Genomic DNA, 56,779 nt, shown 5'->3' on the forward strand with positions numbered 1-56,779 from the left:
ACGAGGACACGCTCGACCGGCTCAACGAGTCGGACGCGCAGCTCGCCGCTGTCGCGGAGCAGCTCGGGCACCTCGGGGCGACGGCGCGCTCGGCGGCCGCGGAGGCCGAGCGCGTCCGCGCCTCGCTCGAGCGCGCGTCGCAGGGCGTCGACGACGCGCGCGAGAGTCTCGTGGGTCTCGTGGAGCGGCTCGACGCCGCGGAGGCGGCGCCGGAGCAGTCGGAGGAGGCCGTCGCCGAGGCGTCGGCGGAACGTGACCGCCTCCTCGCCCTCGCGTCGGCGGCGCGCACGTCGGAGACGGAGGCGCGCCTCGCCCTGCGCACGAGCGAGGAGCGTGCGCGGGCCGTGGCCGGCCGGGCGCAGTCCCTCGCCCGGGCCGCCGCGACGGAACGCGAGGCGCGTGAGCGGGCGGCGCGGCGGGAGGCCGCGCGGGTGCGCCAGTCGGAGCGTGCGTCGGCCGTGCGCGAGGGCGCGGCGCGCGCCCTCGGGGCGGTCGACCGGTCCCTCGCCCGTGCGGGCGAGGAACGCGAGGCCGCGGAGGCGGCGCGCGCCGAGCGCGACGCCGCGGTGACGGCGGCCCGGCGCGAGGTCGACGACCTCGCTGCCCGACTCCGGGAGCTGACCGACGTCGCGCACCGCGACGAGGTGGCGCGCACCCAGCAGCAGCTCCGGATCGAGCAGCTCCAGGCGCGCAGCGTCGACGAGCTCGGCCTCGACCCTGCGGTCCTCGTCGAGGAGCTCGGTCCCCACCGCGACGTCCCGGTCCCGTCGGACGACGACGAGCCGCGAACCGTGCCCTACGACCGTGCGGCCCAGGAGAAGCGGCTGCGCGCCGCCGAGCGCGACCTGGGCCGCCTCGGCAAGGTGAACCCGCTCGCGCTCGAGGAGTTCGCGGCGCTCGAGGAGCGCCACAAGTTCCTCGCGGACCAGCTCGCCGACCTCAAGAAGTCCCGCGCCGACCTCTTGGAGATCGTCAAGGAGATCGACGAGCGGGTCGAGCGGGTGTTCGCGGACGCGTACCGCGACACCGCCGAGCAGTTCGAGCGGGTGTTCGCGCGCATGTTCCCCGGCGGCGAGGGACGGCTCGTGCTCACGGACCCGGACGACATGCTGACGACCGGGATCGAGGTCGAGGCGCGACCGGCGGGCAAGAAGGTCAAGCGGCTCTCCCTGCTGTCCGGCGGCGAGCGCTCGCTCACGGCGGTCGCGCTGCTCGTGGCGATCTTCAAGGCGCGCCCCTCGCCGTTCTACGTCATGGACGAGGTCGAGGCGGCGCTGGACGACGTCAACCTGGGCCGTCTCCTCGAGATCTTCCGGGAGCTCCAGGAGGACTCGCAGCTCATCGTCATCACCCACCAGAAGCGCACGATGGAGATCGCCGACGCGCTCTACGGGGTGACGATGCGCGGCGACGGCGTGACGACGGTCATCAGCCAGCGGATGAACGAGGCGCGCGAGGACGTCCCGGTGTGAGGGGACTCACCCCGGCGCGGGAGCACCCCGCCGACCTGCGTCGATGCCTCGAAATCGTTGGAATTCCGGGCCTTGTGAAGATGTGGTGCCGATCGGGCGGCACGGCGTGGCAACGGTCGCGCCACGTGCCTCGACCCGGATACTGGACCTCATGGTCTGGATGTTCGTGTGGCTGGGGCTCACGCTCGGCGTCGCCGCCGTCGTGTTCCTGTTCGCGAGCGTCGTCGCGCGCTCGGAGGCCCAGTCGTCGGGCGCGCAGGGGGACCGGTCGGGCGACCAGGGCATGCGCGCGTTCTGGCGCGACTTCCGTTCGGGGCTCCGTCGCCGTCGCCGCCGGGGGGCGCTCGATGCGCACCACGTCGGGACCGTCCGCATGCCCCGGCCCGTGGACACGAGCATCGACGACTTCTTCACCGCGACCGAGGTGACGTCCAACGCGTACGTCGACGCGGAGGAGCTGACCGACGTGCTGCACCGCGCCCGCGAGCGTGTGCGACCGCTGCACCCCGGGGAGCGCCCTCCTCAGGCGTGACCGCCGAGTGACCACCGCGTGAGCGTCGCCTCCGTCTGAGAGACTTCCGGGGTGAACGACCTCCTCCCGCTCTGGATCGTCCTCGGCGTCGTCCTTCTCGTCGCCCTCGCCACCGTCGGGACCGTGTCGGCCCGCCGGCGCGCTCGCCGCGACGTCGTCGAGCCGCCGCCCGCAGCGCCCACCGCGCCTGCGGCGACCCCCGCCACCGGGACGGCTCCGCCCGGCACCGGGTCCGTCGAGGCCCCGCCGGAGGTCGAGGAGCCGTCCGACGCCGCGACCGCGCCCGCGATCGAGCGGCCCGAGCCCGTCGGCGGGCGGCTCGTCCGGCTGCGCGAGCGGCTCGCACGCTCCGGCTCCCCCCTGGGCGCCCGCCTGCTCTCGGTGCTCTCGCGCGACCACCTCTCGGAGGACGACTGGGACGAGCTCGAGGAGACCCTCCTCCTCGCGGACGTCGGTGCCGGGCCTGCGGGGGAGCTCATCGACGCGCTGCGCACCAAGGTCCGCGTGCTCGGCGTCCGCGACGCCGCGAGCGTGCGCGACCTGCTGCGCACGGAGCTCGTCGCGCTCGTCGACCCGTCGCTCGACCGCTCGCTCGCGACGTCGCCCACCACGGGAGAGGACGGCTCCCCGGTCCCGGCCGTCGTGCTCGTCGTCGGCGTCAACGGCACGGGCAAGACCACGACGGTGGGCAAGCTCGCGCGCGTGCTCGTCGCGGAGGACCGCAGCGTCGTGCTCGGCGCGGCCGACACGTTCCGCGCCGCGGCGGCGGACCAGCTCGAGACGTGGGGCTCGCGCGTGGGCGTCCCGACCGTGCGCTCGGACCGCGACGGCGCCGACCCCGCCGCCGTGGCGTTCGACGCCGTGCGCCGCGGTCGCACCGAGGGCGTGGACGTCGTGCTCGTCGACACCGCCGGGCGGCTCCAGAACAAGCAGGGCCTCATGGACGAGCTGGGCAAGATCCGGCGCGTCATCACCAAGGAGGCGCCGCTCTCCGAGGTCCTCCTCGTCCTCGACGCGACCACGGGGCAGAACGGCCTCAACCAGGCGCGCGTGTTCGGCGAGGTCGCCGGGGTGACGGGCATCGTCCTGACGAAGCTCGACGGCACCGCGCGCGGCGGCATCGTGGTCGCGGTGCAGCGCGAGCTGGGCGTCCCCGTGAAGCTCGTCGGGCTGGGGGAGGGTCCCGACGACCTCGCCCCGTTCGACCCGGAGCAGTTCGTCGACGGTCTGCTCGGCGACTGACCGACGCCCCGCGGCGGGTCACGGTCGTGTCACGGTGCGATCACGAGCGTGTCGCGATCCGGACGCCGTGTGGCGCCTCCACCCGGGTGAAACGGAACGTTTACGTCCGAGGAACGCTTGTCACACCCGCGTAACACGACGACACCGCGGGGGAAACCCGCCCGCACCACCGTAGTCCCCGACCGGCCGCCCGGCTGGCGAGGGGAGATGATCCGATGGAGTGGGACACCGGGGCAACCGCGTGGATGCTGACCTCAGCATCCCTCGTGCTCCTGATGACGCCCGGACTGGCGTTCTTCTACGGCGGCATGGTCCGCGCCAAGTCCGTGCTGAACATGATGATGATGTCGTTCGGCGCGATGGCCGTCGTGGGCGTCGTCTACGTGCTGTGGGGCTGGTCGATGTCCTACGGCGAGGCCGGGACGGGTGGCCTCGTCGCCAGCCCGTTCGCGCAGTTCGGCCTCTCGGGCGCGATCACCGACGCCGACGGCAGCGCCGTGGCGAGCACGCTCGGCAACTACCCGAACGTGGTGGACATCGCGTTCCAGGTGACGTTCGCGATCATCACGGTCGCGCTCATCTCCGGTGCGCTGGCCGACCGCGTGAAGTTCGGCACCTGGCTCACCTTCACGGCGATCTGGGTCACCGTCACGTACTTCCCGCTCGCCCACATGGTCTGGGGCGGCGGCTTCCTCTCGGGCAACGAGAACGGCCTCGCGGCGAAGATCTTCGGGGTGACCGACGGCGCCGCCACGGTCGCGCCGATCGACTTCGCGGGCGGTACGGTCGTCCACATCAACGCCGGTGTCGCGGCCCTCGTGCTCGCGATCCTCATCGGCAAGCGCAAGGGCTTCGGCAAGGAGCCGATGCGCCCGCACAACCTGCCGTTCGTCATGCTCGGCGCGGCCCTCCTGTGGTTCGGCTGGTTCGGGTTCAACGCGGGCTCGGCCTTCGGGGCGAACGAGACCGCAGGCCTCGCCTGGGTCAACACGACGAGCGCGACCGCGGCGGGCATCATCGGGTGGCTCCTCACGGAGAAGATCCGCGACGGTCACGCGACGTCGCTCGGTGCGGCCTCCGGCGTCGTGGCGGGCCTCGTCGCGATCACCCCGGCCGCGGGGGCCCTCAACCCGGTCACGTCGATCGTCCTGGGCCTCGTCGCCGGTGCGCTCTCCGCCCTCGCGGTCGGCCTCAAGTACCGGTTCGGCTACGACGACTCCCTCGACGTCGTCGGCGTCCACCTGGTCTCCGGCCTCTGGGGTACCGTCGCGATCGGCTTCCTCGCCACCGACACGGGCCTGTTCTTCGGTGGCGGTGCGCAGCAGCTCGTCGTGCAGATCCTCATCGCTCTCGTCGCGATCGTGTTCTCGGCGGCCACCACGCTCGTCATCGGTCTGATCCTCAAGGCCACGATGGGCTGGCGGGTCAGCGAGGACGCCGAGGTCGGCGGCATCGACCTCGCGGTCCACGGCGAGACGGCGTACGAGTCCATCCAGCAGGGCAGCGTCATCAAGGAGGTGCGGGCATGAAGCTCGTCACGGGAATCATCCAGCCGCACCGTCTCGACGACGTGAAGTCGGCGCTCGAGGCCGCGGGCGTGCGGGGCATGACGGTCAGCGAGGCCAGCGGATACGGGCGCCAGAAGGGCCACACCGAGGTCTACCGCGGCGCGGAGTACACGGTCGACCTGGTGCCCAAGGTCCGCATCGAGGTCCTCGTCGACGACGCCGACGCGACCGTGGTCACCGAGGTGATCGTCAAGGCCGCGCAGACCGGCAAGATCGGCGACGGCAAGGTCTGGACGGTCCCGGTGGACGACGTCGCCCGCGTGCGCACGGGCGAGCACGGCCCCGGCGCACTGTGAGGCGACGGACCATCGGATGACCGACCACGCCGACACCCCGACCACGGGCGGGGTCGCAGGGGGATCGGCGGGGCGCCTCGGGCAGCAGCCGGGCGAGCAGAGCGCGGAGGTCCCGCACCCCGAGGGGGTGCGGGACCTCCGCGCGCGGATGCTCGACGTCGCGCGGTCCATGAGCGGACCCGGCCGCAGCGGGGTCGCGCGCCGGGCCGCCGTCGTCGACCTCGTGACGTCGTCCCTCCAGGACCTGTGGCGCGACGCGACCGACGGCGTCGCGCCCGACGGGATCGCGCTCGCCGCGGTGGGCAGCCTCGGCCGGGGCGACATGGGACCGGCGAGCGACCTCGACCTCGTCCTCGTCCACGACGGCCGCAGCCACGCGGCCGACGACGTCGCACGGGTCGCGGAGCGCCTGTGGTACCCGCTCTGGGACGCCGGCGTCGACCTCGACCACTCGGTGCGCTCGCTCTCGCAGTGCCGCCAGGTGGCGTCCAAGGACGTCCCCGCGGCCGTGGGCTGGCTCGACGTGCGCGCGGTGGCGGGCGACGCGCTCGTCGTGCACCGGGCGTCGTCCGCGGTCCTCACCGACTGGCGCTCCGCGTCCCGGCGCCGCCTGCCCGACCTGCTCTCCTCGACGCGCGAGCGTGCCGAGCGGTCCGGCGAGCTCGCCTACCTCATCGAGCCCGACCTCAAGGAGTCGCGCGGCGGGATCCGGGACGCGGTCGTGCTCTCCGCCCTGGCCGCGACGTGGCTCACGGACCGTCCGCACGGGTCGGTCGACCGCGCGCACGCGCACCTGCTGGACGTGCGCGACACCCTTCAGGTCGTCACGGGCCGGCACACGAGCCGGCTCCTGCTGGCCGACCTGGACGAGGTCGCCGCGCTGTCCGGGTTCGACGACCCCGACGAGCTGCTCGCGAGCCTCGCCGCGGCCGGGCGCGAGGTCTCCTACGCGCTCGACACGACGGTCCGCCGCGCCCGCCAGGCGCTCCAGCGGCCCTCGATCGCCCGCCGTCCCGTCCTCGTCCGGGGCCGCCGGGCGGCACCGCGGCTGCGGTCCGTGGGGGACGGGCTCGTCGAGCACGACGGCGAGCTCGTGCTCGCGGTGGACGCCCACCCCGCGTCCGACCCGCTCCTGTCGCTGCGCGCCGCCGCCACCGCCGCGCGGACGGGCCTCACGCTCTCCCCGGTCTCGGTCGCGAGCCTCGCCCAGTGCCCGCCACTGCCCGAGCCGTGGCCGCGGGCCGCGCGGGCGGCGTTCCTCTCGCTGCTGGGCTCGGGGCAGGCCCAGGTCGCCGTGTGGGAGGCGCTCGACCTCGCCGGCGTGGTGACCACGTGGATCCCCGAGTGGGCGGGCGTGCGGAACCGTCCGCAGCGCGCCGCCGTGCACCGGCACACCGTCGACCGGCACCTCGTGGAGGTGGTGGCGCGCGCGGCCCGGGACCGCAAGGACGTCGAGCGACCGGACCTGCTCCTGCTGTCCGCGGTGCTGCACGACATCGGCAAGCGCGCGGGCGCCGTCGACCACTCGGTCGAGGGCGCGCGGCTGGTCCCCGCGATCCTCGGCCGCATGGGTTTCGAGCCCGAGGTCGTGGCCGACGTGGAGCGCCTCGTGCGGCACCACCTGACGTTGTCCCGGCTCGCGGTGAGCGAGGACCCGGACGACCCGGCGACGGTCGCCGAGCTCGCCGACGCCGTCGACCACCGGTCGGACCTCCTCGGCGTGCTGCGCGCGCTGACCGAGGCGGACGCGTCGTCCCTCGGGCCGAGCGCGTGGACCGCGTGGCGGGCGCGGCTCGTCGACGACCTCGTGGGGGAGACGCTGCGCGCGCTGGGCGCTGTGCCGAACGACGTGCCGAGAGACGCGGACGCCGCCGGGTAGGCTGGTCCCTCGCGGACGGCCCGTCCTCTGCCAGCCCGTGCCCGGCCTCGGGCGACGGCAGGCGGGAGCGCCGACGCGGACGAGACTTCCGACGACTGGTGAGGATGACGCGGTGTTCAACACGCTGTCGGACCGACTGACATCGACCTTCAAGAACCTGCGTTCCAAGGGCCGGCTGTCCGAGGCGGACATCGACGCGACGATCCGGGAGATCCGGCGCGCGCTGCTCGACGCCGACGTGGCGGTCCCCGTCGTGCGCGAGTTCAGCGCGACCGTGCGCGAGCGGGCGCTCTCGTCCGAGGTCTCGGGTGCGCTCAACCCGGCGCAGCAGGTCGTGAAGATCGTCAACGAGGAGCTCGTCGGCATCCTCGGCGGCGAGAGCCGCGGGCTGCGGTTCTCCAAGACGCCGCCGACGGTCATCATGCTCGCGGGCCTCCAGGGCGCGGGGAAGACGACGCTGGCCGGAAAGCTCGCGCTGCACCTGCGCGAGCAGGGGCACACGCCGCTCCTCGTCGCCGCGGACCTCCAGCGGCCGAACGCGGTCACCCAGCTCAGCGTCGTCGCCGAGCGCGCGGGGGTCCCGGTGTTCGCCCCGCACCCGGGCAACCAGAGCGGGGTCGAGGTCGACGACGTCATCGGCGACCCCGTCGCCGTCGCGCGCGAGGGCGTCGAGACGGCGCGCCAGCGCCAGCACGACGTCGTCATCGTCGACACCGCGGGCCGCCTCGGTCTCGACGCCGTGCTCATGCAGCAGGCCTCGGACATCCGCGACGCCGTCCAGCCGGACGAGGTCCTCTTCGTCATCGACGCGATGATCGGCCAGGACGCCGTCGCGACCGCGAAGGCGTTCGAGGAGGGCGTCGACTTCACGGGCGTCGTGCTCACGAAGCTCGACGGCGACGCGCGCGGTGGTGCGGCGCTGTCTGTGCGCGGCGTCACCGGGCGCCCGATCCTCTTCGCGTCCACGGGCGAGAAGCTCACCGACTTCGAGGCGTTCCACCCGGACCGCATGGCGTCGCGCATCCTCGACATGGGTGACGTCCTCACGCTCATCGAGCAGGCCGAGAAGGCGTTCGACGCCGAGCAGGCCGCGAAGATGGCGGAGAAGGTCGCCACGGGGCAGGACTTCACGCTCGCGGACTTCCTGGTGCAGATGCAGCAGATGAAGAACATGGGCTCGATGAAGAAGATGCTCGGGATGCTCCCGGGCATGGGCCAGATGCGCGAGGCGCTCGACAACTTCGACGAGCGCGAGGTCGACCGGATCGAGGCGATCATCCGCTCGATGACCCCCGCGGAGCGCGACAACCCGAAGATCATCAACGGGTCGCGCCGCGCGCGCATCGCGCGTGGCTCCGGCGTGACGACGAGCGACGTCAACCAGCTCCTGGAGCGGTTCGCGGGCGCGCAGAAGATGATGCGGCAGATGAGCCGCGGCGGCGGGATGCCGGGCATGCCGGGCATGGGCAACCTCCCGGGCATGGGCGGCAAGAAGGCGCGCGGGCGCCAGGCGCCGCAGCGCAAGGTCAAGGGCAGGTCGGGCAACCCGGCGAAGCGCGCCGCGCAGGAGCGCGCGGCCGCGGCGCGGGCGGCAGGAGAGACCACGGGTCCGGCGGCACCCGCCGGCTCGGCGTTCGGCGTGGGGAGCCCCGCCGAGCCGGCCAAGACGACGCCCGACGACCTCCAGCTCCCGCCGGGGTTCGAGAAGCTGCTCGGCCGCTGACCCTTCGCCGCCGGTCGGGCGGCGCCCGACCGTGCCCCGGGTGCGTCCCGCAGCCGCCCGGGCGCTAGGTTATGTCCGTGGCACCTGCCCGGTGCCTCCTCGTGCCCGTGAACCGGGCCGACCGTCCTGACCGCCCTCACCCAGGAGCCGCATGTCCGCGCTGGAAGGCCCCACGCTGCACGTCCGCGGCCACGTCATCGTCGGCGACGACCGCGAGGTGGGCGACCTGTGGGTCAAGGACGGGCGGATCAGCCTCACGCGGCCCTCGGCGCAGGGCACCAACATGGTCGAGCTCGAAGGCTGGGTGCTGCCCGGTCTCGTCGACGTGCACTGCCACGTCGGCCTGGGCGCCCAGGGCGCGGTCGACGCCGCGACGGCGCAGGACCAGGCCGTCACGGACCGCGACAGCGGCGTCCTCCTCGTGCGCGACGCGGGCTCGCCGCTCGACACGCGGTGGGTCCACGGGCGGCGCGACCTGCCGCGGCTCGTGCGGGCCGGACGGCACCTCGCCCGCCCCAAGCGCTACCTGCGCAGCTACGGGCTCGAGCTCGACGACGTCGCGCAGCTCCCCGAGGCCGTGCGGCGCGAGGCGCGCCAGGGCGACGGCTGGGTGAAGATCGTGGGCGACTGGATCGACCGCGACCTCGGGGCCGAGGGCGACCTGCGGCCGCTGTGGCCCGACGACGTCCTCGCCGAGGCCGTCGCCGCCGCGCACGCCGAGGCCGCGCGCGTCACCGTGCACGCCTTCTCCGAGGAGGTGATCCCGTCCCTGCTCGCCGCGGGCGTCGACGGGATCGAGCACGGCACGGGGATCGACCCCGACCTGATGTACGAGATCTCCGAGCGCGGGGTCGCGGTCACGCCCACCCTGTTGCAGATCGGCCAGTTCGAGGCGATCGCCCGGCAGGCCGACGAGAAGTACCCGGTGTTCGCGGCGCGCATGCGACGGCTGCACAAGCGGCGGTACGACCAGGCCCGGACGCTGTACGAGGCGGGCATCCAGATCCTCGTGGGGACGGACGCGGGCGGGACGATCGGGCACGGCCGCCTCGCGGACGAGTGCGCCGAGCTCGTGGCCGCCGGCATCCCCGACGCGGCGGTCGTCGCGGCGGCGAGCTGGCAGGGCCGGGAGTACCTCGGCTACACGTCGCTCGTCGAGGGCGCGTCGGCGGACTTCGTCGTGTACCCGCAGGACCCGCGCCAGGACGTCGGCGTCCTGCGCGCGCCGACGGCGATCGTGCTCCGCGGCGAGATCGTCGCCCCGCACGCGGGCTGAGGGGTCTCGCGCAGGTTGGTCCCGGCGGGTCCGGTCTGGCACAATGTCCCGGTACTCGGCGTGCCCCGGCCCCTCTCTCCGGCGCGTGCCGTGTCCTGAACCCCTTCCTCGTCCTGTCCCCACGGGACGGGTCCGGGTTCGCCCGAACCAGAACCAGGAGAGACCACCACTGTGGCCGTCAAGATTCGTCTGAAGCGTCTCGGCAAGATCCGTGCGCCGTACTACCGTGTCGTCGTCGCGGACTCGCGCACCAAGCGTGACGGTCGCGTGATCGAGGAGATCGGCAAGTACCACCCGACCGAGGAGCCCTCGTTCATCGAGATCACCTCGGACCGCGCCCAGTACTGGCTCGGCGTCGGCGCGCAGCCGACCGAGCAGGTGCTCGCGCTCCTCAAGATCACGGGCGACTGGCAGAAGTTCAAGGGCCTGCCCGGGGCCGAGGGCACGCTCAAGGTCAAGGGCGAGAAGGTCGACCCGGCCGCCGCGATCGAGGCCGCCGCCGCGGACGCGGAGAAGGTCAAGGCCAAGGCCGCCGAGAAGAAGACCGAGGCTCCGGCCGAGGAGCCCGCCGACACGGCCGACGAGGCCGCTGCCGACGAGCAGGCCTGATGATCGCCGAGGCGCTCGAGCACCTCGTGCGCGGCATCGTGGACAACCCGGACGACGTCCGGGTGAACGCGAAGACGCTGCGTCGCGGTGACCTGCTCGAGGTCCGGGTGCACCCGGACGACCTCGGCCGCGTGATCGGTCGTGGCGGACGCACCGCCCGTGCCCTGCGCACGGTGATCGGCGCGCTCGCGACCGACGGGCCGGTCCGCGTCGACGTCGTGGACGTCGACCGCCGCTGAGGCCCGCACAACGTGCCCCGCGAGGGGCCACGGGCTAGGCCCGGCCCGCCGACCGGCGGGCCGGGCCTTCCTGTTCCCGCCACCCGACCAGGTGCCGACCCGGCACCACCCCTGACCAGGACCACCGGAGGAGTGACGACCATGGAGCTGACCGTCGCGCGCGTCGGCAAGGCGCACGGACTGCGTGGCGAGGTCGCGCTCGACCTGCGCACCGACGATCCCGAGGAGCGCCTCGCCGTGGGCGAGCGCCTGGAGACGCGCCCCGCGACGGCGGGACCGCTCACGGTCGGGACCGTTCGGGTGCACCAGGGGCGGTGGCTCGTCGGCTTCGAGGGCGTCCGCGACCGCACCGCCGCCGAGGCCCTGCGCGGCGTCGAGCTCGTGGTCGAGGTCGACGCGTCCGACGAGGAGGACGCGTGGTACCCGCACGAGCTCGTCGGGCTCCGCGCGGAGGACCCGGAAGGGCAGCCCCTCGGACGCATCGACGGCCTCGAGCACCTGCCCGCGCACGACGTCCTCGTGCTGCGCGAGACCGGGGGCGCCCGCACGCTCGTCCCGTTCGTCCGGCAGATCGTCCCGCTCGTCGACGTGGCCGGCGGCCGGGTCGTGCTCGACCCGCCGGGCGGGCTGCTCGCGACGGACGCCGACCGGCTCGAGGTGGCGACCCCGGACGGCGGCGAGACGTCGGGCCTCGCCGCGAGCGAGCCGGACGACCCGCGCGACGGCGAGGCCTGACCGTGCGCATCGACGTCGTCACGATCTTCCCCGACTACCTCGCCGCGCTGGACCTGTCGCTCGTCGGCAAGGCACGCACCGCGGGGATCCTCGACCTGCGCGTCCACGACCTGCGGGACTGGACGACGGACCGGCACCGCACCGTGGACGACACGCCGTTCGGCGGCGGGGCGGGCATGGTCATGCGCCCCGACGTGTGGGGCCGGGCGATCGACGACGTGGCAGGTCTCTCGGCCGGGGCGCCGGACGGGGACGAGGCCAGGGCCGGCGCCGTGCACCTGGTCGTGCCGACGCCGTCGGGGGAGACCTTCACGCAGCGCACGGCGGAGGCGCTCGCGAGCGAGGAGCACCTCGTCATCGCCTGCGGGCGCTACGAGGGGATCGACGCGCGCGTCGCTGAGCACTACCGGTCGGCCGGGATGCGGGTCAGCGAGCTGTCGATCGGGGACTACGTCCTCAACGGGGGAGAGGTCGCCGCGCTCGTCATGGTCGAGGCGGTCGGTCGGCTGCTGCCGGGCGTCGTGGGCAACCCCGAGTCGCTGGTCGAGGAGTCGCACGGCGCCGCGGGCCTGCTCGAGTACCCCGTGTACACGAAGCCGCCGGCCTGGGACGGGCTCGAGGTACCCGACGTGCTGCTCTCGGGCCACCACGCGCGCATCCACCGCTGGCGCCGGGACCAGGCCCTGCGCCGGACCGCCGCGCGGCGGCCGGACATGGTGCGCGCGCTCGACGTCGACACGCTCGACCGGCACGACCTGGAGGTCCTCGCCGAGGCAGGGTGGTCCGTCGTCGACGGGCGCCTCGACCGCGCCGGGCACGGCGCCTCCTGACCCTCCGCAGCGCGCGCGAGGTCGGGCGCCGGGCCAGGGCTGCCGCCGGCTGCCGGCATGTGGCAGAATGGTCGACCGGTGTGTGCCGCCCCGGAACCTCTGCCACAGGGGAGCCCGCGCCCGGATCCTCGGGCGGACTGGCACGACGGGTCGACGACCGCGAGGTGGTCGACCGTCCACGCGCAGCACGGCACACCCCACCGACAGACGACGACGGCCCGGCGCGCCCGGGCCACGAGCACGCGTCCGACCTGTGGCGGACGAGGAGAAGCACCATGCACACGCTGGACAGCGTCGACGCAGCATCGCTGCGCAGCGACGTCCCGGAGTTCCGCCCCGGCGACACGCTCAAGGTCAACGTCAAGGTCGTCGAGGGCACCCGCTCCCGCGTCCAGGCGTTTCAGGGCGTCGTCATCGCCCGTCAGGGCAGCGGGGTCCGCGAGACGTTCACGGTCCGCAAGATCAGCTTCGGCGTGGGTGTCGAGCGCACGTTCCCCGTGCACTCGCCGTCCATCGACACGGTCGAGGTCGTGACGCGCGGTGACGTGCGTCGCGCCAAGCTGTACTACCTCCGCGCGCTGCGCGGCAAGAAGGCGAAGATCAAGGAGAAGCGCGACACCGCGCCCGCTCGCTGATCGGCTGCCGGCAGGTACTGCCGCTCCGCTCGAACGACGGCGGCCGTCCCCTCGGGGCGGCCGCCGTCGTCGTCCCCGGGCGCACGGTCCGAGGGCCGGTCCGTTTCTCGGAAGTCGGCAGGAGGTGGCATTGTGAACGCGTGACCGACAGCGCCCCGCCCCGCGGCCCGCATCCCGACGCCGGCACCGAGCGTGAGGCGCTCGGCCCTCGGGACGACGGGGAGTCCCCGCACGGGCAGCACCTCGCCACGTCCCGGACGGAGCGTCCGGCGCGGAAGTCGTCGCTGCTGCGCGAGACGGCGATCATCGTGGTCAGCGCGCTGGTGCTGTCGTTGCTCATCAAGACGTTCCTGGTGCAGGCGTTCTTCATCCCGAGCGCGTCGATGGAGGACACGCTGGTCGAGGGTGACCGGGTGATGGTGTCCCGGCTCGTGCCGGGCGCGTTCGACGTGCACCGGGGGGACGTCGTGGTGTTCAAGGACCCGGGCGGGTGGTTGCCGCCGCCGGTGCCGCAGGCCGAGAGCCCGGTGTCGGAGGCGGTGCGCGCGGCGCTGACCTTCATCGGCCTGCTGCCGCAGGACACCGGTGAGCACCTCATCAAGCGGGTGATCGGCACGCCGGGAGACCACGTGGTGTGCTGCGACGCGGAAGGTCGCGTGAGCGTCAACGGGGTGTCGATCGACGAGACCTACATCAAGCCCGGCTCGATCCCCAGCCAGGACCCGTTCGACCGGACGGTGCCCGAGGACATGTTGTTCGTCATGGGCGACAACCGGCAGAACTCGGCGGACTCGCGCTACAACACGGGCAAGCCCGGCGGCGGGTTCGTGCCGATGGGCAACGTCGTCGGGACGGCGTTCGTCAAGGTCTGGCCGCTGTCCCACCTCGGCCTGCTGCGCAACCCCGGCGACGTGTTCGCCGACGTCCCCGAGGTGGAGCCGTGACGCTGGACGCGGTAGCTCCTCCCGCCGGTCCCGTGCCGGCCTCGGCGCCCGCCGCGCCCGTGGCCGCCGCCCCGGCGCGCGTGCGTCGTGCCCCTGCGCGGCGCCGCCCGGACCTCCGGCAGGAGCGCGCGATGCTGCGCGACGGCGCCCGGCTCGTCGCCGGGATGGACGAGGTCGGTCGCGGGGCGCTCGCCGGACCGGTCTCGGTGGGCGTCGTGGTCGTCGACCTCGCGACGAAGCCCTGCCCTCCCGGGCTCACCGACTCCAAGCTCCTCACCGCGGCCGCGCGGGAGGCCCTCGTGCCGCTCGCGCGCGCGTGGTCCGTCGCCTGGGCCGTGGGCCACGCCGGTCCCGCCGAGATCGACGCGCACGGCATCGTCGGTGCGCTGCGCCTCGCGGGCCGCCGCGCGCTCGCCCAGGTGCGCCGCACGGTCGGCGACGTCGACGCCGTCCTCCTGGACGGCAAGCACGACTGGCTCAGCCGCCCCTCGGCGGTGGACCTCTTCGAGGCGTTCGACCTCGACCCGCACGACGACGAGCGGCTCGTCGACCCGCGGGTGCGCACGCTGGTCAAGGCCGACCTCCAGTGCGCCTCGGTCGCCGCGGCGAGCGTCCTCGCGAAGACCGAGCGCGACGGCCTCATGACCAGCCTCGCGCGGCAGTACCCGGCCTTCGGGTGGGACCAGAACAAGGGCTACGGCGCGGCGGCGCACGTCGAGGCCCTGCGCGAGCACGGCCCGACGCCGCAGCACCGCCGGTCCTGGCGGCTGCCCGAGCGGGGGGACGAGGGTCTCGACACCCCCGCGTACGGGGAACCCGTGGACGTCCTCGAGCTCGACCCGGACGCCGCCCTGCCCACGAGCTGAGGCGGGCGCCGAGCGCTCGATGGTCCATGATGGAGGCGTGAGCGCCGAAGACCTCGAGAACTACGAGACCGAGATGGAGCTCGCGCTGTACCGCGAGTACCGCGACGTGGTGGGCCTGTTCTCGTACGTGGTGGAGACCGAACGTCGCTTCTACCTGGCGAACCAGGTGGACCTCCAGGTGCGTTCCGCCGCGGGAGAGGTGTACTTCGAGCTGCGGCTCGCCGACGCGTGGGTGTGGGACGTGTACCGGTCGGCACGGTTCGTGAAGTCGGTGCGCGTCGTGACCTTCAAGGACGTCAACGTCGAGGAGCTCGCGAAGGCTGAGCTCCAGCTCTGACCAGGGTCCTGGCCGTACACAGGCCGGCTTCCTGACGGTCCCGTCCACAGGCGGTCGCGGGTCTCTGGCGCCGCGTCCTCCCCGTCGCCCACGGTGGGCGACGGAGGTGAGCCCATGGGAGCGAAGGACGCCGTCGGGCGGTACGGGGAGAGGGTGGCAGCGGCCCACCTGGTCGAGGCGGGATGGACCCTGCTCGACCGCAACTGGCGCGGGACGCGCGGCGAGCTCGACGTCGTCGCGCTCGACGGGGACGTGCTGGTCGCCGTCGAGGTGAAGACGCGTCGTGGCACCGGCTTCGGGCACCCCGCCCAGGCCGTGACGCCCGCGAAGCTCGGTCGCCTGCGGCGGCTCACGGGGGAGTGGCTCGCGACCCACGACGTGCGCGCGCGGTCGGTCCGCATCGACGTCGTCGCCGTGCTCGTGGCGCGGGCGGGCGCCGCGCAGGTGGAGCACCTCGTCGGGGTGAGCGCCTGATGGGCCTCGGCACGACCCGCGCCGTCGCGCTCGTCGGGCTGTCGGGCCATGTCGTCGAGGTGCAGGCGCACCTCGCGGCCTCGGTGCCCGGGTTCGTGCTCGTCGGGCTCCCGGACGCGGCGCTCAGCGAGTCGAGGGACCGCGTGCGTGCGGCCGTCACGTCGTCGGGCATCCCGTGGCCGCAGCGCAAGGTCACGATCAACCTCTCGCCCGCCGCGCTCCCCAAGTCCGGCACGGGCTTCGACCTCGCGATCGCGGTCGCGCTCCTCGCCGGCGCCCAGGTCGTCCCGGTGCGCGCGGTGGAAGACGTGGTGCACCTCGGCGAGCTGGGCCTCGACGGCCGCCTCCAGCCCGTGCGCGGCGTCCTGCCCGCGGTGGCGGCGGCCGTCGCCGCGGGGTTCCGGGAGGTCGTCGTTCCGGCGGCCGACGTCGAGGAGGCCCGGCTGGTCCCCGGTGCGCGTGTCGTCGGGGCGACGACCCTCGCGGACGTCGCCCGGCTCCACGGAGCGTCGCTCGACGACCCGGGCGGTGCCGCGTCCCCCGTCGTCGTGCCGCGGCCTGCCGCGGTGCGCCCGCAGCAGGGGGACCTCGCGGACGTCGTGGGTCAGGACGAGGCCCGGCACGCGCTCGAGGTCGCGGCCGCGGGAGGTCATCACCTGCTGCTCGTCGGGGCGCCGGGTGCGGGCAAGACGATGCTCGCGTCGCGGCTGCCCGGGATCCTGCCCGACCTCACGGAGGGCGAGGCCGTCGAGGTGACGGCCGTGCACTCGGTGGCCGGGGTGTTCGATCCCGGGACCGGGCTCGTGCGCCGCCCGCCGTACGAGGACCCGCACCACACGGCCACCCCCGCGGCGATCGTCGGGGGTGGCAGCGGCCTGCCCCGGCCCGGCGCCGCGTCGCGCGCCCATCGTGGTGTCCTCTTCCTGGACGAGGCGCCGGAGTTCGGAGCGCGCGTGCTCCAGACCCTGCGTCAGCCGCTCGAGCACGGCGAGCTCGTGATCCACCGTGCGGGAGGGACGGCCCGCTACCCCGCGCGCTTCCAGCTCGTGCTCGCCGCCAACCCCTGCCCCTGCGGCAAGGGCGTCGGGAAGGGTCTCGAGTGCACGTGCTCGCCCGTCGCGCAGCGCCGTTACTTCGGCCGGCTGTCCGGTCCGCTCCTCGACCGGGTCGACGTCCAGGTCGAGGTCCGGCCCGTCACCCGGGTCGAGCGGGCCGGCGCCGCGCAGCCAGAGCCGAGCGTCGCGGTCGCGCGTCGCGTCGCCGCCGCCCGGGAGACGGCGTCCGCGCGCCTGGCGGGTACGCCGTGGCGGACGAACGCCGAGGTGCCCGGCACCTGGCTGCGCGACCGGCTCGGGCCCGACCCAGGCCTCCTGACGGACGTCGACACCGCGCTCGACCGGGGCACCCTGAGCCTGCGGGGAGCGGACCGCGTGCTGCGTCTCGCCTGGACCGTCGCCGACCTCGCCGGGCACGCCGCGCCCACGCGCGCGGACGTCGGGGCCGGCCTCGCGCTCCGGACGCGGGGCTACCGTGGCTGAGCGCCGGTCGGGCCCGACGACACCCGTGCGCCCGGTGTTCGACGTCACCGACGACCGGCTCGCCCGGGCGGCGTGGTCACGCCTGGCGGAGCCGGGGGACGAGGTCGCGGTCGCGCTCGTCGAACAGCTCGGGGCCTCGGCAGCGCTCGCCTGGCTCGTCGAGGCGGTGAACGACCCGGCGCGGGCACGCCGGTCGCTCGTCGGACTCGCGGAGGACTTCGGCGACGAGCGAGAGGGGCTGGACGGGCTGCTCGGGGTGACCGGGATCGGTGCTGCGGTGCCGACCGACGACGGGCGCGCGCCCGTCCGCGACCCACGGAGCGGGCCCGTCGCGCGGCTCTTGCGCGCCGTCGCGCGCTGGGCACCGCGGCTCGACGGCCTCGACCCGCGCCGCGAGCTCCACGTGCTGCACCGCCTGGACGGCTCGCTCGTCGTCCCGGGCGACCCGGGCTGGCCGACGGCCCTCGACGACCTCGGTGCGGTCCGTCCGCTCGCGCTGTGGGTCCGGGGGTCGGACCGCCTGGCGGAGCTCGCCGCACGGTCCGTGGCGGTGGTGGGGGCGCGCGCCTGCACGGACTACGGGCGCCACGTGACGGGGGAGATCGCCTCGGGACTCGCGGCGCGTGGGTTCACGGTCGTCTCCGGAGGGGCGTACGGCATCGACGCCGCGGCGCATCGCGCCGCGCTGGTGTCGTCCGCCCCGACGGTCGCGTTCCTCGCCGGTGGGGTGGACCGGCTCTACCCGGTCGGCAACACCGAGCTCCTCCGGGCCGTCGTGGGTACGGGCGGCGCCGTGGTGTCGGAGGTCCCGCCGGGCTCCGTGCCCAGCCGGGTCCGCTTCCTCCTGCGCAACCGGCTCATCGCGGCGTTCGCGGGTGCGACCGTGGTCGTGGAGGCGGCCTGGCGCTCCGGGTCGCTGAGCACGGCGGTGCGCGCCGCCGAGCTCTCCCGACCGGTCGGCGCCGTCCCCGGACCCGTGACCTCCATGGCGTCGACCGGCTGCCACCGGCTCCTGCGCGACGGTGCCGCCGTGTGCGTCACCGACGCCGACGAGGTGGCGGAGCTGGCAGGGGCGCTGGCGCGGGACGCGGCGCCGGCGGCGCCGGCCGCCGGGACGCGCAGGGCGCCCCGCGACGCCGCGTACGACGGTCTCGACGCCGTCGAGACGCGGACGTGGGACGCCCTGCCGCTGCGCTCGGGGGCGCCGACGGACGCGGTCGCCCGGTCGGCGGGGCTCGCCGTCTCGGAGGCCGTCGGTGCCCTCGGACGGCTCGAGATCCGCGGCCTCGCCGAGCGGACGCCCGGCGGATGGCGGCGCGTCCGCGCGGGGTGAGGAGGTCAGTCGGACGAGTCACGGCGGCGGGCGGAGGGGGGCGGCCGGAGCGCCTCCGGCGGTCCTGCGGTCCCGCGCGCGAGACTGGCGGAATGACCCGCTCGACCCGTCCCGACGACTCCGCCGACCTGTCGGACGAGCACCGGCCCGACGCCCTGCCGCCGGCGCTCGACGCGGCGCTCGCGGACTTCGGGACCCATCTCGAGGTCGCGCAGGGTTCGTCCGCGCACACCGTGCGTGCGTACACGGGCGACGTCGAGGCGCTGCTGGGCCATGCCGCCCGGCACGGCGCGACGTCGCCGCAGGACGTCGACCTCGCCGCCCTGCGCGCGTGGCTGACGGAGCAGTCGGAGCGCGGGCTCGCCCGCGCGACGCTCGCACGCCGCGGCGCCGCCGCGCGGGCGTTCTTCGACTGGGCACGGCGGACGGGCGTGGTCGCGGCGGACCCGGCGGCACGGCTCGCGAGCCCGCGCGTCCCGCGCACCCTGCCGACCGTGCTCACGGCCGACGCCGCCGGCCGGCTGCTCGACGCCGCCCGGGAGGCGGCGGGGGAGGGCGAGCCGGCCCGGTTGCGCGAGTGGGCGGCCGCCGAGCTGCTGTACGGGGCGGGGATCCGCGTGGGCGAGCTCGCGGGGATCGACGTGGACGACGTGGACCTGTCGCAGCGGGTCGTCCGGGTGCTCGGCAAGGGCGACAAGGAGCGGGTCGTGCCGTTCGGCGTCCCGGCTGCTCGGGCCGTGACCCGGTGGCTGGACACGGGTCGGCCGGCGCTCGTCACGGAGCGGTCGGGCGCCGCGCTCCTCGTCGGGGACCGGGGCGGTCGGTGGGGTCAGCGGCAGGTGCGCGACGTCGTGCACCGCCTCGCGCTCGCGGCCGGGGTCGACGACGTCGCCCCCCACGATCTGCGGCACAGCGCCGCGACGCACCTGCTCGCCGGCGGGTCGGACCTGCGCAGCGTGCAGGAGATCCTCGGGCACTCGTCGCTCGCGACGACGCAGCGCTACACCCACGTGACGGCCGAGCGGCTGCGCAGCTCGTTCGAGCAGGCCTTCCCGCGCGCCTGAGCCCCGGGTCGCCGTCGTCCGGTCACGGCTCCCCGAGCGGGAGCAGCACGATCGCGGGACGCTCGCCCAGCAGCGCGAGCGGGTCGACGTAACGCTCGCCCCGCCGTACGCCCCAGTGCACGCAAGCGCCCGCGCAGTGGCTCGCGACGGCCTCGCCGTCGGAGCCCTGCACGGTCCCGACGACGTCCCCCGCGGCGACGCGCGTCCCCCGAGGTGCCGTACCGATGACCGGCTCGAGCGACGTGCGCAGGCCGTCGTCGTGCGTGACCACGACCACGTCGCGGCCCGCGACGGGCCCGGCGAACGTGACCACCCCGGCCGACGGGGCCCGGACGGGCTCCCCGGCGGCGGCGGCGAGGTCGACGCCCCGGTGCCCGGGGAGCCAGTTCTGCAGTGGCGGGTCGAACGGCGCGAGCACGCCGAGCGCGTCGGGTGCGCGGTCGAGCGGCGGCACCCAGCCGGAGGGCGCGGCCGAGGCGACCTCGGGACTCCCGCCCGGCGTGGCGGACGCCGCCTGGGGGAGGACGAGCAGGAGCGCGGACAGCACGAGGGCGACCGCACGTGGTCGGGTCGTCGCAGGGGTACGGTCGTGAGCCATCGCGCCAGCGTGCCGGACGCGGGCCCGCGTCGGGCGGCCAGGTGCCGCGGCCTGTGGACGACGGGCCCCGGCGGCGCCCGCGGCCGGCGGCTGTGGTCGGCCCTGCCGTCGGGTAGACTTGCCGCTGCGACCGGCGCGTTCGCCGTGCCCGGCCCGAGGTGATCACCTCGGCCGAGGACGGAGCCGGTCGACTTCGCGCGTCACGTCCTCGCCCGTCCTCCCGGCTCTGCCGGTCCGGGCGGGGCCGCGTCCGGCGTCGGTCCTGCCCGCACCTGCTCGAGCGGTGCGTCGCAGGCGTCGGCACGGGTGGCGCCAGGGGTGCGACCACCAGGGTCGTCACCGACAACCGCACCGCGGTCCGTCCTCCGGGAGGGGCCGCCAGAAGCGTGCGCGCACCGGGTGGATCCCGGGCCGCACGGCGAAAGGACGTGTCATGGCCGTCGTGACCATGCGCCAGCTCCTCGAGAGCGGTGTCCACTTCGGGCACCAGACCCGCCGTTGGAACCCGAAGATGAAGCGCTTCATCTTCACCGAGCGCAACGGCATCTACATCGTCGACCTCCAGCAGTCGCTGTCGTACATCGACCGCGCGTACGAGTTCGTCAAGGAGACCGTCGCGCACGGCGGCTCCATCCTGTTCGTCGGCACCAAGAAGCAGGCCCAGGAGCCCGTGGCCGAGCAGGCCGCGCGCGTCGGCATGCCCTACGTGAACCACCGCTGGCTCGGCGGCATGCTCACCAACTTCACCACGGTGCACAAGCGTCTCCAGCGCCTCAAGGAGCTCGAGGAGATCGACTTCGACGACGTCGCGGGCTCCGGCCTGACCAAGAAGGAGCTCCTCGTCCTGCGCCGCGAGAAGGACAAGCTCGCCCGCACGCTCGGCGGCATCCGCGACATGGCGAAGGTCCCCTCCGCCGTGTGGATCGTCGACACGAACAAGGAGCACCTCGCGGTCGACGAGGCGCGCAAGCTCAACATCCCGATCGTCGCGATCCTCGACACGAACTGCGACCCCGACGTCGTGGACTACAAGATCCCCGGCAACGACGACGCCATCCGCTCCGTCACGCTGCTCACGCGCGTGATCGCGGACGCCGCCGCCGAGGGTCTGCTCCAGCGTCACTCCGGCCGCTCCGGCGCCGAGGCCGAGGCGGGCGCCGAGGCCGAGCCGCTGGCCGAGTGGGAGCGCGAGCTCCTCGCCGGTGCCGAGAAGCAGCTCGAGGCCGACGAGACCGCCGCCGAGGCGAACGTCGAGGCCGCTGCGGCCGAGGAGGTCGCCGAGGCTGCTGCCGAGGTCGCCGCCGAGGAGCCTGGCGACGACGCCGCCGAGGTCGTGGCCGAGGCTGCTGCCGAGGTCGCTGCGGTCGCCGACGCGGAGGCCGTGGTCGCCGACGCCGAGGCCGAGGCCGACGAGACCAAGTGACGTCCCGGGGTGCGTGGCGGGCGACCGCCACGCACCCCGTGCCGTCCCACCGGCGCACCGGGCACCGCCACGGTGCCCCCAGCACGTACCCGTGACGAACCACGAGTGAGGAACCACCATGGCGAACTACACCGCCGCTGACATCAAGGCGCTGCGCGAGCGCACCGGCGCCGGCATGCTCGACGTCAAGAAGGCTCTCGACGAGGCGGACGGCGACGCGGAGAAGGCGCTCGAGCTCATCCGCGTCAAGGGCCTGAAGGGCGTCGCCAAGCGCGAGGGCCGCTCGACCTCCGAGGGCCTCATCGCCGTCGACATCCGCGACACCGAGGGTGGCCAGGTCGCGACGCTCATCGAGCTCAACTCCGAGACGGACTTCGTCGCCAAGAACGAGACGTTCATCTCCCTCGCGGACCGCGTCCTCAAGGCCGCGGCCGAGGCCGGTGCGCGCGACGCCGACGCGGCGCTCGCCGCGGACGCTGACGGCGAGACCGTCCAGCAGGTCATCGACAACCAGGCCGCGACGCTCGGCGAGAAGATCGTCCTGCGCCGCGTGACCCGCGTCGCGGGCGAGCGCGTCACCGCGTACCTGCACCGCACCGCGCGCGACCTGCCGCCGTCGATCGGCGTCGTCGTCGCCACGGACGCCGCGGGCGAGGCCGTCGCGAAGGACGTCGCGCAGCACGTCGCCGCGATGTCCCCGACGTACCTCTCGCGCGACGAGGTCCCGGCTGACACGGTCGAGAACGAGCGCCGCATCGCCGAGGAGACCTCGCGCAACGAGGGCAAGCCCGAGGCCGCGCTGCCGAAGATCGTCGAGGGTCGCCTGAACGGCTTCTTCAAGGACGTCGTCCTCGTCGACCAGCCGCTCGCGAAGGACCCCAAGAAGACGGTCGGCCAGGTCGTCTCCGAGGCCGGTGGCTCCATCACCGAGTTCGTGCGGTACCGCGTCGGCGCCTGACGCCCCCGTCGGCCCGGTCCCGTCGCCCGTGCGGCGACGGGACCGGGCCGACCGCGCACCCGCCCCCGGGCGCGCGACGACCGGCGTCGTGCCGCACCATCGGGTGGGACGACGGCGGAGCAGGACCACCCCGCCCCACCGGGCCAGGACGAAGGACAGGTGTCGACAGTGACGGCAGGCGAGCAGACCACGCCCCGCGAGGGGACCGAGCACCGGCGGGTGCTCCTCAAGCTGTCGGGCGAGACGTTCGGCGGCGGGCAGATCGGTCTGGCGCCCGACGTCGTCCAGCGCGTCGCCCAGGAGATCGCGGCTGCGGTCGCCCAGGGCGTGCAGGTCGCGATCGTCGTCGGCGGCGGGAACTTCTTCCGTGGCGCCGAGCTCTCCCAGCGCGGTCTGGACCGCGCGCGCGCCGACTACATGGGCATGCTCGGCACCGTCATGAACTGCCTCGCGCTCCAGGACTTCCTCGAGCAGGCGGGGGTGAAGACGCGCGTGCAGACCGCCATCACCATGGGCCAGGTCGCCGAGCCGTACATCCCGCTGCGGGCGATCCGCCACCTCGAGAAGGGCCGCGTCGTCATCTTCGGCGCCGGCGCCGGCATGCCCTACTTCTCGACCGACACGGTCTCCGTGCAGCGCGCCCTCGAGACGCACTGCCAGGAGGTCCTCATGGGCAAGAACGGCGTGGACGGCGTGTACACGGCCGACCCGCGCAAGGACCCCTCGGCGACGAAGCTCGACCATCTCACGTACACCGACGCGCTCGTCAACGACCTCGGGGTCATGGACGCGACGGCGCTGAGCCTGTGCCGGGACAACGACGTGCGGATGCGCGTCTTCGGCATGAGCGAGCCGGGGAACGTCACGCGCGCCCTGGTCGGCGAGAATATTGGCACACTGGTCACGACCGACTGACATCGGTGCGCCGACGCCGGTGACCCCGGCCGCGACCGCACGGACCGACCCACGACGAACGACGAAGGAGCACTGGTGATCGACGAGACCCTCCTCGAGGCCGAGGAGAAGATGGACAAGGCCGTCGAGGTGGCCAAGGAGGACTTCGCCGCGATCCGCACGGGCCGTGCGAACGCCGCGATGTTCAACAAGATCACGGTCGACTACTACGGTGCGCCGACGCCGTTGCAGCAGCTCGCGTCGTTCACGGTGACCGAGGCGCGCACGATCCTCGTCTCGCCGTTCGACAAGAGCTCGATCACGGCCGTCGAGAAGTCGCTGCGCGACTCCGACCTCGGCGTGAACCCGTCCAACGACGGCAACGTCATCCGCGTCGTGCTGCCCGCCCTCACGGAGGAGCGTCGCCGTGACTTCGTGAAGCTCGCGAAGTCGAAGGCCGAGGACTCGCGCGTCTCGATCCGCAACGTGCGTCGTCGGGCCAAGGAGGAGCTGGACCGCATCGCGCGCGACGGCGAGGCCGGCGAGGACGAGGTCGGGCGCGCCGAGAAGGAGCTCGAGTCCCTCACCAAGGCGCACGTGGACCAGGTCGACGTGCTGCTCGCGGGCAAGGAGAGCGAGCTGCTCGAGGTCTGAGCGCCTCGTCCGGCGAGCTCCTCCACGCACCGATGACCGACACCTCTCCGACGGCCGCCGGCGACAGCACCTCCGCGGCGCGCGCCCCCAAGGCGGGCCGCAACCTCCCCGTGGCGATCGCGGTGGGCCTCGGCCTGCTCGCGCTCGTCGCGGCGAGCCTCGCCTTCCGGCCCGAGTTCTTCGTGCTGCTCGCGACCGTGGCGGTCGGCGCCGCGCTGTGGGAGCTCGCGCAGGCGTTCAAGCGCCGCGAGCTGCACCTTCCGCTCCTCCCGCTCCTCGTGGGCACGGTGGGCATCCTCGTCTCCTCGTACTACTCGGGCCCCGAGGCGCTGCTCGTCTCCTTCATGCTCACGGTCGCGGGCGCCGTCGTGTGGCGGGTCATCGACGGGTCGGGGACCGCCGCGGTGCGCGACGCCGCCGCGGCGACGTTCGCGGCGGCGTACCTGCCGTTCATGGCGGGGTTCGTCATGCTCATGCTCGCCGCCCCCGACGGGCGCGTCCGGGTCCTGATCTTCATCCTGCTCGCCGTCGCGAACGACGTCGGTGGCTACGTCGCGGGCGTCCTGTTCGGGCGCCACCCGCTGGCTCCCTCGGTGAGCCCCAAGAAGTCCTGGGAAGGGCTGGCGGGCTCGTTCGTGCTCGCGACGGCGGTCGGCGTGGTCGGGGCCGTGGTGGGCCTCGGGGCGAGTCCCCTCCTGGGCGTCGCGCTCGGCGTCCTCGCCCCGCTCACCGCCACCATCGGCGACCTCGCCGAGTCGATGATCAAGCGCGACCTAGAATTGAAGGACATGGGGTCGCTCCTGCCCGGTCACGGAGGCATCCTGGATCGGCTCGACTCCATGCTCCTCACCGCCCCGTTCGTCTACGTGCTCCTCGCGCTCGCCGTCTGACAGCCGTCCGACGACCCGCCCGCACCGCGGTGCGACCCGTCCGCACGACCCCCCCACGCTTGGACCTCCTCATGACCGTCCGTTCCGTCCGCCCCTCCGCGGAGTCGAAGCCGCTCCCGCTCGTCATGACCGCGCCCCGGCGCGGCAAGCCGCCGCGCCACTTCGCCGACCTCGCTCCCGAGGAGGTGCGCGACGTCGTCGTCGAGCTGGGGGAGAAGCCGTTCCGGGCCAAGCAGCTCGCGACGCACTACTACGCGCACCTCACGCGCGACCCCGAGGCGATGACGGACCTGCCGAAGGCGACGCGCGACGTGCTCACGGACGCGCTCTTCCCGCCGCTGCTCACCGCGGCGCGCCGCATGGAGGCCGACGGCGGGACGACCGTCAAGACGCTGTGGCACCTCTTCGACGGCGCCAAGGTCGAGTCGGTCCTCATGCGGTACCCGCAGCGCTCGACGCTGTGCGTGTCGAGCCAGGCGGGCTGCGGCATGGCGTGCCCGTTCTGCGCGACCGGGCAGCTCGGCCTCACGCGCAACCTGTCCGTCGCCGAGATCGTCGAGCAGGTGCGCTCGGCGGCCCGGTCGCTCGCGGATGGGGAGATCCCCGGCGGCGCGACCCGGCTCAACAACCTCGTGTTCATGGGCATGGGCGAGCCGCTCGCCAACTACAAGGCCGTCATGGGCACCGTGCGCCGCCTCGTCGCGCCGGCCCCGGACGGTCTCGGCATGTCGGCGCGCAACATCACCGTCTCGACGGTCGGGCTCGTCCCGGCGATGCGCAAGCTCGCCGACGAGGGGATCCCGGTGACGCTCGCGCTGTCGCTGCACGCCCCCGACGACGACCTGCGCAGCGAGCTCGTCCCGATCAACACGCGGTGGAGCGTCGACGAGACGCTCGACGCGGCGCGGCACTACTTCGAGGTCACGGGCCGGCGCGTGAGCATCGAGTACGCACTCATCAAGGACATGAACGACCACGCGTGGCGCGCGGACCTGCTCGGCGAGAAGCTCAATGCGCGCGGCCGCGGCTGGGTGCACGTCAACCCGATCCCGCTCAACCCGACCCCGGGCTCGATCTGGACGGCCAGCGACCCTGCCGTCGAGGCGGAGTTCGTGGCACGATTGCGCGGGCACGGGATCCCGACGACGATCCGTGACACCCGCGGCAGCGACATCGACGGCGCCTGCGGGCAGCTCGCTGCAGAGGAGGACGAGTGAGTTCGCTGTTCACCACGGTCGGCAAGACCCGGAACGGGTACGACCCCGAGGAGGTCGACGACTTCTTCGAGCACGCCCGTGACGTGTACGAGGGCCGGGTCCCGGAGCGCCTGACGAGCACCGAGATCCAGGCGTCGGTCTTCGATCTGGTCCGCGGTGGGTACGACACGCACGAGGTGGACGCGGCGCTGGACCGTCTCGAGGGTGCGTTCATCGCGCGCCAGCGGGCGGAGTACGTCGCCGCGCACGGCCAGCAGGCCTGGATGAACGCGCTCGCGGAGCGCGCCCGGTCGCTCTACGGCCGCCTGGGCCGGCCGGACGGCGAGAAGTTCGCGCTCGCGGAGCGCGGCAAGCCCGCGTACGACGTCGACGACGTGGACGACCTGTGCGACCGGCTCGTCGCCTACTTCGACCGGCAGGTGCCGATCACCGCGGCGGAGATCCGCTCCGCGACGTTCGGCCGCGCACGCGGTCGCGACGGCTACGCGGAGGGGCCGGTCGACGCGTTCTTCGCCCGCGCCATCGAGGTCCTGCTCGGCGTCGAGTGACGACGTCCCGCCCTCCCCGACGCGCGTGAGCCTCGATCCCCGGACCTCCTCGAACCCGCTGGTCCGGGGTGCGGCGTCGTTGCTGAGCGACGTCAACGCCCGGCACCCCTGGAACCACAACGAGCACTACCACGGCTGGGTCGTGCGGCGCGTGCCCCGCGACGCCCGGGTCGTGCTCGACGTGGGCTGCGGTGCGGGCGTCCTCCTCGGCAGGCTCCGGCGCCGGGCGGACGCGGTCCACGGGATCGACGCCGACGCCGGCATGGTCGCCCAGGCCTGCGCGCGGCACGCTCCGGACCCCGCCGTCATCGTGCGGCTGCTGAGGTTCGACGAGGTCCGCACGCCCGACGACGTCCGCACCCCCGACCGCGTCCACACGCCCGACGACTCCGGCCCACGGGGACGGCAGGAGGGTCCGGACGGCCCCGAGGGCGGCGGCTACGACACGGTGACGATGGTCGCGGTGCTGCACCACCTCGACCTCGACGAGGCGCTCCGGCACGCCCGTGGCCTGCTCGCCCCGGGCGGGCGCCTGCTCGTCGTCGGGCTCGCGCGCGTGGCGTCGGCACGCGACCTCGCGGTCGACGTCGCGTCCGCGCTCCTCAACCCGCTCGTGGGCCTCGTGAAGCACCCCCGTCGAGCCCGGCCCGGCGACGCCGGGCCCGACGCGCCGGGCATGCCCGTGCGGGACCCGCAGCACTCGGTCGACGAGGTCGCGCGCACGGCCCGGACTCTCCTGCCCGGCGCGCGCGTCCGCCGTCGGCTCTTCTTCCGGTACACGCTCGAGTGGACCGCCCCGCGCTGACCGGGCCACGACCGGCGCGGTGCCCGCGCACCGTCCGCGGCCTGGAAGGATGGGAGCCATGCCCGACAGTCCCGCTCGCACCCCCCGCACCGTGACGATCCTCGGCTCGACCGGGTCGATCGGCACGCAGGCGATCGACGTCGTCCGGACCCATCCGGACCGGTTCCGCGTCGAGGCGCTCTCGGCGGGCGGGGGCGACGTCGACCTGCTCGCGCGTCAGGCCGCAGATCTCGGGGTGCGTGCGGTCGGGGTCGCGGACGAGAGCCGGGCGACGGCGCTCGAGGCGGCGCTGGTCAGGGCGGTGTCCGGCCGAGGGGACGTCCCTGAGGTGCTCGCCGGACCCGACGCCGCGGCCGAGCTCGCCGGCCGGGGGAGCGACGTCGTCCTCAACGGCGTCACGGGCTCCGTCGGCCTCGGCCCGACGCTCGCCGCGCTGCGTGCGGGGTCGACGCTCGCGCTCGCGAACAAGGAGTCGCTCGTCGCGGGGGGTGCGCTCGTGCGCGCTGCCCAGCAGCGCTCGGACCAGATCGTCCCGGTGGACTCCGAGCACTCGGCGATCGCGCAGTGCCTGCGCTCCGGGACGCGCGCCGAGGTGCGCCGGCTGATCCTCACCGCCTCCGGAGGCCCCTTCCGCGGCTGGGACGCCGACGAGGTCAAGACGGCGACGGTCGAGCAGGCGCTCGCGCACCCGACCTGGGCCATGGGGCCGGTCGTCACCGTGAACTCCGCGAGCCTCATGAACAAGGGCCTCGAGCTCATCGAGGCACACCTGCTGTTCGACGTCCCCGCCGACGACATCACCGTCGTCGTGCACCCGCAGTCCGTGGTGCACTCGATGGTCGAGTTCGTCGACGGCTCGACGATCGCGCAGGCGTCGCCCCCGGACATGCGCCTGCCCATCGCGCTGGGGCTGTCGTGGCCCGACAGGCTCGACCCGGTGACCCCGCCGTGCGACTGGACGGCCGCCACGTCGTGGACGTTCGAGCCGCTCGACGACGCCGCGTTCCCGGCGGTGCACCTCGCGCGCGCGGCCGTCGCGGCGAGCGCGACCCACCCGGCCGTGTACAACGCGGCCAACGAGGAGGCCGTCGCGGCGTTCCTCAGCGGACGCGCAGGTTTCGGTGACATCGTGACGACGGTCGAGCGCGTGCTCGCGGCGCACGACGGAACCCCCGCGGACGCCGTGTCGTTGGACGACGTGGCGGAGGCCGAGAGCTGGGCGCGCGCCCGCGCGCACGAGATCCTGGACCACCGGTGACGAGCAACCGTCCGGGCGCGTCGAGCACCCGGGCCGAGAAGGAGCAGAGGGAACGATGGCGACGCTGATCGGCATCCTCGTGATCGTGGTCGGGATCGTCGTCTCGATCGCGCTGCACGAGGTCGGGCACATGGTGCCCGCGAAGAGGTTCGGCGTCCGCGTCAGCCAGTACATGGTCGGGTTCGGCCCGACCCTGTGGTCGCGCACCAAGGGCGAGACCGAGTACGGGTTCAAGGCGATCCCGCTCGGCGGCTACGTCCGCCTCGTCGGCATGTACCCGCCAGCGCCCGCCGGCGCCCGGCCGCGGGGCAACGGCTTCTTCTCGCAGGTCGTCGCCGATGCGCGCGACGCCAGCACCGAGGAGATCCGTCCCGGCGAGGAGCACCGCGCGTTCTACAACCTGTCCGCGCCCAAGAAGGTCGTCGTCATGCTCGGCGGACCCTTCATGAACCTCCTCATCGCGTTCGTGCTCATGGCGATCGTGTGCGTCGGTATCGGCCTGCCAGCCGTCACCACCACGGTCGGATCCGTCTCCGCGTGCGTCCCGTCGGTCGTCGCGACCGAGCAGGAGGAGTGCGCCGCCACCGCCGACCCGTCGCCCGCGGCCGCGGCTGGCCTGGAGCCGGGCGACACGGTCGTGTCGTTCGACGGCGAGGAGGTCTCCTCCTGGGACCAGCTCTCCGGCATGATCCGCGGCTCGGCCGGGCAGGTGACGCCCGTCGTCGTCGAGCGCGACGGCGAGCAGGTCGACCTCACCATCACGCCGGTCGACGTCGAGCGCCAGGTCGTCGCCGAGGACGGGACGCCCGTCGTGGACGACTCCGGAGCCCCGGTGACCGAGCCCGCCGGGTTCGTCGGCTTCACCCCGACGGTCGAGCGGCAACCTACCGGGATCGGGGTCGCCGCCGAGGCCACCTGGCAGCAGGTCAGCGGCACGGCGGGGATCATCGTCACCCTCCCCGTCAAGGTCTACGAGGCTGCCCAGGCCGCGTTCACCGACGCGCCGCGCGGTCAGGACTCCGTGATGAGCGTCGTCGGGGTCGGTCGGGTCGCCGTGGACGTCGCCGGGGCCGAGAGCCCGGTCCTCGACCGCGTCGTCACGATGCTCATGCTGCTCGCGGCGCTCAACGTCGCGCTGTTCGTCTTCAACCTCATCCCGCTCCTGCCGCTCGACGGCGGGCACGTCGTCAACGCCCTCTACGAGGGGGCCAAGCGCACGGTCGCGCGGGTCCGCGGCCTCCCGCGTCCCGGCCCGGCGGACCTCGCCCGCATGATGCCCGTCGCGTACGTCATGTTCGTCGTCCTCGTCGGCGTGGGCGCGCTCCTCATCCTCGCCGACATCATCGACCCCGTCCGCCTCACGTAGCCGGCCGCGCCCGTGAGGGAGGACCTCCGGTCGCGACGGAGGACTCGACGCGCTCTACCTCGTCGCCGGAGGCTCTCCCTCGGCGGGAGGCGTGCGTGGAGGGCGCGCGAAGATGTGCTGGACCGAGCGGGAAGGTGACGTCCCGGACAGGTCCGACGTGCGGCGTCGGACGGCCGACGGGGGATACTAGGGGCGTGAGCGTACCCATCAGTCTCGGAATGCCTGCCGCCCCGCCGCCGGTCCTCGCCCCGCGACGCAAGAGCCGCAAGATCAAGGTCGGCAAGGTGGACGTCGGCGGCGACGCCCCGATCAGCGTCCAGTCGATGACGACGACGCCGACGACGGACATCAACGCGACGCTCCAGCAGATCGCGGAGCTCACGGCGTCGGGCTGCGACATCGTGCGCGTCGCGGTGCCCAGCGCGGACGACGCGCTCGCGCTGCCGGCGATCGCCAAGAAGTCGCAGATCCCGGTGATCGCGGACATCCACTTCCAGCCCAAGTACGTGTTCGCCGCGATCGACGCGGGCTGCGCCGCGGTGCGCGTGAACCCGGGCAACATCCGCAAGTTCGACGACCAGGTCAAGGAGATCGCGAAGGCGGCGTCGGACGCGGGCGTGTCGCTGCGCATCGGCGTGAACGCCGGCTCGCTCGACCCGCGCCTGCTCGCGAAGTACGGCAAGGCGACGCCCGAGGCGCTCGTCGAGTCGGCCGTGTGGGAGGCGTCGCTGTTCGAGGAGCACGGCTTCCACGACTTCAAGATCTCGGTGAAGCACAACGACCCGGTCGTCATGGTCCGGGCGTACGAGCTGCTCGCCGAGGCGGGGGACTGGCCGCTGCACCTCGGCGTGACCGAGGCCGGCCCGGCGTTCCAGGGCACGATCAAGTCGGCGACGGCGTTCGGCGCGCTGCTGAGCAAGGGCATCGGCGACACGATCCGCGTCTCGCTGTCGGCGCCCCCGGTCGAGGAGGTCAAGGTCGGCAACCAGATCCTCCAGGCGCTCAACCTGCGCCCGCGCAAGCTCGAGATCGTCTCGTGCCCCTCGTGCGGCCGTGCCCAGGTGGACGTGTACACGCTCGCGGAGAAGGTCACCGCCGGGCTCGAGGGCATGGAGGTGCCGCTCCGCGTCGCGGTCATGGGGTGCGTCGTCAACGGCCCGGGCGAGGCTCGTGAGGCGGACCTCGGCGTCGCGTCGGGCAACGGCAAGGGGCAGATCTTCGTCAAGGGCGAGGTCGTCAAGACGGTGCCGGAGTCGCTGATCGTGGAGACGCTCATCGAGGAGGCGCTGCGCATCGCGGAGACCATGACGCCGGAGAACGACGCGCAGGCCGGCCCGCCGGTCGTCACGGTCGGCTGACGCCCTCGTGAGCCGCTGGCGCCCGTCCGTCCCGGCCCTGCGGCCTCGGGCGCGGGGCGAGGCCGGCGACGGCGGGCGGCCTCGGGCGCGCGTGCTCGTCGACGCGGACGTCCCGGAGGCGCTGGCGGTGTGCGCGGGCGACCCGGTCGCCTCCACGCTCGCGGCCGCGCGGCTCGCGGTCGCGCTGCACGCGGGCCTGCACGCGGCGGGCGGCCAGGCCTGGGGCTTCCCGGCCGTCGGCCCGCTCGAGGCGGTGTGCTGGGCCGGCGCCAACCTCGTGCCGGTCGTCCCGGTGTCGCTCGAGCCCGACCGGGCGCGCGCGGCGGTCGCGGCGTTCGCGGTGCTCGCGCGGCACGCAGGGCGACGGTCGTCGTCGGTCGTGGGCGAGCGCGACGCCGTCCTCGCGCTGTGGGAGCTGCTCGCGCCGCACTGGCCGTCGCCGCGCGAGATCCGGGCGAACCAGCCGTCGCTGGCGATCGACCGTGAACCGGACGTCGAGCCCGACCCGGGCGTGCGGCGCTCCGTCGCCGCCGAGGCGCCCGTCGTCCTGCCGGCGTGCGTGCGCATGTTCACCGAGGAGGTGGGCTACTCGCCGGTGGAGGGCGGGGGGCGCGCCTACGAGGAGCGCGTGCGGTCGCTCGTGCTCGCGGGCCGGTCGTTCGTGCGGATCGCGGCGAGCGACGGCGCGCCCCACGTCGTCTTCAAGGCGGAGCTGGGCGCGGTGACGCCGCTCGTCGCGCAGGTGCAGGGCGTGTGGGTCGACCCGCGGTACCGCGGACAGGGCCTGGCCGCGCCGGGGATGGCCGCCGTCGTGCACCTCGCCCGCCAGGGCACCCCGGCCGAGGTGGCGCGCCGCGTCGCCCCGCCGGTCGTCTCGTTGTACGTCAACGACTACAACACCCGCGCGCTCGCGACGTACCGCCGCGTCGGGTTCGAGCAGGTCGGTACCTACGCCACGGTGCTCTTCTGAGGGCTCGCGACCTGCGCGCTACTTGAGCAGGCGCGACATCCGGCGGTCGGCGAGCACCTGACCGCCCGTCTGGCACGTGGCGCAGTACTGCAGGCTGCGGTCGGCGAAGCTCACCTCGCGCACGGCGTCCCCGCACACGGGGCACGGCAGACCGGTGCGCCCGTGGACGCGCATCCCGGCGCGCTTGGCGTCCTTGAGCTCGGCCGCCGGCTTGCCCGACGACGCCGCCACGGCCTCGGCGAGCACCTCGCCCACGGCGGCGTGCACCCGGGCGACCTCGTCCGGCGTGAACGAGCGCGTGAGCTTGAAAGGGCTCGTGCGCGCCGCGTGGAGGATGTCGTCGGAGTAGGCGTTGCCGATCCCGGCGATCGACGACTGGTCGCGCAGCAGCCCCTTGACCTGCTGGTTGCGCGCGGCCATGAGCGCGCCGAGGGCCTCTGCGGTGAAGCCCGGGTCGAACGGCTCGATCCCGAGCGTCTCGACGGCCCGGACCTCCTCGGGGTGCCGCACGACGTGCACCGCGAGCCGCTTGCGTGTTCCGGCCTCCGTGAGGTCGAACCCCGAGCCGTCGTCGAACCGCACGCGCAGCGCGAGCACCGCGGCCTTCCCGCCGCCGCTGCCGCCGAGCCGGGGTCGCACGGGCGTCGTCGGCGCCTTCTCCGACCACCGCAGCCACCCGGCCCGGGCGAGGTGGAAGACGAGGTGGACCTCGTCGTCGGGCCCCGGCGCGGACGGGCCGTCCGCGGGCTGCGCGAGGACGAGGTCGAGCCACTTGCCGTGCCGCCGGGCGCCCGTCACGACGCGCCCGACGAGCGCGCCGACGGGCGGGTCGAAGGTCTTGAGCGCGGCGATCTGGGCGACGTCGGCGGCGACGACGGTGCGGCCGGTCGCGCGGTCGTCGAGGAACCGGACCAGGGCCTCGACCTCGGGCAGCTCGGGCATGGGGACATCCTCCCCGCCGGTAGGGTGGGGCGCATGTCTTCCGTCACGTCCGGCGCGCCCGCCGCGGCCTCCACCCGCGTCCGGGGCGCCGACCTCCTGCGCCTGTCCACCCTGTTCGTCCGGACGCTGCGCGAGGACCCGGCCGACGCCGAGGTCGCGAGCCACAAGCTCCTCGTGCGAGCGGGCTACATCCGCCGTGCCGCCCCCGGCATCTACACCTGGCTCCCGCTCGGCCTGCGCGTGCTGCGCAAGGTCGAGGAGGTGGTCCGTGAGGAGATGGCCGCGGCAGGCGCGCAGGAGGTGCACTTCCCGGCGCTGCTGCCCAAGGAGCCGTACGAGGCGACGGGCCGCTGGACGGAGTACGGGCCCAACATCTTCCGGCTCAAGGACCGCAAAGAGGGCGACTACCTCCTCGCGCCGACCCACGAGGAGATGTTCACGCTCCTCGTCAAGGACCTGTACTCGTCGTACAAGGACCTGCCGCTGACGATCTACCAGATCCAGACCAAGTACCGCGACGAGGCGCGTCCGCGCGCGGGTCTCATCCGCGGGCGCGAGTTCGTCATGAAGGACGCGTACTCGTTCGACACGACGGACGAGGGCCTCGAGCGCTCGTACGAGGCGCAGCGCGCGGCGTACCGGCGCATCTTCGACCGGCTCGGGCTCGAGTACGTCATCGTGGCCGCGACGTCGGGCGCGATGGGTGGCTCGCGCTCCGAGGAGTTCCTCACCCCGACGCCGATCGGCGAGGACACGTTCGTGCGCTCGCCCGGCGGGTATGCGGCGAACGTCGAGGCGGTCGTGACCCCCGTCCCGGAGGACGTCGACTACGCCGGCGCGCCCGCGGCGCACGTCGAGGACACCCCGGACACCCCGACGATCGACTCGCTCGTCGCCCTCTCGAACGACCGCTTCCCGCGCCCCGACCGTGCGTGGACCGCGGCAGACACGCTGAAGAACGTGGTGCTCGCCGTCACGCACCCCGACGGCCGCCGCGAGGTCGTCGTCGTCGGGCTGCCCGGCGACCGGGAGGTCGACCTCAAGCGCGTCGGCGCGGCGTTCGAGCCGGCCGAGGTCGAGCCGGCGACGGACGCGGACTTCGCCGCGCACCCCGAGCTCGTCAAGGGCTACATCGGCCCGCAGGCGCTCGGCCCGAACGTCCGCCGGGACGCCCCTGAGGACCTCGCCGAGGGCGAGGTGCCCGAGCGGCACTCCGTGCGCTACCTGCTCGACCCGCGCGTCGTCGCGGGCACGCGCTGGATCACCGGCGCGAACGAGCCGGGTCGGCACGTGTTCGACCTCGTCGCCGAGCGCGACTTCTCGGCCGACGGCACGGTCGAGGCCGCCGAGGTGCGCGCGGGCGACCTCGCGCCCGACGGGTCGGGCCCGCTGGAGCTGGCCCGCGGGATCGAGATCGGCCACATCTTCGCGCTCGGCCGCAAGTACGCCCAGGCGCTCGGTCTCACCGTGCTCGACGAGAACGGCAAGCAGGTCGTCGTGACCATGGGGTCGTACGGCATCGGCGTGACGCGCGTCCTCGCGGCGCTCGCGGAGGCCAACCACGACGACGCCGGGCTCGCGTGGCCCGCGCACGTCGCGCCCGCGCACGTGCACGTCCTCGCGACGGGCAAGGACGCGAGCGTGTTCGACGCGGCCGAGCGCCTCGCGACCGAGCTCGCCGCCCGGGGCGTCGAGGTGGTCTACGACGACCGCCCCAAGGTCTCGCCCGGTGTGAAGTTCAAGGACGCCGAGCTCCTCGGCGTGCCGCTGCTGCTCATCGTGGGCCGTGGTCTCGCCGACGGCGTCGTCGAGGTCCGCCCGCGCGCGGGCGAGGCGGTCCCGGTCGCGGTCGAGGACGCCGTCGAGCACGTCACGGCGCGGGTGGCCGAGCTCCTCGGCTGACACGACGCAGCGTCGGAGGCGCCCTCGGTCCGGGTTCGGGCCGGGGGCGCCTCGTCGTCGGGGGCGTCGGGGGAGGGGGGACGGTCGAGCGAGAGCCGGAGCCGGCGCTGTGGGCCCCGAGCCCGTCCGGCAGGGACGCTGGGCGGCTCAGCCGGCCGTCTGCTCGGGGAGGCCGGGGAAGGCGGCGGGAGCCTCGCCCCACGCGACCGCGCTCGCCCACGAGTCGACGAGGAGGGCGACCGCCTCCGCCCGGGACGTGGGCGCGGCGGTGGCGACGAGGCTCGCGTACGTCTGCGCGAGGCCCGACTCGACCTGGCGCGCGAGGGCGGCGACGTCCGCGTCGTCCGGCAGCACGTAGGCGACGCGACGGGGGTCCTGCGCCGTGCCGTCCGTCCCGGCCGCGAGGGCCCAGGCCTGGCCGCGGGCCCGGTGCTCGGCCGCGCGCGCGACCGCCGCCGTCCGCGCGGCGTCCTCGGACTGCGCCGCGCGCACCTCGTACGCGTACCCGGCGGCGTCCTCCGTCTCGACGAGCGTCGCGAGGTCGGCGGCGCCGATCCCGGCCGGGGCCTCCTCGACGGGCGGGGCCGTCGTCACGAGCACGTCCGCGGCGGCCGACCCGGTGAGCGCGGCGAGACGCTGTGCCGAGACGTGCTCCGAGGCGGCGACGGACGCGAGGAGCCGGGCGAGCCCGGCGTCCGTCGCCGCGTCGGCCGAGGCGCCGGTGCGCTGCGCGGCCTCGGCGAGCGCGACGACGACGTCGTCGGTCGTGGCGGCGCCGTCGCCGGGCTCGTCCGCCGTGACGTCGTCCTCCGTGCCGTCCTCCTCGGTGCCTGCCGCGTCGTCGGCCGGCTCGTCGGAGTCCTCCGCCGGGGCGGCCGACGTGGGGTCGCCCGCCGGGAGGTCGAGGTCGTCCAGGCCGGAGTCGTAGACCCCGCCGAGGGCGTCCGCATGCTGCTCGGCGAACGCGGCGGCCTCCTCGAGCGCCGCGAGAGTGGCCGGGTCGGTCACGCTCGGCGTGACGTCCGCCACGAGGTCGGCGACCGTGAGGGCGTCGTCCACCGCGCCGGCGCGCAGCACCTCGACGGCGTCGGGCGAGGGCTCGGCGGGGGGCGGGGTCTCCAGCCGGACACCGCACCCCGCCGCCAGGACGCCGGTCGCGAGCACCGTCACGGCCGCGAGCAGCCGCCCGCCGGGCCGGGGCGTCCGGCGCGGGCGGGCACGGGTGGCGGTGGGCACCGCGGTCGCGTGGGGACTCATCGGGGGCGATGATGTCACGTCCGGGGTCCGTGAGTCGTTAGGCTGGTCCCCGGTCGAACGTCCCGACGAGCGGATCGTCGGGAGATCCCGAGACAACAACACACCGGTCGTCTTCCGTACCCGGCGTGGGACACGGACAGGAGCTGAGTCATGGCAGGGCAGACGGGCGGTCAGCCCGGCAAGGCACCCGGAGGCGACGCGGCCACGCACGCGCTCCGCGAGAGCGTGCGCGAGGCCATCGAGCCGGCGGTCGTGGACGCGGGTCTCCACCTCGAGGACATCACGGTGTCGCGCGCCGGTGCCCGGTCCGTGGTGCGCGTCGTGCTCGACCTCCCCGACGACGTCGAGGGGAACCTCGACCTCGACACGGTGGCGGAGGCGACGCGCCCGATCTCCACGGCGCTCGACGCGGTGGACCCGCTCCACGGTGCGTACACGCTCGAGGTCTCGACGCCCGGCACCGACCGCCCGCTCACCGAGCCCCGCCACTTCCGGCGCGCCCGCGGTCGTCTCGTGCGCCTCGTGCTCGCCGACGGCGGCACGGTCGAGGGGCGCCTGCGGTCCGGGTCCGAGGTCGACCCCGACCTCGTCCTGGACGTGACCGGCGCGCGCGGTGCCGTGACGGAGCGCGTCGTGCCCCTGGCCGCCGTCGTCCGCGGTCAGGTGCAGGTGGAGCTCAAGCGCGCCCTCGAGGCGGACCTGCCCGAGCTCGACGAGACCGACGACACGACCGCCCGCGACGAGGAGGCCTGACGATGGACGTGGATATGAGCGCGCTGCGCCTGCTGGAGCGCGAGAGGGACATCAGCCTCGACGTCCTGGTCGCCGCGATCGAGCAGGCCCTGCTCTCGGCCTACCACCGCACCCCGGACGCGTACACGCGCGCCCGGGTCGAGCTCGACCGCAAGACCGGGCACGTCACGGTGTGGGCGCGCGAGGAGCTGCCCGCTCCGGAGACCGACGACGAGGACGCCCCGCGCGGTCCGGTCGAGTACGGCCCCGAGTTCGACCACACGCCCGCCGACTTCGGCCGGATCGCGACGTCGACCGCGCGGCAGGTCATCGTCCAGCGCCTGCGCGACGCCGAGGACGACCAGATCCTCGGCACGTTCCGCGGCAAGGAGGGCGAGGTCCTCGCGGGCGTCATCCAGCAGGGGCGGGACCCGCGCGTCGTGCTGGTCGACGTCGGCGGCACGGAGGCCGTGCTCCCGCCGCACGAGCAGGTGCCGACGGAGGAGTACGTGCACGGCGAGCGCCTGCGCGCGTACGTGCTCGAGGTCGCCCGGGGAATGAAGGGCGCGCAGATCACGTTGAGCCGGACGCACCCGAACCTCGTGCGCAAGCTGTTCGAGCTCGAGGTGCCCGAGGTCGCGGACGGCTCGGTGGAGATCACCGCGATCGCGCGCGAGGCGGGGCACCGCACCAAGGTCGCGGTGCGCTCTCGCGTCCCGGGCCTCGGGGCCAAGGGCGCGTGCATCGGCCCGATGGGCTCGCGCGTGCGCGCCGTCATGGCGGAGCTGCACGGCGAGAAGATCGACATCGTCGACCACAGCGACGACCCGGCGCAGTTCGTGGCGAACGCGCTGTCGCCGGCCCGTGTGTCGTCGGTCACGGTCGTCGACGAGGCGGCTCGGGCCGCGCGCGTCGTGGTCCCGGACTTCCAGCTCTCCCTCGCGATCGGCAAGGAAGGGCAGAACGCCCGCCTGGCCGCGAAGCTCACGGGGTGGCGCATCGACATCCGCTCGGACGAGGGCGGCGCCCCCGCGGAGGGGTCCGACCGTGACGCCGCCGCAGGTCCCCGCGCCGGGGACCGGTAGTCGTCGGGAGTGGGACGGTCACGGATGACGGGACGGCGCGGTAGACTGTCATCGACCGGGCCGCGCGCCCGCACCTCGACCATGCCCCCGGACACCACGACCCGCCCCGTCGACACGGGCTCGGGTCCTGTCCGCACGTGCGTCGGATGCCGGGAGCGCGACCTGCGGTCAGCTCTCCTCCGTCTGGTCCTCGACCGGTCCGGTGCGAGCACCGACGAGCCCCGGCTCGTGGTGGACGCCGGACGGTCGCTGCCGGGTCGCGGTGCGTGGCTCCACGCGTCGATCCGGTGCCTCGAGACGGCGGAACGCCGGCGGGCCGTCCCGCGGGCCCTGCGCGTCGCCGGGCCCCTCGACCTCGCCGCGGTCCGCACCGCGATCGAGGCGCCGCCGGGAGAGCAGGTCTGAGCCATGCGTCACGGCCCTCCCGGGGGCCGCACTGCACGACACGTCGACAAGGAAGCGGGTTAGAAGCCGATGGGCACCCGATGAGTACCCAGCGATGAGCACCCAGCACTAACGACGGTCCTCCCTGTCCGGGGCGGACCGAGACAGGAGAGTTGTGGCAAAGGTCCGCGTCTACGAGCTCGCGAAGGAGCTCGGGGTGGAGAGCAAGACCATCATGACCAAGCTGACGGAGCTCGGTGAGTTCGTCCGCTCGGCATCCTCGACCATCGAGCCACCGGTGGTCCGTAAGCTGCGCGACGCCTTCCCCGCCGGGGGCGGCGGCGCGAGCAAGCCCGCGGCGGCACCCGCCCCCGCGCGCCCGGCCGCGCCCAAGCCGGCCCCGAAGCCCGAGGTGAAGGCCGCTCCGGCCGCGCCCCAGGCGGAGGCGCCCGCGCCCCAGCCGGCGGCACCCGCCCCGGCGAAGGCCGAGCCCGCGAAGGCGTCCCAGGCTCCGGCACCCGCCGCGCCGGCACCGAAGGCACCGGCGCCCCAGGCCCCCGCGGCCGAGCGCCCCGCGCCGGCCCAGAAGCCCACCGCCACGCCCAAGCCGGGTGGCGGCACCAACGCGCCCGCGCCCCGTCCGGGTGGCTCGGGCGCGCGACCCGGCGCCCCGCGCCCGGGGAACAACCCGTTCGCCACCAGCCAGGGCATGCCCCGGCAGGGTGGCGGACCGCGCCCGGGGGCCCCGCGCCCGGGCAACAACCCGTTCGCGCCGAGCCAGGGCATGCCCCGGCCCGGCTCGCGCCCCGAGCGCACCGAGGGTGCCGCAGCGGGGTCCGGCGAGCGTCCGGGCGGCCCCCGTCCGGGCGGTCCCCGTCCCGCTCCGCGCCCCGGCGGCCCGCGCCCGAACCCGGGCATGATGCCCGGTCGCACCTCGATCGGTCGCCCCGGCGAGCGTCCTGCTCCCGGCGGTCGTCCCGGTGGCGGCGGCGGTCGTGGCGGTGGTGGCGGCTTCGCCGGTCGCCCCGGCGGCGGTGGCGCTCCCGGCGGTGGCGGCGGCTTCGCCGGTCGCCCCGGTGGCGGTGGCCGTGGCGGTGCGGGTCGTGGTTCCACGCAGGGCGCCTTCGGGCGCGCCGGCGGACGTCCCGTCCGTGGGCGCAAGTCGAAGCGTGCGAAGCGCCAGGAGTTCGAGCAGATGCAGGCGCCGTCGCTCGGCGGCGTGCAGGTTCCCCGCGGCAACGGCAAGACCGTCGTCCGCCTGCGTCACGGCTCGTCGCTGAACGACTTCGCCGACAAGATCGACGCGAACCCCGCGAGCCTCGTCACGGTGCTCTTCCACCTCGGTGAGATGGCGACCGCGACCCAGTCGCTCGACGAGGACACGTTCGGCACGCTCGCGGCCGAGCTCGGCTACGTCATCGAGATGGTCTCGGCCGAGGAGGAGGACCGCGAGCTGCTCGGGTCCTTCGACATCGACCTGGACGCGGAGCTCGAGGCCGAGGGCGACGACGAGCTCACGGCCCGTCCGCCGGTCGTCACCGTCATGGGTCACGTCGACCACGGAAAGACCAAGCTCCTCGACGCGATCCGCCAGACGGACGTCGTCGCGGGCGAGGCCGGCGGCATCACCCAGCACATCGGTGCATACCAAGTGCGACACGAGCACGAGGGCAACGAGCGTGCCATCACCTTCATCGACACCCCGGGTCACGAGGCGTTCACCGCCATGCGTGCTCGCGGTGCGCAGGTGACGGACATCGCGATCCTCGTCGTGGCCGCGGACGACGGCGTGATGCCGCAGACCATCGAGGCGCTGAACCACGCCCAGGCGGCGAACGTGCCGATCGTGGTCGCGGTGAACAAGGTGGACAAGGAGGGGGCCAACCCCGCCAAGATCCGCCAGCAGCTCACCGAGTACAACCTGGTCGCCGAGGAGTACGGCGGCGACACCATGTTCGTCGACGTGTCGGCCAAGCAGAACATGGGCATCGACGACCTCCTCGAGGCCGTCCTGCTCACGGCCGACGCCTCGCTCGACCTGCGGGCGAACCCGGACAAGGACGCGCGCGGTGTCGCCATCGAGGCGAACCTCGACAAGGGCCGCGGCGCCGTCGCGACCGTCCTGGTCCAGTCCGGCACGCTGCACGTCGGTGACGCGATCGTCGCCGGCACGGCCCACGGCCGCGTCCGCGCGATGTTCGACGAGCACGGCAACGCCGTGACCGAGGCGGGCCCCGCCCGTCCGGTCCTCGTCCTGGGTCTCGCGTCCGTGCCGAGCGCGGGCGACACGTTCCTCGTGGCGCCCGACGAGCGCACGGCACGCCAGATCGCCGAGAAGCGCGAGGCCGCCGAGCGTGCCGCCCTCCTGGCCAAGCGCCGCAAGCGCATCAGCCTCGAGGACTTCACGCAGGCCCTCCAGCAGGGCAAGGTCGAGACCCTCAACCTCGTCCTCAAGGGCGACGTGTCCGGTGCCGTCGAGGCCCTCGAGGACGCGCTGCTCAAGATCGACGTGGGCGACGAGGTCGAGCTGCGCGTCATCCACCGCGGTGTCGGTGCGATCACGCAGAACGACGTCAACCTCGCGACGGTCGACAACGCGATCATCATCGGCTTCAACGTGAAGTACGGCGAGCGCGTCGAGGACCTGGCCGAGCGCGAGGGCGTCGACGTCCGCTTCTACTCGATCATCTACCAGGCGATCGAGGACGTGGAGGCCGCGCTCAAGGGCATGCTCAAGCCGGAGTACGAGGAGGCCCAGCTGGGCACGGCGGAGATCCGCGAGATCTTCCGTTCCTCCAAGTTCGGCAACATCGCCGGTTCGATCGTCCGGTCGGGCGAGATCCGCCGCAACGCCAAGGCGCGCGTCCTGCGCGACGGCAAGATCGTCGGGGACAACCTCACGGTCGAGTCGCTCAAGCGGTTCAAGGACGACGCCACCGAGGTCCGCGAGGGCTTTGAGTGCGGTATCGGACTGGGCTCGTTCAACGACCTCCAGGTCGGCGACACCATCGAGACGTTCGAGATGCGGGAGAAGCCGCGTTCCTGACGCTCGTCACGCCCGGGGGCGGTCACGGTTCGTGGCCGCCCCCGGGCGTTCGTCTCCCGTCCCGCCCGGCCGACAAGGACCGTTCGGCGTACGGTCGTCGGGACCGTAGCCGGAACGCTCGGCACGAAAGGAAGAAGCCATGGTCGATCACCCTCGGGCGAGGAAGCTCGCCGACCGCATCAAGGAGATCGTCGCGCAGATGCTCGACACGCGGATCAAGGACCCGCGCCTCGGGTTCGTCACGGTGACGGACGTGCGCGTCACCGGTGACCTGCAGAACGCGTCCGTGTTCTACACGGTGTACGGCACGGACGAGGAGCGGGCCGGGACCGCCGCGGCGCTGGAGAGCGCGAAGGGCCTCATCCGCTCCGAGGTCGGCAAGCAGACGGGGATCCGCCTGACGCCGACGATCGAGTTCCACCTCGACTCCGTCCCCGAGACGGCCGCGCACCTCGACGCCGCGCTCGTCGAGGCGCGCCGTCGCGACGCCGAGCTCGCGGCGCTGCGCGAGGGCAAGGCCTTCGCCGGGGACGCGGACCCGTACCGCACGGCCGAGGAGGAGGGGGAGTCGGCCGAGCGCTGACCTCCGACCCCGCACCGCGCCGAGGGCCGGTGGCGACACGCAACGCGTGCCGCCGCCGGCCCTCGGCCGTTCCCGCGGGCGGGTCGGGCGACGGAGTGTCCTCGCCCGGCGGGCGTGGTCAGCGGCCCGTACCCCGGGGGAGGAAGAGCGCGGCCGCGGTGGCGACCGCGAGCACGGCGGCGCCGACGGCGAGGGCCGGTACCAGCCCGGTCGCGAACGCGGCCGGCGTCAGCGCGCCGCCCGCGGCGAGGAAGACGGCGGTCAGCACAGCGACCCCGAGCGCGACGCCGATCTCCCGCAGCGTCGCGTTGACGCTGCTCGCCGTCGCGTGGTCGGCGTCCGCGACCCCGGCGAGCACCGCCGTCGCGACGGGTGCGAACGTGAGGCCCATGCCGACGCCGGCGAGCACGAACGCCGGGACGAGCGCGCCGTAGACGGTCGGGTCGGCGTCCACGAGGGAGGCCATCCAGCCGAGCGCGACGGTCTGGAGGGCGAGGCCGGTGACGACGAGGGGGCGCACGCCGACCCGGGGCGCGAGCGCACCCGCGAGGGGCGCGACGACCATGGGCGCGGCCGTCCACGGCAGGGTCCGCACCCCTGCCTCGAGGGGGGAGTACCCCTGGCCCACCTGGAGGAACTGCGTGAGCAGGAAGACCGCGCCGAACATCCCGACCGCGAACGCGAGGCTCGCGACGTTGGCCGCGCTGAAGCTGCGCGAGCGGAAGAGGCGCAGCGGGACGAGCGGGTGCGCGGTGCGAGCCTCCTGGACGACGAACAGCACGAGGAGGGCAGCCGCGGCGGCGAGGGTCGCGATCGTGGCCGCCGAGTCCCAGCCGCGCCGTTCGGCGTCGACGATGCCCCACACGGCGAGGAGGACGCCGCCGCCCGCGAGGAGCAGCCCCGGGACGTCGAACGGCTGCCGGCGCCCGAACGACTCGCGCAGCGCCGCGAGGACGAGCGGCACGGCGACGACGGCGACCGGGACGTTGAGCCAGAAGATCGCCTGCCAGCTCAGGCCCTCGACGACCGCGCCGCCGACGAGCGGGCCGAGCGCGATGCCGAGGCCGGAGACGCCACCCCACACGCCGATCGCGAGCGCGCGCCGTGCGGCGGGGACCGCCCCGACGAGCAGGGTGAGCGACAGCGGGAAGATCGCGGCGGCGCCGGCGCCCTGGACGGCGCGGGCCGCGACGAGCGCACCCGGGGTGTCGGCGAGCGCGGCCGCCGCCGACGCGAGCGTGAAGAGCGCGATCCCGCCGACGAACACCCGGCGGCGGCCGAGGCGGTCGCCGAGCGCGGCCGCGGGCAGCATGAGGGTCGCGAACGCGAGCGTGTACGCGTTGACGAACCACTGGAGCTGCTCGACGGTCGGTCGGAGCGCCTCCGAGATCACGGGGAGCGCGCCGGTGACGACGAGGTTGTCGAGCGTCGCCATGAACATCGGCAGCGACGCGGCGACGAGCGCGAGGGCGACGGGGCGCGCGCGCCGTGCCGTGGGCTCCGAGGAAGGGTGGGGCGCCCGTGCGGTGGGCGGGCGGCGCTCCGGCGCGTCCGCGACGGTGGTGCGCGCGGGGCGCACGTCGTCGGGCAGGTCGTCGAGCAGGGCGTCGGTCGAGGCGGTGGCCGACGGTTCGGTCGAGGGGAGTGTCATGGTCGTGCCTCCGAGGCAGGAGTAAGCATTGATTGATTACTACCTGACCGACGCTAGTAATCGACTGATAACCTGTCAACCATGAGTTCCGACGCACCGGCCCGGCGCATGACGCGCGACGAGCGCCGTGAGCAGATCCTCGACGCCGCCACCGGGGTGTTCGCCGAGGGCGGCTACGCGGGCACCAGCACCGACCAGGTCGCGCGCGCGGCGCACGTGTCCCAGCCCTACGTGGTGCGGCTCTTCGGGACCAAGGAGGAGCTGTTCCGCGAGGTGTTCGACCGGGTGGCGAGCGAGATCGTCGCGCGGTTCGAGGAAGTCCCGCCCGGCCCGGACGCCAAGGCCGCGATGGGCGAGGCGTACACGCGCCTCATCGCCGACCCGGACCAGCTCCGCGTCCTCATGCACGGGTTCGTGCTCGGCGCCGACCCGGTGCTCGGCACCCGGGCGCGCGCGGTGCTGGCGCAGGCGTTCGACCTCTACCGCACCCGCGCCCGGGCGAGCGACGAGGAGGCGCGCGACTTCGTGGCGCGCGGGATGCTGCTCAACACCCTGTTCGCGGTCCAGGCGCCGTCCCACGCGGACGACGACCCGGTGCTCGCGGTGCTCGTCCGGTGCACGGTCGACCCGACGGACGCCCCGGGCCGCACGGCGACGGAGGTGACCCGATGACCGCCGCACGCACCGAGCGCCCGCGCGACCAGGCGCCGCGCCGCCCGACGGCGCCCGACGGCCTGGTCGTCGTCGACAAGCCGGGCGGCTGGACGAGCCACGACGTGGTCGGTCGCGGACGCCGGCTCGCGGGCACGCGCAAGGTCGGCCACGCCGGCACGCTCGACCCCATGGCGACGGGCGTGCTCGTGCTCGGGGTCGGCCGGGCGACGAAGCTCCTCACGTACGTCGTCGGCGCGGACAAGGACTACGACGCGACGATCCGGCTCGGCGCGAGCACGACGACCGACGACGCCGAGGGTGAGCTCGTCGCGTCCGCGGACGCGTCCGGCGTGGGGCGCGCCGACCTCGACCGCGCGATCGCCGACCTCACGGGCGAGATCCTCCAGGTGCCGAGCACCGTGAGCGCGATCAAGGTCGACGGGAAGCGCGCCTACGCCCGTGCCCGGGCGGGCGAGGACGTCGCGCTGGCGGCGCGGCCCGTCGTCGTCTCGCGGTTCGAGGTCCTCGACGTGCGCTCGGTGGTGCCGGGGGAGACGCCCGACGGCGCGCCCCCCGCCCTGGACGTGGACGTCGCCGTGACCGTGTCGTCGGGCACGTACGTGCGCGCGCTCGCGCGCGACCTCGGCGCGGCGCTCGGCGTCGGCGGGCACCTCACGGCCCTGCGGCGCACGCGCGTCGGCGGGTACGGGCTCGACGTCGCCTCGACGCTCGAGGAGCTCGAGGCGCAGGCCGACCGCGACGGCGTCCTCGCGACGCTGCCGCTCGCCGAGGCCGCGCGCGCGACGTTCCCCGTGCGCGAGCTCACGGCGCCGGAGGCCACGGCGCTGTCGTACGGGCAGTGGATCCCCGGGACCGGGGCGCCCGGGACCACGGCGGCGATCTCCCCGGCGGGCGAGCTCGTCGCCCTCGTCGAGGACACGCGCCGCGGTGGCGCCGACCTCGCGAAGCCGGTGCTCGTCCTGGCGCCCGCCTGACGCCCTCGGTTCGGCGTCGGGGCCCCGGCGTGGCAGTCTTGTCCAGCGGCGCCGACGACTCCCTGCCGGCGCGCCCGACCCACCCCCTCACCGGAGGAGTTCTCGCGTGCACCTGTGGACGGACCTGAGCCAGGTTCCCCCGGGTTTCGGCCCGTCGGTCGTGACGATCGGCAACTTCGACGGCGTCCACCGCGGCCACGCCCAGGTGCTCGGGCGGATCGTCGACCTCGCCCGTTCGCGCGACGCGCGAGCGGTCGCCGTGACGTTCCACCCGCACCCGGCGGTCGTGCACCGCCCGGAGAGCGCACCGGAGCTCATCACGGGCATCGCCGACCGGGTCGAGCTGCTCGCGGCGACGGGTCTGGACGCCGTCCTCCTCGTGGAGTACACGCTCGAGTTCGCGCGCCAGACCCCGGAGGAGTTCGTGCGGACGTACCTCGTCGACGGGCTGGGGGCGGGCACGGTCGTCGTCGGGCACGACGTGCGCTTCGGCCGCGACAACGCGGGCACGCTCGAGACCATGGTCGAGCTCGGGTCGCGGTTCGGGTTCGAGGTCGTGGCGATCGACGACGTCGGGCAGCACCAGGGCGTGCCTGTCACGGACGAGGCCGCGCCGGGCGACTCGCAGGTGCGCTGGTCCTCCACCGGCGTGCGGGCCCTGCTCGCGGCGGGCGACGTGCGCGAGGCGGCGCGCATCCTCGGCCGGACGCACCGCGTGCGCGGCACGGTCGTGCACGGCGACGCCCGGGGGCGTGAGCTCGGCTTCCCGACGGCGAACCTCGGCGCCATCAGCGGCATGGTCCCGGCCGACGGCGTGTACGCGGGGTGGCTCGAGCGCCCGCAGCTCGCGGGCGCCGACCCCGAGCACGCCGACGTCCGCCTCCCCGCCGCGATCTCCATCGGCACCAACCCGACGTTCGACGGCGTCGAGCGCCGCGTCGAGGCGTACGTCCTCGACCGCGCCGACCTCGACCTGTACGACGAGGACGTGGTCCTCGAGCTCGTCGAGCGGCTGCGGCCCACGCTGCGGTTCGACGGCATCGAGCCCCTCGTCGCCCAGATGCACGACGACGTCGCGCGCGCCCGCGAGCTCCTCGCCGTCCCGGGCGGGGAGCCGACCACGACGACCACGGGGGCCTGACAGTGGCGTCGCCCGCCCCGAGCCCTGCCCCCGTGCTCGAGGCGCGCGCCCTGCGCGTCGGCTACGCGGACGTCGCGGTGTGCGCGCCCGTCGACCTCACCGTGGCCCCGGGCGACCTGGTCGTCGTCATCGGCGCGAACGGCAGCGGGAAGTCGACGCTCCTGCGCACGGTGCTCGGCCTCCAGCCCTCGCTCGGCGGCGCCGTGCGGGCCTTCGGCCGCGTGGTCGACGAGCGCGAGCGGGACTTCCGCGCGCGTGTCGCGGGCGTGCTCGACGACGACGCGTACTTCCCGGCGCTCACGGTGCGCGAGCACCTCGTCCTCGTCGCGCGCGGGCACGGCGTGGCCGGCGCGGGGGCGGCCGTGGACGCGCTCCTCGAGCGGTTCGGGATCGTGGAGCAGGCGGCGTCGCTGCCGTCGGCGCTCTCGTCCGGCCAGCGGCGTCGCTTCCTGCTCGCGTCCGGCTTCGTCCGTCCCCGCGAGCTGCTCGTGCTCGACGAGCCCGAGCAGCGGCTCGACCCCGGCATGCGCGAACGGCTCGCGGGCCTGCTCGTCGACGAGGCGCGCCGCGGCGTCGCCGTGGTCCTCGCGACGCACGACCCCGACCTCGTCGCCCGGACCAGCGCCCGTGGCCTGCTCGTCGGCGACGACGCGTGCGTCGCCCTCGACCCGGCGGACACGCACGACGCGCTCCTGGCGGTGCGCTGACGGTGACCGGTCCGCACCCCGACGGACCTCCCGGAGAGGTCCGCGGCCCGATCCGCGACGAGAGTCCGGGCGGCGCGGTGAACGTGCCGCGCACGGACCCGGACGAGCTGCTCACGGGACGCGAGCTGCGCCGCCTGACCGCGCGCGCCGCCGCGGCGCGGGCCGACGCAGGCCCGGGGGAGATCGTCGTCGACGTCGCCTACGCGGTGGTGTCCGTCGCGCTCGCGACCGGCTGGGTGATCGGGCTCGCCTCGATGCTGCGCTCGACCCTCGACCCCGGCTCCGGCTCCGCGGCAGGCGGACCGCCGGTCCTCGGCCCGGGCGCGGTCCAGGCGCTCGGGACGGCCGCGCTGCTCGCGTTCCTCACGGGGACCGCGGTGCGCCTCGGCCCGGTCGGCGCGGGCAGCGCGGGCGTGCGCTGGTGGGTGCCCAGCCCGGCGGACCGGCGCGGGCTCGTCTCGCCGTCGTTCGTCCGCGCGGTGCTCCTGGGCGGCGTGCTGGGCGCGGTCGGGACGGTCGCCGTGTCCGTCGCCGCCGGGCTCGACGCAGCGCCCGCGCTCCGGGCGGCACTGACGGGCGGAGCGCTCGGGCTCCTGCTCGTGTCCGTCGCGGGCCTCGTCCAGCCGTCGCCCCGCGCAGCCTCCGCCCTCGCCCGAGCGAGCGACGTCGCCGTCGCGGCCGTGCCGGTCGCGGGCCTCGTGCTCGTCGTCGCCGGCCGCTCCGGGCTGCCCGCGCTCGCCGCGCCCCCGCTCGTCGCGGTCGGGCTCCTCGCGGTCGCCGCGGCGCTCGTCCTGCGCTGGTGGCGCGGGCTGGAGTCGCTCGGCGCGACGGTCCTGCGCGCGCAGAGCTCGGTCGCGGACCAGGTGGGCGGCGCCGTGCTCTCGTTCGACACGCGCGACCTCGGCCGCGCCCTGCGCCGGGCGGGCGCGGCGCGCGTGCGCGTCCGGCGGCCGCGGCGGTTCGCGGCCGTGCGAGGCGCGTCCGGCGCGGTGGTGGCGGCCGACCTCGTGCTCCTCGGGCGGAGCCCCTCCGCGCTCGCGCAGCTCGTCGGCCTCGGTGCGCTGACCGTCGTCGCGCAGCAGGTCCCCGGCCTCGGCTCCGGGTTCGGCCTCTTCGCGGTGCTGGTCGCGGCCGGTCTCGCCGCCGCCGTGCTCGGTGCCGAGGGCGCACGCACCGCGGAGATGGCGCCCGTCGTCGACGCGCTCGTCCCGCTCGCCGCGCGCTGGACCCGGCTCGCGCGCACCGTCGTGCCCACGCTCACCGCCGCCGCGTGCCTCCTCGCGGGGTCCGCGCCGCTTGTCGTCGCGACGGGCGACGCGCGCTGGGTCGCCGTGGCCGCGCTCACCGCCGTCGTGCAGGGCGGGGCCGCCGTGCGCAGCGCCTACCGTGAACCGCCGAACTGGGGCGGCCCGCTGCTCGCGACGCCGTCGGGCGGCGTGCCGACGGGGGCCGCCGCCGTGCTGCGCAAGGGGCCGGACGTCGCGGTCCTCGGCGCCGTCCCCCTCGGTGTCGCGCTCCTCGTGGGCACCGCGGGCTGGGTCGCCGTCGTCGCCCAGGCGCTCGCCGCCGTCGTGGCGCTCGCGGTCGCGACCCACGTGCGCGCGGTGCGCTGACCGCACCGCCTCCCGACACGCGCGACCGGCGTCGCGCGGGCGCTCAGACGGCTGCCGGCGCCTCGACGAGCCGGCCGTCCGCCAGGTGCACGCGGGCCGCGACCGGGTCGAGCGTCGCCTCGTCGTGCGTGACGAGCAGGGCCGCGGCGTCGAGCTCGCGCGCGAGCCGCACCACCAGCTCCACGACCTGGACGCCGCGCTCGTGGTCGAGCGCCGACGTGGGCTCGTCGACGAGGAGGACCTGCGGGTCGTTCATGAGCGCCCGCGCGATCGCCACCCGCTGCCGCTGGCCGCCCGAGAGGTGCTCCGGCCGGCGGTCCGCGCGGTCGGCGACGCCCACCGCGTCGAGCAGGGCGAGCGCGTGCGCGCGGCGCGACGCGGCGGGCCGGCCGCGCAGGTGGCTCATGAGCTCGAGCTGCTCGAGGACGGTGAGCGACGCGACGAGCTGCGGCTGCTGGAAGACGATCCCGATGCGCTCGCGACGCAGTGCCGCCGCGCGGTCCGCGGCGCGTCGTGCGCGACGGCCGGTCGCGCGGCCGGCCCGAGGCTCCCCGGCGAGGCCGTCGAGCGGCGCGCTGACGACGTCGTCCCCGATCCGCACCACTCCCGACGTGGGCGGGGTGAGGGTCGCGGCGACGGCGAGCAGGCTGGACTTGCCGGCCCCGGAGGGCCCGAGCAGGGCGGTCGTCGTGCCCGAGGGCACGGTGAGCGAGACGTCGTCCACGGCGACGAGGACGCCGTCGCCGTCGGGGTAGGCGAGGCGGATGCGGTCGAGCGTGAGGTCCACGGGGAGCTCCTGGGGGGTCTCGGGTGAGGGATGTCGGGGAGGCGGTCGGGTGGGGACGAGGCCGGACGCCGGTCAGCGCGCGGCGAGGGCGGCGTGCGGGTCCACGCGCGCGACGCGCGTCACCGCGAGCACCGCCCCGAGGCCGCCGAGCGCGACGAGCACGACGGCGGGGACGAGCGTCGTCGAGAGGTCGACCACGACCGGCATGACGCGCGCCGCGAGCAGACCCGCCCCGGCCGCGAGCGCCGTGCCGAGCCCGACGCCCACGCCGAGCACGACGGCGGCCTGGCCGATCGCGTCACGCAGGAGATAGCGGGTCGAGGCGCCCAGCGCCCGCAGCACGGCGACGTCTCCGGCGCGCTGGATGGTCCAGACCGTGAAGAACGCGCCGACGACGAGCGCGGAGATGGCGAGGAGGAACACCTGCATGAGGGTCAGCGAGAGGTTCTCGGCGGTGAACGAGGAGATGGCCGAGCGTGCCTCGCGCGGCGTCGCCGTGACCGTCCCGAGCTCCGCGTCGGCCGCGGCGAGCGCGTCCGCCGCCGGCGGGTCGTCGCCGAACCGGAGCGCGACGACGGTCGCGGTCGGGCCGTCCTGCGCGTCGCCCGCGGCGGCGCCGCCGCGCGCGCCGACCGCCTGCCAGTCGTCGAGGGAGACCCACACGACGGGCGTGTGGGCGAAGTCGGCCTCGACGTCCTCGACCGCGGCGACGTGCAGGTCGAGCGGTCCGGCTCCGACCTGGTCGCCGACGTCCGCGCCCAGGGCGTCGGCGGCGCCGCGCGAGAGCACGACCGTCCCGGCGGAGACGTCCGCGCCCCCGTCGCCCGCACCTGGCACCAGTCCCGAGCCCGGCCGGACGCCGAACGCGGTGACGGCGGCCGTGCTCTCGCCGGACGCGCGCACGGTCGCGACGCCGAGCGGCTCCGCGGTCCGGACACCGGGGACGTCGGCCCACCCCTCCTGCTGGGCGGACGTGACCTCGGACTCGGTGAAGGTTGGCGACGCGCCCTCGGCCGGTGGTGCGAAGGCGAGGCGGTCGACGGGCAGCTCCGTCACGGCCGACGTGCTCGCTCGGCCGAGACCGGCGGTGAGCGCCGCGAGGAACGCGACGAGGAACGTGATGAGCGCGACGACCGTGATCATGAGCGCGAAGCGCCCGCGGGCGTGGCGCAGGTCGCGCAGGGCGAGGAACACGCGAAAGACCTCCTGGTGGGTGGGTACGGGTGCCGGGCCGCGGCGCGGCGAGCGCGATCCGGTCGCGCGCCGCGGGCGTCCCGGCGTCCCGTCCACGGTCCCGCGGAGCGGCCCGCCCCGGATCGCCGACGCGGTCGGTCCTGCGCCGCCACGGGGTGGAGCCGCGCATCGACCGTTCGGACGATGCCGGCCGGTGGCGGCGTCGCTAGGGTGACGGCGTGACCCCGGCCGCGCCCCCGACCCCCGCCGTACCCGGCGGTCGCGCGGTCCCGGCCGCCACGCGGTGGTTGCGGCGCGGCCTGGACGTCCTCCTGTTCGGCCTGCTCGTGCTCGCCCTCGCCGGGGCTCTCGCCACGGCGGCCGCGGTGCGCGGAGTCGTCGCCCTCGTGCTGGGCGTCGCGCTCCTCGCGCTCTACGCCCTCGGCCGACGCCGCCTGCGGCTGCCGGTGGACGTGCGGGCGCCCCGGGGCGCCTGGTGGCCCGCGGGCGCGTGGGTGACCGGCCTGGTCGTGCTGTGGGTCTCGCTGTGCCTGGCCTCGGTCACGGCGGTATGGGTCGCGTTCCCGCTGATGTTCGTCGCGATGCACGTGCTCGGCCCACGTCGCGGCTCGGTCGCCGTCGGCGTGATCGTGCTCCTCGTGATCGCGGTCATGGTCGCGTACACGGCGAACGTCGCGGTGGCGTTCGTGCTGGGTCCCGCGATCGGCGGGGCCGTCGCGGTCGTCGTCGTGCTCGCGCTCGAGGCGGTCGTGCGGGAGTCGCAGGAGCGCCAGCGCACGCTCGACGAGCTGGTCCGCGCGCGCGACGAGCTCGCGACGGCCGAGCGTGAGCGCGCCGTCGCGGGCGAGCGGGAACGGCTCGCGCGCGAGATCCACGACACGCTCGCCCAAGGCTTCTCCTCGGCCGAGCTGCTCCTGCGCGCCGCGCAGACCGCGCTCGACGACGGCGACGTGGCCACCGCGCGCGGGTACGTCGAGCAGACGCGGGACGTCGCTCGGCACAACCTCGCGGAGGCGCGCCGCGTCGTGCGCGCGCTCGCACCCGCCGACCTCGCGTCCTCGAACCTCGTCGACGCGCTGCGCCGCACCGCGGCCCGCACCGCGGCCAGCGCCTCCGGGCACGCGGTCGGCGGCGGGCCGGACGTGGTCGTGCAGGTGAGCGGCGACGCGGTGGCGCTGCCGACGGAGGTCGAGGCCGCCCTGCTGCGCGTCGCCCAGTCGGCGCTCGCCAACGTCGAGCGGCACGCGGACGCGTCGCGCGTCGCGGTCACGCTGAGCTTCCTGGCGGGCGCGGCGCCGGGGGAGGAGGCGGTCGCCCTCGACGTGGTCGACGACGGTCGCGGCTTCGACCCGGACGGCCTCGCCGAGCCGTCCGAGGACCAGCCGGGCGGGACCGCGGGAGGGTTCGGCCTCGTCGCCATGCGCGCGCGGCTCGCGGAGCTCGGCGGCACGCTGTCCGTGGAGTCCGCGCCGGGCGCGGGCACGGCGGTCGCTGCCTGGGTGCCGCTCGCACCCGCCGAGGACGAGGAGGGGCGATGACCGGTCCGAGCGTCGTCGACGTCGTGCTCGCGGACGACCACCCGGTCGTGCGCACAGGACTGCGCGCGGTGCTCGAGGCCGAGCCGGACGTGCGCGTCGTCGCCGAGGTCGGCTCGGCCGAGGAGCTCCTCTCGCGCCTCCGCGGCGGGCTGCGCGCCGACGTCGTCCTGCTCGACCTGCAGTTCGGCCCCGGCCGGCTCGGGGGTGTCGACGCGGTCCGGGAGATCGTCGCGACCGACGGCCCGGCCGTGCTCGTCGTGACGACCTACGACGCCGACGCCGACATCCTCGCGGCGGTCGAGGCGGGCGCGCGCGGCTACCTCCTCAAGGATGCCCCGACGCACGAGCTCGTGGCCGCCGTGCGCGCCGCCGCGGCGGGCGAGGTCGCGCTCGGCCCCGCGGTCCAGCGACGGCTCCTCGGCCGCCTGCGGAGCCCCGGCACGGCGCTCACCGCGCGCGAGCTCGAGGTGCTCGCCCTCGTCGCCGAGGGACGCACCAACGACGAGATCGCGCGCGAGCTGTTCCTGTCGCGCGCGACCGTCAAGACGCACCTCGTGCACGTCTACGACAAGCTCGGCGCGCCCTCGCGCACCGCGGCGGTCGCCGAGGCCCGACGGCGGGGCCTCCTGCGCGGGTAGCGGGCGCCGACGGGCGGTGCGTCCGTCGGCGCCCGCGACGTGTCACGGGACCGGGTGCGCTCCCTCCCTCCGGGTGAGCGGCGCCGTCGTGCACGGCGTCCGTCGCGGCCGCGAGATCCCCGGGCCGCAGTCCAGGGGGCGGTCGCACACGCCCCTGCGCGAGCGCGAGCCGCCCGCGGGGGCGCTCGGTGGCCCGCCGCGCGGGCCGCACGACGACCTCCCAGAGAGAGGCAGAGCCATGGAGGCTCAGCAGCACGCGGCGCCACCCGGCGCCGACGCCATCGCCGAGACGGTGGTCGACGACGTCGCCCCCGACGCGGTCGACCAGGCGTCCACCCCGGTCGGCCGGACCGTCCGGAGCGTCGGTCACGGCGCGGCCGTCGCACCCGACGACGCCGTGCTCGACACGGACGCGCACACGGACGTGGACCCCGCGGAGTCGAACGCCCCGCTCCTGCCCGCGGCCGAGGCCGCGGTCGCCCGGGACCACGAGCTCCACCGCTACGACTCCACGACCGCGTTCGACTACCTGTTCCCGGAGCTCGCGGAGAGCTTCCCGGCGTTCCACCTGCCGGTCGGCGACGGCGCGACGACGGGCACCGTCGAGGCGCTCAAGGCGCTCGGAGCGTCCATGGTCGCCCGGCCGGTCGCGCCGCCCGGGCAGCCGCCGCGCGACCTCAACTCCCACGTCCCGGCGGTGTACACGTACTGGGGCCAGTTCATCGACCACGACATCACGCTCAACACCAACGGCCCGGACACGACGGCCGGCCGCGACGGCGACCAGGCGCTCGGTGACGTCGACGCCGTCCCGTTCCAGGTCTTCGCCCCGCGCGTCGTCGTGCGCTCGCTCCACAACGGGCGGCACCCCGCGCTCAACCTCGACTCGCTCTACGGGAGCGGCCCGGTGTTCGCGGGGGAGCGCGGCTACCGGACCACCCGCAGCGAGGCGTCCTACGTCCCGGAGTCCGCCAAGCTCCGGCTCGGGCGCATCTCCACGGAGCCGCTCGTGATCCCGGGCGGGCCGTCGTTCTCGCTCGTCGAGCCCGGCGGCGACGCCCAGCGCGACCTGCCGCGCGACGAGCAGGGCGCACCGCTCGTCCCGGACGGGCGCAACGACGAGAACCTCGTCGTCGCCCAGTTCCACCTCGCGATGATCCGCTTCCACAACGCCGTCGTGGACTGGGTGGACGACTTCGAGCCGTGGACGCGGCACGCCGGCGGGGAGCGCGGCGTCTTCGAGCGTGCGAGCCAGCTCGTGCGCTGGCACTACCAGTGGCTCGTGGTCAACGACTACCTGCGCACCCTCACCAAGCCGGGGGTGCTCGACGCGACGCTCCTGCGCGACACGTCGTTCTTCCGGCCCCGGTACCCGGTCTCGATGCCCCTCGAGTTCGCCGTCGCGGCGTTCCGGTTCGGGCACTCGATGATCCGGGACTCGTACGACTACAACGTCAACTTCACCGGGCCGCCGCCCCGGAACGCGAGCCTGGTCCAGCTCTTCCAGTTCACGGGCAACGGCGGCAGCCTGCGCCCCGGGCCGGGGGGCGACCCCGCGCTGCCGTCCAACTGGCCGATCGAGTGGGCCCGGTTCGTGGACAAGGGCGACCCCTCACCGTTCCGGGCTGCGGAGAAGATCGACACGTTCCTCGCACCGAGCCTCGGCGACCTCGTCAAGGAGGGGAACCTGCCGCCCGAGCCGCCCGCGCACACGCAGGCCCAGCTCGTCGCCAGCGCGCTGCAGAAGCAGCTCGCGCAGCGCAACCTGCTCCGCGGCTACATGCTCGCGCTGCCCACGGGCGAGGCCGTCGCCACGGCGCTCGGCGTCACCCCGCTCACCCCGGCCCAGCTCGAGGACCGGGCCGGCGACGACGTGAAGCAGGCGCTCGCTGCCCTGCGGGACGGTGACCACGGCGGCACCCCGCTGTGGTACTACGTCCTCAAGGAGGCCGAGCTCCAGGGCAACGGGAGCTTCCTCGGCGAGGTCGGCAGCCGCGTGCTCGCAGAGACGTTCGTGTACCTGCTGCGCCAGGACGACACGTCGTACGTCCGGGCGAGCAACCACTGGACGCCGGCGCAGGGCGTGCACTTCGAGGACGGGTCCTTCGTCCTCACCCTGCCGGACCTGCTCCGGTTCGCGGGCGTGCTGCCCGACGCGGCGGGCCGGTTCCGCGGCGACGGGACGGCCGGGCACGACGGGGCCTGAGCGCTGCGGCCGGTGCGGCCGCGCCGTCGGCGGAGGTGCGCTCGAACGACGACCGCACCGGCCGTCGCCGGCGGTGCGGCCGCGCGCTGGTACGATGGATGCGCCGTCTGACCGGCCGCGGATCCAGAGAGCCCGGGAGAACCGTCCCCGGCGCACCGCGCAACGAACCCGAAGGAGAACCGTGCCGCTCGACACTGCCACGAAGCAGCGCATCATGACCGAGTACGCGACGAGCGAGGGCGACACCGGTTCGCCCGAGGTCCAGGTCGCGCTCCTCACGCAGCGCATCAAGGACCTCACCGAGCACCTCAAGGAGCACAAGCACGACCACCACAGCCGTCGTGGTCTGCTCCTCCTCGTCGGCCAGCGCCGTCGCCTGCTCGGCTACCTGCAGAAGGTCGACATCAACCGCTACCGGAGCCTCATCGAGCGCCTCGGTCTGCGTCGCTGACACGACACCGCCAGCCCGGTCCCTGCGGGGACCGGGCTGGTCTGGTGTGATGTACCCGTCACACCCCGGCTGAGCACCACCCAGCCGCACACCACCCACCGCGCCGCCGGCCTCTCGTTCGGTCCTCGGTAGTGGCCCACGGACCCCCACGGCACCGTCCTCGGACGACGCCGGTGCGGGAACCGCCGTGGACCTCGATCGAAGACCGCCGAGCGTCGAGTGCGACCGGAGCCCCTGCGCCACGCGCCGGGGCGCGGACCGGAACCCTCGACAGGGCTACCCGGGCGGCGCTTCGAGAAAGGGAGGGCACCCGTGGAGGGTCCCGAGATCCAGTTCGCCGAGGCCACGATCGACAACGGTCGCTTCGGCACCCGCACCGTCCGGTTCGAGACCGGGCGCCTCGCCCGTCAGGCCGCCGGCTCCGTCGTCGCGTACCTCGACGACGAGACCATGCTCCTGTCGGCCACGACGGCCGGCAAGCACCCGAAGGAGCAGTTCGACTTCTTCCCCCTGACGGTCGACGTCGAGGAGCGCATGTACGCCGCGGGCCGCATCCCCGGCTCGTTCTTCCGCCGCGAGGGTCGTCCCTCGACGGACGCGATCCTCGCGTGCCGCCTCATCGACCGCCCGCTGCGCCCGCTCTTCGTCAAGGGCCTGCGCAACGAGGTCCAGGTCGTCATCACGGTCCTCGCGCTCCACCCGGACGACGCGTACGACACGCTCGCGATCAACGCCGCGTCGG

Annotated in this window: 54 protein-coding genes (2 of these 54 only partly in view); 48 read left to right on the top strand and 6 right to left on the bottom strand. The window is 74.8% G+C overall.

Annotated elements, in window-relative coordinates:
* The 20 genes from smc to ACN9MS_RS08330 all read left to right on the top strand — a co-directional run.
* Positions 1 to 1,472 carry the final stretch of a chromosome segregation protein SMC gene (gene smc / locus ACN9MS_RS08235; protein ID WP_426311483.1) on the top strand. Its footprint begins 2,083 nt before the window's first position, so 1,472 of the gene's 3,555 nt are visible here — the last part of the coding sequence; the start codon falls outside the window, past its left edge; the stop codon is at positions 1,470 to 1,472.
* 151 nt (positions 1,473 to 1,623) lie between these two features.
* Positions 1,624 to 2,004: a hypothetical protein gene (locus ACN9MS_RS08240; RefSeq protein WP_426311484.1), complete on the top strand. Its 381-nt coding sequence runs from the start codon at positions 1,624 to 1,626 to the stop codon at positions 2,002 to 2,004.
* Between the two features lie 51 nt (positions 2,005 to 2,055).
* Positions 2,056 to 3,246 carry a signal recognition particle-docking protein FtsY gene (gene ftsY, locus ACN9MS_RS08245; protein ID WP_426311485.1) on the top strand — a complete coding sequence of 397 codons (1,191 nt, stop codon included), beginning with the start codon at positions 2,056 to 2,058 and terminating at the stop codon, positions 3,244 to 3,246.
* A gap of 215 nt (positions 3,247 to 3,461) precedes the next feature.
* Positions 3,462 to 4,775: an ammonium transporter gene (locus tag ACN9MS_RS08250; RefSeq protein WP_426311486.1), complete on the top strand. Its 1,314-nt coding sequence runs from the start codon at positions 3,462 to 3,464 to the stop codon at positions 4,773 to 4,775.
* Entirely contained in the window at positions 4,772 to 5,110 is a 339-nt protein-coding gene (locus ACN9MS_RS08255) for a P-II family nitrogen regulator (protein ID WP_047232645.1), read from the top strand. The genes ACN9MS_RS08250 and ACN9MS_RS08255 overlap by 4 nt, the downstream gene beginning before the upstream one ends.
* A gap of 16 nt (positions 5,111 to 5,126) precedes the next feature.
* On the top strand, positions 5,127 to 6,989 hold the full coding sequence (locus tag ACN9MS_RS08260) for a [protein-PII] uridylyltransferase (protein WP_426311487.1): 1,863 nt from the start codon (positions 5,127 to 5,129) through the stop codon (positions 6,987 to 6,989).
* A gap of 112 nt (positions 6,990 to 7,101) precedes the next feature.
* Complete coding sequence (gene ffh / locus ACN9MS_RS08265; protein WP_426311488.1) at positions 7,102 to 8,712, top strand: signal recognition particle protein; 1,611 nt, start codon at positions 7,102 to 7,104, stop codon at positions 8,710 to 8,712.
* A 151-nt stretch (positions 8,713 to 8,863) separates the two neighbouring features.
* The gene (locus ACN9MS_RS08270; protein WP_426311489.1) at positions 8,864 to 9,988 is read left to right on the top strand and encodes an amidohydrolase family protein; all 1,125 of its coding nucleotides are present in this window, start codon (positions 8,864 to 8,866) and stop codon (positions 9,986 to 9,988) included.
* A 171-nt stretch (positions 9,989 to 10,159) separates the two neighbouring features.
* The gene (gene rpsP / locus ACN9MS_RS08275) at positions 10,160 to 10,597 is read left to right on the top strand and encodes a 30S ribosomal protein S16 (protein ID WP_047232648.1); all 438 of its coding nucleotides are present in this window, start codon (positions 10,160 to 10,162) and stop codon (positions 10,595 to 10,597) included.
* A complete protein-coding gene (locus ACN9MS_RS08280) occupies positions 10,597 to 10,836 on the top strand; it encodes an RNA-binding protein (protein ID WP_024840519.1) in 240 nt (79 codons plus the stop codon). Before rpsP ends, ACN9MS_RS08280 begins: the two co-directional genes overlap by 1 nt.
* A 141-nt stretch (positions 10,837 to 10,977) precedes the next feature.
* The gene (gene rimM, locus ACN9MS_RS08285) at positions 10,978 to 11,571 is read left to right on the top strand and encodes a ribosome maturation factor RimM (protein WP_426311490.1); all 594 of its coding nucleotides are present in this window, start codon (positions 10,978 to 10,980) and stop codon (positions 11,569 to 11,571) included.
* A gap of 2 nt (positions 11,572 to 11,573) precedes the next feature.
* Positions 11,574 to 12,401, top strand: a complete 828-nt coding sequence (gene trmD / locus ACN9MS_RS08290; protein WP_426311491.1) for a tRNA (guanosine(37)-N1)-methyltransferase TrmD — start codon at positions 11,574 to 11,576, stop codon at positions 12,399 to 12,401.
* Between the two features lie 275 nt (positions 12,402 to 12,676).
* Positions 12,677 to 13,036 (top strand): 50S ribosomal protein L19, encoded by a 360-nt coding sequence (rplS, locus tag ACN9MS_RS08295; RefSeq protein ID WP_426311492.1) that lies wholly within the window; start codon positions 12,677 to 12,679, stop codon positions 13,034 to 13,036.
* 140 nt (positions 13,037 to 13,176) lie between these two features.
* Positions 13,177 to 13,980 (top strand): signal peptidase I, encoded by an 804-nt coding sequence (lepB, locus tag ACN9MS_RS08300; RefSeq protein WP_426311493.1) that lies wholly within the window; start codon positions 13,177 to 13,179, stop codon positions 13,978 to 13,980.
* A 131-nt stretch (positions 13,981 to 14,111) separates the two neighbouring features.
* Positions 14,112 to 14,846 carry a ribonuclease HII gene (locus tag ACN9MS_RS08305; RefSeq protein ID WP_141390355.1) on the top strand — a complete coding sequence of 245 codons (735 nt, stop codon included), beginning with the start codon at positions 14,112 to 14,114 and terminating at the stop codon, positions 14,844 to 14,846.
* A gap of 37 nt (positions 14,847 to 14,883) precedes the next feature.
* The gene (locus tag ACN9MS_RS08310; protein ID WP_024840525.1) at positions 14,884 to 15,183 is read left to right on the top strand and encodes a DUF2469 domain-containing protein; all 300 of its coding nucleotides are present in this window, start codon (positions 14,884 to 14,886) and stop codon (positions 15,181 to 15,183) included.
* Between the two features lie 114 nt (positions 15,184 to 15,297).
* The gene (locus tag ACN9MS_RS08315; RefSeq protein WP_047232652.1) at positions 15,298 to 15,657 is read left to right on the top strand and encodes a YraN family protein; all 360 of its coding nucleotides are present in this window, start codon (positions 15,298 to 15,300) and stop codon (positions 15,655 to 15,657) included.
* Complete coding sequence (locus ACN9MS_RS08320) at positions 15,657 to 17,195, top strand: YifB family Mg chelatase-like AAA ATPase (protein ID WP_426311494.1); 1,539 nt, start codon at positions 15,657 to 15,659, stop codon at positions 17,193 to 17,195. Before ACN9MS_RS08315 ends, ACN9MS_RS08320 begins: the two co-directional genes overlap by 1 nt.
* Entirely contained in the window at positions 17,188 to 18,528 is a 1,341-nt protein-coding gene (gene dprA, locus ACN9MS_RS08325) for a DNA-processing protein DprA (protein WP_426311495.1), read from the top strand. Before ACN9MS_RS08320 ends, dprA begins: the two co-directional genes overlap by 8 nt.
* Before the next feature lie 92 nt (positions 18,529 to 18,620).
* Positions 18,621 to 19,592: a tyrosine recombinase XerC gene (locus tag ACN9MS_RS08330; RefSeq protein ID WP_426311496.1), complete on the top strand. Its 972-nt coding sequence runs from the start codon at positions 18,621 to 18,623 to the stop codon at positions 19,590 to 19,592.
* A 22-nt stretch (positions 19,593 to 19,614) separates the two neighbouring features.
* Here ACN9MS_RS08330 and ACN9MS_RS08335 read toward each other — a convergent pair whose 3' ends face one another.
* Positions 19,615 to 20,190 carry a M23 family metallopeptidase gene (locus tag ACN9MS_RS08335; RefSeq protein ID WP_426311497.1) on the bottom strand — a complete coding sequence of 192 codons (576 nt, stop codon included), beginning with the start codon at positions 20,188 to 20,190 and terminating at the stop codon, positions 19,615 to 19,617.
* 433 nt (positions 20,191 to 20,623) lie between these two features.
* On the opposite strand from ACN9MS_RS08335, the gene rpsB reads away from it, so the two are divergent.
* From rpsB to ACN9MS_RS08395, 12 genes are all read left to right on the top strand, one after another.
* On the top strand, positions 20,624 to 21,613 hold the full coding sequence (rpsB, locus tag ACN9MS_RS08340; protein ID WP_426311498.1) for a 30S ribosomal protein S2: 990 nt from the start codon (positions 20,624 to 20,626) through the stop codon (positions 21,611 to 21,613).
* Positions 21,614 to 21,731: 118 nt separating this feature from the next.
* Complete coding sequence (tsf, locus tag ACN9MS_RS08345) at positions 21,732 to 22,571, top strand: translation elongation factor Ts (protein ID WP_426311499.1); 840 nt, start codon at positions 21,732 to 21,734, stop codon at positions 22,569 to 22,571.
* Positions 22,572 to 22,730: 159 nt separating this feature from the next.
* Positions 22,731 to 23,486, top strand: coding sequence for a UMP kinase (gene pyrH / locus ACN9MS_RS08350; protein WP_378232425.1), 756 nt, complete (start codon positions 22,731 to 22,733; stop codon positions 23,484 to 23,486).
* Positions 23,487 to 23,561: 75 nt separating this feature from the next.
* A complete protein-coding gene (gene frr / locus ACN9MS_RS08355; RefSeq protein WP_277515627.1) occupies positions 23,562 to 24,119 on the top strand; it encodes a ribosome recycling factor in 558 nt (185 codons plus the stop codon).
* A 32-nt stretch (positions 24,120 to 24,151) separates the two neighbouring features.
* The gene (locus tag ACN9MS_RS08360) at positions 24,152 to 25,009 is read left to right on the top strand and encodes a phosphatidate cytidylyltransferase (RefSeq protein WP_378232426.1); all 858 of its coding nucleotides are present in this window, start codon (positions 24,152 to 24,154) and stop codon (positions 25,007 to 25,009) included.
* Between the two features lie 125 nt (positions 25,010 to 25,134).
* Complete coding sequence (gene rlmN / locus ACN9MS_RS08365) at positions 25,135 to 26,226, top strand: 23S rRNA (adenine(2503)-C(2))-methyltransferase RlmN (RefSeq protein WP_047232700.1); 1,092 nt, start codon at positions 25,135 to 25,137, stop codon at positions 26,224 to 26,226.
* On the top strand, positions 26,223 to 26,774 hold the full coding sequence (locus ACN9MS_RS08370; RefSeq protein ID WP_426311500.1) for a DivIVA domain-containing protein: 552 nt from the start codon (positions 26,223 to 26,225) through the stop codon (positions 26,772 to 26,774). The genes rlmN and ACN9MS_RS08370 overlap by 4 nt, the downstream gene beginning before the upstream one ends.
* A gap of 25 nt (positions 26,775 to 26,799) precedes the next feature.
* The gene (locus ACN9MS_RS08375; protein ID WP_426311501.1) at positions 26,800 to 27,579 is read left to right on the top strand and encodes a class I SAM-dependent methyltransferase; all 780 of its coding nucleotides are present in this window, start codon (positions 26,800 to 26,802) and stop codon (positions 27,577 to 27,579) included.
* Between the two features lie 58 nt (positions 27,580 to 27,637).
* The gene (gene dxr / locus ACN9MS_RS08380) at positions 27,638 to 28,837 is read left to right on the top strand and encodes a 1-deoxy-D-xylulose-5-phosphate reductoisomerase (protein WP_426311502.1); all 1,200 of its coding nucleotides are present in this window, start codon (positions 27,638 to 27,640) and stop codon (positions 28,835 to 28,837) included.
* A 55-nt stretch (positions 28,838 to 28,892) separates the two neighbouring features.
* On the top strand, positions 28,893 to 30,203 hold the full coding sequence (locus ACN9MS_RS08385) for a M50 family metallopeptidase (protein WP_426311503.1): 1,311 nt from the start codon (positions 28,893 to 28,895) through the stop codon (positions 30,201 to 30,203).
* A gap of 218 nt (positions 30,204 to 30,421) precedes the next feature.
* Entirely contained in the window at positions 30,422 to 31,561 is a 1,140-nt protein-coding gene (ispG, locus tag ACN9MS_RS08390) for a flavodoxin-dependent (E)-4-hydroxy-3-methylbut-2-enyl-diphosphate synthase (protein WP_021482273.1), read from the top strand.
* Positions 31,562 to 31,568: 7 nt separating this feature from the next.
* Complete coding sequence (locus ACN9MS_RS08395) at positions 31,569 to 32,531, top strand: GNAT family N-acetyltransferase (protein ID WP_426311504.1); 963 nt, start codon at positions 31,569 to 31,571, stop codon at positions 32,529 to 32,531.
* Between the two features lie 18 nt (positions 32,532 to 32,549).
* Here ACN9MS_RS08395 and ACN9MS_RS08400 read toward each other — a convergent pair whose 3' ends face one another.
* Positions 32,550 to 33,473: an Fpg/Nei family DNA glycosylase gene (locus ACN9MS_RS08400; RefSeq protein ID WP_426311505.1), complete on the bottom strand. Its 924-nt coding sequence runs from the start codon at positions 33,471 to 33,473 to the stop codon at positions 32,550 to 32,552.
* Positions 33,474 to 33,506: 33 nt separating this feature from the next.
* Between ACN9MS_RS08400 and ACN9MS_RS08405 the strand changes: the two genes are divergently transcribed.
* Entirely contained in the window at positions 33,507 to 35,375 is a 1,869-nt protein-coding gene (locus ACN9MS_RS08405) for a proline--tRNA ligase (protein WP_426311506.1), read from the top strand.
* Between the two features lie 147 nt (positions 35,376 to 35,522).
* Here the strand turns inward: ACN9MS_RS08405 and ACN9MS_RS08410 are convergent, their stop codons facing one another.
* A complete protein-coding gene (locus tag ACN9MS_RS08410; RefSeq protein WP_426311507.1) occupies positions 35,523 to 36,632 on the bottom strand; it encodes a DUF4439 domain-containing protein in 1,110 nt (369 codons plus the stop codon).
* Positions 36,633 to 36,782: 150 nt separating this feature from the next.
* Between ACN9MS_RS08410 and rimP the strand changes: the two genes are divergently transcribed.
* The 5 genes from rimP (at position 36,783) to rbfA (ending at position 42,462) form a co-directional block, all read left to right on the top strand.
* A complete protein-coding gene (gene rimP / locus ACN9MS_RS08415; protein ID WP_426311508.1) occupies positions 36,783 to 37,385 on the top strand; it encodes a ribosome maturation factor RimP in 603 nt (200 codons plus the stop codon).
* Positions 37,386 to 37,387: 2 nt separating this feature from the next.
* Positions 37,388 to 38,449, top strand: coding sequence for a transcription termination factor NusA (gene nusA, locus ACN9MS_RS08420; protein ID WP_426311509.1), 1,062 nt, complete (start codon positions 37,388 to 37,390; stop codon positions 38,447 to 38,449).
* Positions 38,450 to 38,530: 81 nt separating this feature from the next.
* Positions 38,531 to 38,854, top strand: coding sequence for a YlxR family protein (locus tag ACN9MS_RS08425; protein ID WP_426311510.1), 324 nt, complete (start codon positions 38,531 to 38,533; stop codon positions 38,852 to 38,854).
* A gap of 154 nt (positions 38,855 to 39,008) precedes the next feature.
* Entirely contained in the window at positions 39,009 to 41,879 is a 2,871-nt protein-coding gene (gene infB / locus ACN9MS_RS08430; protein ID WP_426311511.1) for a translation initiation factor IF-2, read from the top strand.
* A 139-nt stretch (positions 41,880 to 42,018) separates the two neighbouring features.
* Entirely contained in the window at positions 42,019 to 42,462 is a 444-nt protein-coding gene (rbfA, locus tag ACN9MS_RS08435) for a 30S ribosome-binding factor RbfA (protein WP_047232669.1), read from the top strand.
* Between the two features lie 118 nt (positions 42,463 to 42,580).
* Here rbfA and ACN9MS_RS08440 read toward each other — a convergent pair whose 3' ends face one another.
* A complete protein-coding gene (locus ACN9MS_RS08440) occupies positions 42,581 to 44,113 on the bottom strand; it encodes an MFS transporter (protein WP_426311512.1) in 1,533 nt (510 codons plus the stop codon).
* 81 nt (positions 44,114 to 44,194) lie between these two features.
* Here ACN9MS_RS08440 and ACN9MS_RS08445 point away from each other — a divergent pair, with 81 nt between their 5' ends.
* The 5 genes from ACN9MS_RS08445 (at position 44,195) to ACN9MS_RS08465 (ending at position 49,223) form a co-directional block, all read left to right on the top strand.
* Complete coding sequence (locus ACN9MS_RS08445; RefSeq protein ID WP_426311513.1) at positions 44,195 to 44,785, top strand: TetR/AcrR family transcriptional regulator; 591 nt, start codon at positions 44,195 to 44,197, stop codon at positions 44,783 to 44,785.
* Positions 44,782 to 45,762, top strand: coding sequence for a tRNA pseudouridine(55) synthase TruB (truB, locus tag ACN9MS_RS08450; RefSeq protein ID WP_426311514.1), 981 nt, complete (start codon positions 44,782 to 44,784; stop codon positions 45,760 to 45,762). Before ACN9MS_RS08445 ends, truB begins: the two co-directional genes overlap by 4 nt.
* 106 nt (positions 45,763 to 45,868) lie before the next feature.
* On the top strand, positions 45,869 to 46,903 hold the full coding sequence (locus tag ACN9MS_RS08455; protein ID WP_426311515.1) for a bifunctional riboflavin kinase/FAD synthetase: 1,035 nt from the start codon (positions 45,869 to 45,871) through the stop codon (positions 46,901 to 46,903).
* A 2-nt stretch (positions 46,904 to 46,905) separates the two neighbouring features.
* Positions 46,906 to 47,610 carry an ABC transporter ATP-binding protein gene (locus tag ACN9MS_RS08460; RefSeq protein WP_426311516.1) on the top strand — a complete coding sequence of 235 codons (705 nt, stop codon included), beginning with the start codon at positions 46,906 to 46,908 and terminating at the stop codon, positions 47,608 to 47,610.
* A 2-nt stretch (positions 47,611 to 47,612) separates the two neighbouring features.
* Positions 47,613 to 49,223 (top strand): DUF6297 family protein, encoded by a 1,611-nt coding sequence (locus ACN9MS_RS08465; RefSeq protein ID WP_426311517.1) that lies wholly within the window; start codon positions 47,613 to 47,615, stop codon positions 49,221 to 49,223.
* 43 nt (positions 49,224 to 49,266) lie between these two features.
* Here the strand turns inward: ACN9MS_RS08465 and ACN9MS_RS08470 are convergent, their stop codons facing one another.
* Together ACN9MS_RS08470 and ACN9MS_RS08475 are read right to left on the bottom strand one after the other, a co-directional pair.
* Complete coding sequence (locus tag ACN9MS_RS08470) at positions 49,267 to 50,010, bottom strand: ABC transporter ATP-binding protein (RefSeq protein WP_426311518.1); 744 nt, start codon at positions 50,008 to 50,010, stop codon at positions 49,267 to 49,269.
* 72 nt (positions 50,011 to 50,082) lie between these two features.
* Positions 50,083 to 51,204: an ABC transporter permease gene (locus ACN9MS_RS08475; RefSeq protein WP_426311519.1), complete on the bottom strand. Its 1,122-nt coding sequence runs from the start codon at positions 51,202 to 51,204 to the stop codon at positions 50,083 to 50,085.
* Between the two features lie 218 nt (positions 51,205 to 51,422).
* On the opposite strand from ACN9MS_RS08475, the gene ACN9MS_RS08480 reads away from it, so the two are divergent.
* From ACN9MS_RS08480 to ACN9MS_RS08500, 5 genes are all read left to right on the top strand, one after another.
* Positions 51,423 to 52,742, top strand: coding sequence for a sensor histidine kinase (locus ACN9MS_RS08480; RefSeq protein WP_426311520.1), 1,320 nt, complete (start codon positions 51,423 to 51,425; stop codon positions 52,740 to 52,742).
* Entirely contained in the window at positions 52,739 to 53,380 is a 642-nt protein-coding gene (locus ACN9MS_RS08485; protein WP_426311521.1) for a LuxR C-terminal-related transcriptional regulator, read from the top strand. The genes ACN9MS_RS08480 and ACN9MS_RS08485 overlap by 4 nt, the downstream gene beginning before the upstream one ends.
* A 238-nt stretch (positions 53,381 to 53,618) precedes the next feature.
* Positions 53,619 to 55,586 (top strand): peroxidase family protein, encoded by a 1,968-nt coding sequence (locus tag ACN9MS_RS08490; protein WP_426311522.1) that lies wholly within the window; start codon positions 53,619 to 53,621, stop codon positions 55,584 to 55,586.
* 181 nt (positions 55,587 to 55,767) lie between these two features.
* A complete protein-coding gene (gene rpsO / locus ACN9MS_RS08495) occupies positions 55,768 to 56,037 on the top strand; it encodes a 30S ribosomal protein S15 (protein ID WP_021479897.1) in 270 nt (89 codons plus the stop codon).
* Between the two features lie 312 nt (positions 56,038 to 56,349).
* Positions 56,350 to 56,779, top strand: the 5' end (the start) of a protein-coding gene (locus ACN9MS_RS08500; protein ID WP_426311523.1) for a polyribonucleotide nucleotidyltransferase. It continues 1,796 nt past the right edge of the window; only the first 430 of its 2,226 coding nucleotides appear in the window; its start codon is at positions 56,350 to 56,352; its stop codon lies beyond the right edge, outside the window.

The organism is Cellulosimicrobium sp. E-16 (genome assembly GCF_049913115.1).
GTDB lineage: Bacteria > Actinomycetota > Actinomycetes > Actinomycetales > Cellulomonadaceae > Cellulosimicrobium.

Bases quoted from the DNA above. Each gene is read 5' to 3' on its own strand.
- ACN9MS_RS08240 (WP_426311484.1), top strand. From the start codon at position 1,624: ATGGTCTGGATGTTCGTGTGGCTGGGGCTCACGCTCGGCGTCGCCGCC.
- ACN9MS_RS08250 (WP_426311486.1), top strand. From the start codon at position 3,462: ATGGAGTGGGACACCGGGGCAACCGCGTGGATGCTGACCTCAGCATCC.
- ACN9MS_RS08255 (WP_047232645.1), top strand. From the start codon at position 4,772: ATGAAGCTCGTCACGGGAATCATCCAGCCGCACCGTCTCGACGACGTG.
- ACN9MS_RS08260 (WP_426311487.1), top strand. From the start codon at position 5,127: ATGACCGACCACGCCGACACCCCGACCACGGGCGGGGTCGCAGGGGGA.
- ACN9MS_RS08270 (WP_426311489.1), top strand. From the start codon at position 8,864: ATGTCCGCGCTGGAAGGCCCCACGCTGCACGTCCGCGGCCACGTCATC.
- ACN9MS_RS08280 (WP_024840519.1), top strand. From the start codon at position 10,597: ATGATCGCCGAGGCGCTCGAGCACCTCGTGCGCGGCATCGTGGACAAC.
- rimM (WP_426311490.1), top strand. From the start codon at position 10,978: ATGGAGCTGACCGTCGCGCGCGTCGGCAAGGCGCACGGACTGCGTGGC.
- rplS (WP_426311492.1), top strand. From the start codon at position 12,677: ATGCACACGCTGGACAGCGTCGACGCAGCATCGCTGCGCAGCGACGTC.
- ACN9MS_RS08305 (WP_141390355.1), top strand. From the start codon at position 14,112: ATGCTGCGCGACGGCGCCCGGCTCGTCGCCGGGATGGACGAGGTCGGT.
- ACN9MS_RS08315 (WP_047232652.1), top strand. From the start codon at position 15,298: ATGGGAGCGAAGGACGCCGTCGGGCGGTACGGGGAGAGGGTGGCAGCG.
- ACN9MS_RS08320 (WP_426311494.1), top strand. From the start codon at position 15,657: ATGGGCCTCGGCACGACCCGCGCCGTCGCGCTCGTCGGGCTGTCGGGC.
- ACN9MS_RS08330 (WP_426311496.1), top strand. From the start codon at position 18,621: ATGACCCGCTCGACCCGTCCCGACGACTCCGCCGACCTGTCGGACGAG.
- ACN9MS_RS08335 (WP_426311497.1), bottom strand. From the start codon at position 20,190: ATGGCTCACGACCGTACCCCTGCGACGACCCGACCACGTGCGGTCGCC.
- rpsB (WP_426311498.1), top strand. From the start codon at position 20,624: ATGGCCGTCGTGACCATGCGCCAGCTCCTCGAGAGCGGTGTCCACTTC.
- tsf (WP_426311499.1), top strand. From the start codon at position 21,732: ATGGCGAACTACACCGCCGCTGACATCAAGGCGCTGCGCGAGCGCACC.
- ACN9MS_RS08360 (WP_378232426.1), top strand. From the start codon at position 24,152: ATGACCGACACCTCTCCGACGGCCGCCGGCGACAGCACCTCCGCGGCG.
- rlmN (WP_047232700.1), top strand. From the start codon at position 25,135: ATGACCGCGCCCCGGCGCGGCAAGCCGCCGCGCCACTTCGCCGACCTC.
- dxr (WP_426311502.1), top strand. From the start codon at position 27,638: ATGCCCGACAGTCCCGCTCGCACCCCCCGCACCGTGACGATCCTCGGC.
- ACN9MS_RS08385 (WP_426311503.1), top strand. From the start codon at position 28,893: ATGGCGACGCTGATCGGCATCCTCGTGATCGTGGTCGGGATCGTCGTC.
- ispG (WP_021482273.1), top strand. From the start codon at position 30,422: ATGCCTGCCGCCCCGCCGCCGGTCCTCGCCCCGCGACGCAAGAGCCGC.
- ACN9MS_RS08400 (WP_426311505.1), bottom strand. From the start codon at position 33,473: ATGCCCGAGCTGCCCGAGGTCGAGGCCCTGGTCCGGTTCCTCGACGAC.
- ACN9MS_RS08405 (WP_426311506.1), top strand. From the start codon at position 33,507: ATGTCTTCCGTCACGTCCGGCGCGCCCGCCGCGGCCTCCACCCGCGTC.
- ACN9MS_RS08410 (WP_426311507.1), bottom strand. From the start codon at position 36,632: ATGAGTCCCCACGCGACCGCGGTGCCCACCGCCACCCGTGCCCGCCCG.
- rimP (WP_426311508.1), top strand. From the start codon at position 36,783: ATGGCAGGGCAGACGGGCGGTCAGCCCGGCAAGGCACCCGGAGGCGAC.
- nusA (WP_426311509.1), top strand. From the start codon at position 37,388: ATGGACGTGGATATGAGCGCGCTGCGCCTGCTGGAGCGCGAGAGGGAC.
- ACN9MS_RS08425 (WP_426311510.1), top strand. From the start codon at position 38,531: ATGCCCCCGGACACCACGACCCGCCCCGTCGACACGGGCTCGGGTCCT.
- rbfA (WP_047232669.1), top strand. From the start codon at position 42,019: ATGGTCGATCACCCTCGGGCGAGGAAGCTCGCCGACCGCATCAAGGAG.
- ACN9MS_RS08440 (WP_426311512.1), bottom strand. From the start codon at position 44,113: ATGACACTCCCCTCGACCGAACCGTCGGCCACCGCCTCGACCGACGCC.
- ACN9MS_RS08445 (WP_426311513.1), top strand. From the start codon at position 44,195: ATGAGTTCCGACGCACCGGCCCGGCGCATGACGCGCGACGAGCGCCGT.
- truB (WP_426311514.1), top strand. From the start codon at position 44,782: ATGACCGCCGCACGCACCGAGCGCCCGCGCGACCAGGCGCCGCGCCGC.
- ACN9MS_RS08485 (WP_426311521.1), top strand. From the start codon at position 52,739: ATGACCGGTCCGAGCGTCGTCGACGTCGTGCTCGCGGACGACCACCCG.
- ACN9MS_RS08490 (WP_426311522.1), top strand. From the start codon at position 53,619: ATGGAGGCTCAGCAGCACGCGGCGCCACCCGGCGCCGACGCCATCGCC.